The following is a 49,141-nucleotide window of genomic DNA, read 5'->3' on the forward strand; positions in this document are numbered from 1 at the left end:
AGTAATGGCCCGTTCGACTTGCATGTGTTACGCACGCCGCCAGCGTTAACCCTGAGCCAGGATCAAACCCTTCATCCTAAACTCTTGGGCCTCCTCTATCTACTTTTCAAAGACCAACATACATCAAGGGGTTCACCTATCAAACTCCCCAATTTCAAAATTCTTCCTTTTTTTAAAGAACTTCGTTTGCACACAAACGCAAACTTCATTTACTCTTTCATCCATCAGCGTTGTATATATTACCACATCACTCTACCTTTTGTCAATTTCTTTTTTATGAACTTATTTGTAAATTATTGTGAATTGATATTTTTTTTAAGTCTATTATTTTAAAAACTTCGATCCAATATTTAAACAAATGAGACCATAAAACAAAGATCTCGCTTAAGTTATATTAGTCTTGGTATTTATATTATTTCCAATAAATACTAAAACTTAATAATTATTTATTAAAATGGATTAATTTCATCGGATTTGATTTTAAAAAAATAGATGCTTTTTCAGCATCTATTTTTAATGGTAAATTTACAAAATTAGCTTTGCATTTCTTCCATGAATACAATCTCGCCTTTTAATAGAGCTTCTAAATCTTCAACTGTGTATACTTTAATTGGTCCTATACCATTAAAGGATGTTGCATATTCATTGGTGTAAGCACCAGTATTTATAAAATATACTATGTCGTTATAATCAATATTAATTGGCAATTCAATTTCATCATAGATAGTATCTACACTGTCACAGGTAGGACCAGCTAAGGTCATAGTTGTTGTTTCGGAATACTCTTTGCCTTCCACCAGCACTTCGTACCTGAAATTTTCAACGGTTTCCATTAAACCGTGAAAAACACCGGTATCTAAAAACACCCAGTTTTGTGTACCCTTTCTACTCCTTAAAAGAACTCTTGAGGCAATTATCCCTGCATTACCAACCATAGACCTTCCCGGCTCAGATAAAACTCTTAACCCTTTCACCCATCCAAGATACTCTTTGATCGATTCATTTATTATTTCTCCAATTTCTTCTACGTCCGGCACTGGTTTTGTATGTTTTACGGGAATACCACCGCCTAAATTCAGCATTTTTAAATCAATCTTTTGCTTGTGAAGTTTTTCAAAAACCTCACTGGCATTCAAAATTGCTTCCTTCCACTTGTATTTGTTATATGATTGCGAGCCTACGTGGAAAGACACCCCATATGGTATTAAACCTTTTCTTTTTGCATATTTTAGGATTTCTATTAGATGATCTACGTCAGTGCCAAATTTACCCGAAAGTGGCCAATCTGAATCGTTGGAACTCATTGACAATCTTCCGTATACTTTTGCACCCGGGGCGTTTCTTGCAATCTTTTCAACTTCCATCTCTGAATCTACTGCAAAATATTCTACTCCATTATCCCATGCGAATTTTATGTCTTTTTCTTTCTTTATTGTATTTCCAAAACTCATTTTATCTGTAGAAATTCCCAAGTTCATTAATTTTTCTATTTCCCCTTTTGATGCAACATCAAAAGAAGCTCCTAAATCTCTTAGTGTTTCTAGTATGCTAGTATGAGAATTGGCTTTTACCGCATAAAAAATTTCGACATCGTTGATTGAATTTTTGAGCTTGTAATAATTTTCCTTTACATAATTAGTGTCTAATACTAAAAAAGGTGTTTCTAGATTTTTTGCCGCTTCCCTTATTAGTTGCGTTAATTCCAATTTATCCAACCTCCCTAAGTTTTTTGTATTATATTACTTTTAGAAACTCTAGATTTATTTTATTTCTAAAGTATTTGGTTTTTAGAGAATCCTAAATTTAAGAATTATAAATTTACAATTGAATATTTAATACACAAAAAGTAACGTGCAAACATTTATTTAGTTAATATATAATTATGCTAAGTTACATTATTAAATATCCCCAATGGTATTCACAAAATTCCTTTGTAGTGGTATAATTTAAACAAATAGCAGTTAATAAGCCGAGGTGGCGGAATTGGTAGACGCGTAAGATTCAGGATCTTATGGGCTTTTAGTCCGTGCGGGTTCAAGTCCCGCCCTCGGCACCATCCACCTTTCCTTAAGAGGCGGAAGCCCGTTTCTTCAGAAAAGGTGGTTTTTTATTTTATGAGTCAGTTTTGATATAATTTAATAGTTATCCGAAAATCAAAAGGAGGCACTTTGTATTAATGAGAAGCGTTTTTAGAGATTTTACTGATTATTTTTTTGAAATATTGACTTATCCAAAAGAAAAGTGGAATTTATTTTGGCAAGATTACAAGAGAACTTTAAATTTTGTAAATCTTTATCAAGAAAAAAAAGGCATCAGGGATGATGAGATTGTTGAAAAATTTAAAAAAGTTGGAAGAAAGGAACTTGACAAGGCTTTTTGGTACAAGCAAGAAATTATAAAAGATTTAAAAGCCGATATCATCAATGACCTGACAAAATCCTCTAAAGAGTTTCAACTTGACAGAGGAGATTATGCGGTTTATTTAACTGTATTCATGGGTGATAGCCCTTACGAATTTTTAGAATCATTCAAAGGAACAATAATTGGTGTAGATATACTTTATTTTTATTTCAATAGGGATAAGATAGATCCAAAAACTTTAATAGAAGAAGCGATAAGGAAATTCATTAGTACTACAACACCCAATAAGAAAAAAGCTGACTTTTGGATTTTATACGATAAGATAAAAACACTTATTACTGATAAAAATTATAATGATAAGATGAGTATTTTAAAATTAATTTCTCAAATGTTATCTGAAAGAATACCTTATTATAATTGGGTGGGTTTTTATCTAGTCGATGAGGCAGAGAGCAATTCTCTTGTGTTAGGACCTTTTGTTGGAGAACCAACAGAACACAAAAAAATAAAGTTTGGACAAGGCATCTGTGGGCAAGCCGCAAGCACAAAAACAACCTTTGTTGTTGATGATGTTAGCAAAGAAGAGAACTATCTTTCATGCAGCCCAAAAACCCAGGCAGAAATAGTTGTTCCTATATTTGATAAAAATGGAAATATTGTTGGTGAAATAGATATCGATAGTCATGAAAAAGCTCCTTTTGATCAAGACGATCGATCATTTTTGGAGGCTATTGCCAAATTACTTTCTGAAAGATTTTGGTGAATAAGGTGATTGTGTGAATATTGATGAAATTAAAGAGATTTTTAAAGATCATTCTCCAAAACCTATTGGAGTAGAAAATTGTTTTTCTGTATTGATCCCTTTGATACAAAAAGACAACTCTTTACAACTTTTATACGAATTGAGATCAAAAACTTTAGTGAGACAACCTGGTGAAGTTTCTTTCCCTGGAGGAGAAATCGAGGCCAACGAAACACCAAAAAATGCAGCAATTAGAGAAAGTTGTGAGGAATTGAACTTGCAACCAAATAACATAGAAATATTGGGAGCAGCGGATTATCTCCTTACTCCCTTTAATTATTTGATATATTCGTATGTTGGCTTTTTGAATATAAACGTTAACACAATAAAACCTAATGAAGAAGTTGAAGAAGTTTTCACGGTACCTTTAGAATATTTGTTATCGCATGAACCTTTAGTGCATAACACTTATCTTACAAACGAAACAGATGAAGGCTTCCCTTTTGATCTTATCCCTAATGGAAAAGATTATAACTGGAGAGTTGGTAAATACCCTATTTATTTTTATGTATACGAAGATAAAATTATTTGGGGTATTACCGCCAGATTGACGTACGAGTTTATTAAGAAATTGAAGCGTTGACGATTCAATTACAGAGTATAAAAGTTAAATCATTTACATTTGTGCCAGTAGGTCCTGTTATAACTAGGCCGTCAATACTTTGTAAGGCATGATATGAGTCGTTGTCATTCAACACATTTTCAACATCTATTCCTTTGCCTTGTAACCTATTGACCGTTTCCCCATCAACTATTCCACCTGCTGCATCCGTTGGGCCATCAGTTCCATCTGTTCCTACCGAGGCAATCAAAACTCCTTGATATCCTTTAATACCTCGTGCAGCTGATAAAACCAGTTCTTGATTCCTTCCTCCTTTACCATTTCCTCTAACATGAACAACTGTTTCTCCTCCTAAAATTATTGCACAAGGTGTGTTTAATGGTCTTTCTCTTTCTTTTTCCTCTCTAACTATTGCAGCTAAAAACGAGCCCGCTTCTTTTGCTTCACAATCAAGGGTAGTTGTTAAAATCATAGTATTATATCCCAAACTTTGAGCAATCTTGGCAGCACTTTCACAAACCTTAGTTACACTACCTATAATCCTTGTTTCAACGTTGTTTAGATGTTTTGGAGTCTCTTTTTTTAGAGTTTGTAAGATTTCTTCTGAGAGTTGTAAGTCATACTTTTTTATTATTTTTTCCACATCTTTGATGGTGGTAGAGTCAGGGTATGCAGGACCAGATGCTATGCTATCCAATCTGTCCCCTAACACATCAGATAAAACAAGAGAATATATTTTTGCAGGTTCTACTAACTTTGCAAAATTCCCCCCTTTAACTCTAGAGAGATGTTTCCTAACTGTATTTATTTCCACTATATTTGCCCCGGATTTTAACAACATATCTGTTACATTTTTTATGTTTTCTAAAGTAAGATCATCAGCGGGAAGCTCAAAAAGGGCTGACCCTCCTCCGGAAACAAGAAATAATACCACATCGTCTTCGCGTAAATTTTGTACCAATTCTATAGCTTTCTTTGTGGCTTTTATAGTATTTTCATCTGGAATAGGGTGACCTGCTTCATATATTTGGAGCCCTTCTATAGTTCCTTGAGAATGGCCATGTTTTGTTATAACTATTCCATCTTTTACCTTATCCTTTAAGAAATCTTTTGCTGCTTTAGCCATCCTCCAAGCAGCTTTACCTATAGCAACTATATGAATATTATCATCTAAACTCAACTTCTCAAGTTCTTGCTGAACCGCTTTTTCTGGCAAAACAAAGTCTATTGACCCTTTTATTATCCTAAAGGCATCTTCACGTAAATTTTTCAAACAATCAACTCCTTACAATATCATTAAACTTATAATCCATATAACAATTGCTGCGGTGACTCCTTCTAACAATGTCCCCAGGGTTTGAAGCCTATAAGCTTGATTGACACTCATTCTAGAAAATTGTGAAACAACCCAGAAATAACTATCGTTAGCATGAGATACCACCATAGATCCAGCTCCAATGGCAACCACAGACAATGCTATTGCAGCAGGTGTAGTCAAACCAAGAGAGCCCATCAATGGTGCCATTAACGATGCAGTAGTTATTATAGCAACAGTTGAAGATCCTTGAGCTGATTTAATCGCTGCAGCTACGATAAAAGGCAGCCAGATACCTAAATTAGCTGTTGCTAAACCTTCGCCTAATACATTTGCAATTCCTGAATTTTGAAGGACTCTTCCAAATGCACCCCCAGCTCCTGTTATCAAAATAATAGATGCTGCATTCAACAATCCTTCACCTACCCAACCACTTGAAGAAAGCATCTTTTTATCTAATTTTTTGGGTAAAGTGAAAACTATTAAAACTCCTATTAAAAGAGCGATTACCGGATTACCAACGAACCCAAAAAAGCTTCTAACAGCGCTATCCCCAAAAGGTCTGGTTGGGAAATCAGAAATTGATTTTAAAAGAATCAATATGATAGGCACAACTATGGGCATGAAAGAATTAAAAGTCGAAGGAGCTTTCTTAGTTCTTTCCTCTGTCTCGACATCGCTTAATTCTGGTTCTGGTTCAATATATATTCTTTTGCCCATTATATTGGCATATAATACGCCTATAAGCATGGCAGGAATAGAAACTATCAACCCAATCAATATAACCATCCCCAAATCCGCGCCTAAGATCCCAGCGGCTGCTATGGGTCCTGGGGTAGGTGGAACCATCGTATGTGTAGCATATAATCCAAGACTCAGGGCAAGACCAGTAGCTGCAAGGGAGAACTTTGCCCTCTTCGTAACAGCCCTATTTAAAGGAGAAAGGATTACAAATCCAGAGTCACAAAAAACAGGTATGGAAACTATATAACCTATTATAGCCATAGCCAAAGGAACTCTCTTTTCCCCAGTTAATTTTAAGGTAGCCTCAGCCATCTTAAACGCGCCGCCAGACTTTTCAAGGAAAGTCCCGATTATCGTACCAGCGGCGATCACGATGCCTATACTTCCAAGCGTGCCTCCAAAACCACCGGTGATTGAATCAACTATTTCTATCAAACTCATTCCAGAAAAAATACCAAACAAAACAGCAGTGAAAAGCAAAACTAAGAAAGGGTGTAACGTCAACCTAGCGGTTGCAAAAATTATAAAAATAACAGATAAAATCAACAAAATGATCAACCATATACCCATTAGTAATACCTCCTTAATATTAATTAATGTATTTCTTTTTCCAAATACATTCTTTTGTCCGCTATTTCAATGGCTTTCTCAATATCAGGAGCTTCTTCAGGAACAAGACAATACCCTACACTTATAGAAGATATTATCAATATATCGTTGAACGTTATTGGAGTTTTAACTGTTGATTTGATCCTTTGTATAATTATATCAATACTATTGTTCTCAGTTATTTCATTTATTATTATAACAAATTCGTCTCCTCCGTATCTAAAGATTAAATCATTAGATTTAATAGAATTTTGAATTCTCTTTGTAAGAATTTTTAAAGCTTGATCCCCTACGGTGTGACCAAAATTATCGTTAATCTTTTTAAAATTGTCAAAGTCCAGAAAAATATCCGCCTTTTTTGAACTATCGGATTTATGTTGAGAAATATATTCTTCAAGGGCTTTTCTACTGTATACTCGGGTTAATATATCTACCTTTGAATTTAGAAACAGTTCATTCAAAGAAAAAATAGATTTTAAAATCCTATCTACATCTTCTAAAAAGTAATTTATTAATTCTTTTTCAAATTCAGATATCTTTGCTTGCTTAAACCAATCAACATTCAAAACACCTATTATTTCATTTTTTACGATAATCGGTATGCCCAACCAAGACTTGGACAAGCTATGTTTTTGATTCCAAAGAGTATTCGTTTTAGTGTCCTTCATGAAAAGTATTTTTTTTGTATCTAATACTTTTTTAATATGTTCTCCACTAATTTGTATTTCTGAGGCAAGTTCTTCTAAAGGAAGAAAGTCTAAATTCTTTGACCAGAATAAAAATCTCCATTTACCATCAGGTGGAGTTATTAAAAAACTCCAAGAATCGGCTTTTAAAAAGAGAGGTAACTTTTCTATAATAGATTTAAGTGCATAATCCTTTTCGACCTCTTTTTCTAAACAAGTAATAGCCGTTTCAAATAGAGAACTTTTAAATCGATTTCTTATAACCTTTTTCGGACTGGGAGGAGTGAAAGCAGGTGGTTTGTCTTCTTCTTTAGTGATTCTTCGAACATAGATAGCGGTTTTTATCCCCGTGTAAAAAACAAAGGCCAATATAAACAAAAATACAATAGAAATGATTATATATACCATACTATCCTCCTTCCTCAAATATTAATAATTATAGTATAAATTTTTTACATATCACTCGGTTCTATCCAAAGGGATAAAATTGTGATTTTTTATAACTTTTTATAATCCACTACAGCAAAAGTCCATAATTTGTAGTTTGAGCTTTTAACCCATTCGGCGTTTATGGGCATAGCAAATTCCGGAGCCAATCGCCCATTTAATATCCAGTATTTTGACTCTTCATTGTTATATATACCTGGATTTACCAAAATCTTCAGCTTTAAAGCGCTATCTACTATATCCACAAAATCTATGGTATCTTCATTTTGAAGGAGACGTTTTATCTCTTCTAAAATTTTTTTAGATGGTAAGGGTTTAACATTAATCAGAGCGATATTCTTTGAAAGAGGACCAACAATTTTAACGTTTGCAATGTCTCTTTGAACATCGTAAAAATCAAGCACATCGTGAATCACTTCATTGGCAATGATATCAGCTCTTGAATGATAATCTCTATTAACAGACATTTTTAATAAATGTTTGTATTTACAACCTTCTCTTATATTATTCTCCCCAATTTTTGGTATCTTCATATTATAGTATTCCAAAATCTCCCTTATCTCTTCTTTGTTCAAATTTAAAAGTGGAGAGTATATCCCATTAAAAAACTTAATCCCCGTATTGCCCCATGAATCAGATAAGTTGGCACCTGAAGCAACTATCCCCTTATAAGAAAACTGCTTTACCTTTCCGATTTTTACAATCCTTGTACATTGATTACAATTTGGACCATGGTACATTATCTCTTCCTGTTCTTCTTCACCACGTGAAAAAAACAATTTTAAACCCAACTGTTTGGATAAGGTTAAAACAGCTTCTAATCCTTTTGAGTAAGAATAACCACCAAAACAAACGTTCACCAAAGTAATCTTACTTTTAGAAAAAATATCTTTTGCAAGTAATGCCACAACGGTACTGTCCATACCTCCTGAAAAAGCAATATACAAATGTTTATTATCTATTATCTCTTTCATTTCCTTTTTTATAGAATCTATTTTTTCTTCAATCGTTGTTGTCATTCCTCTCTCCCGTTTATCTCTTAATTGTTTCTCTTTACCATAAAAATCAATTAATTTGTACATTTCTTCGATTTCCACTATTAAAAGAGCAAGTTTATTTTCTTTTGTTTTTTTTGTAGAACCTCTTCAATTCTCTCCAATAAACCTTTCACGTTTGACAAACCTGTCAAAGAATCATGTTTGAGTACTCTTGTTATTTCTTCTTCTTTTTTAACCCTATTGGTAATATCCGTATTTATAGCTATATACCCTATTACTTCGTTGTTGTATCCTTTAATTTCAAAGAAATTTGAATAAAGGAATATGACTTCTCCATTCTATTTTCTATCTATTATTCTACCGCTCCAAAATCCTTTTGATTTAAGTTCTTGCCACATTTGCTCCCCAAAAATTTTTATCGTGCATATTTGAAGCCCAAAAGTGAGGATCTTACCGATAACCTCATCAAGAGTATAGCCAGTCAATTTTAAAAATGCTTTGTTTACCCTTAGTACTTTGTTGTTTTTATCAGTTATAACTATGGCCTGAGGAAAATTGCCAATTACCTCTTTTGGAAAAAATATATCTAAGCTCATCAATCCGAAATTTTGATTAGGATTACGAACCAAAACGTATAAAACATCTTTTCCGTCCCTTCTTTTTTTCTCCCCAATTAAATCAAAAAAATTAAAATCTTCTTTATCACTTTTCAAAGATACTTTCATCGCACACTCGGCTTCGTGTTCACTACTATTAACTTTATCGATAATTTTTGGACATCTTCTTCTTTTATTAAAGCTAGTAACTCATCACGATTATTTGGAAGTTCGTTTTTTCCAATTCCGGTGATTTGTTTCAAATTTTCTCAATACAAGATCTTACCATTAGACAGATCTATTCGCATTATAGTTCCTGCATACATCTCTGAAGCGGACTCATACATATCCAGTAGTTCTTTTAGCGTATTTTCATGATTTCCCACCATAATCTCTCCTGTTTAAAAAGTATTCGCTGTAAATCCTTTATAGTTATATATAATTAAAATCTGTATGATAAAATATATATTGATTATATTATACTCTTTTTAATTATAAATAACGTCCAAAAAATGTTTCTTTTTTTACAAAAAATGCCAAAAGAGGTGATTGTGTTGATGAAAATAAAAAAAGAAAACTCTATATTTAGTTTCTCTAAAACAAATGCTCCTGTGGCTAAGGTTAAACCCAAAGAGAAAATCAGTATAGAGACAAAAGATGCTTTAAGTGATGAAATAAGATCTGAGAACCAACCTTTCGATTCAATAAACTGGGAAAAAGTTAATCCGGCTACAGGTCCTATTTTCATTGAAGGGGCAAAAGAGGGAGACGTTTTGGAAGTTAATATAGAAAATATAAAAATAACTCGAGATTATGGTGTAATGTTAACGGGCAAAGATATGGGAGCCTTAGGTGATTCTTTTGAACGAAGTTTTATCAAAATAGTACCAATAAAAGAAAACAAAGCTTTTTTGTATGACTATGAAATCCCTTTAAAACCGATGATAGGGGTTATTGGTACCGCTCCTAAGGAAGGGAATATACCTTGTGGTACACCTGGAGAGCATGGTGGAAACATGGACTGTAATATCATTGGAGAAGGAACTACGGTGTATCTACCTGTGAATGTTGAAGGAGCTTTATTTGCTTTAGGCGATTTACATGCAGCTATGGGAGATGGGGAAGTTTGCGTGACAGGTGTGGAAATCCCCACTGAAGTATCCGTTTCATTCAATATAATAAAAGATAAAAATTGGAAATTGCCTATGGTGAAAACTGAAAAAAATATTTATACATTAGCTTCAAACCCATCTTTAGATGAAGCTTCAATTACAGCAACAAAAAACATGGTACATTTTTTGACCGAAGAATATAAACTCAGTAAAGAACAAGCTATGTTCTTACTAAGCGCTGCTGGAAATCTTCAAATTTGCCAAGTTGTTGATCCTTTAAAAACCGTGAGAATGGAACTACCTTTAGAATTTCTAAAATAGACATTTTTACCAATAAAAGGGGAGTAAGTCATTGACAGCACTTATAAACTTTGTAATAATAGCAACCATAGGAAACATATCCAAAAGGTTTTTGCCGAAAAACACAGGTGATATCCTAACAACTTTGATAATCAATTTTACTCTTCCCATGACTGTATTCATAGGTATAACTTCATCTCAAATAGATTTATCTAAATTATTTTTTGTTCTGATAGGCTTTTTAGGTAGTTTGCTGATCTTTTGGGGTGGGAAATTTTTATTAAGAACTTTAAAAATCGAAGATGTAAAAATAAGTACCGTAATACTATTAGCCTTTTGTGGAGTGAACATTGGCCTTTTCATGTACCCTTTGGCAGAAATGTTATGGGGTATTGAATCAATAACTTACTTTGCACTTTACGACTTAGGAAACAGTTTTATAGTATTTGGGGTTGGCAAATCTGTTGCTGAAGGAAAAGGAGGCAAATTCCATATTGTAGACTTATTAGAATTTCCTCCTTTTATAGCTTTAATTTTAGCTTTTCTCCTAAACGGCGTTAATTTACCTGAATTCGTACTTTCACCTATGATGGTTATAAAAGATGCCAATAATTTTTTGATAATGTTTTTAGTAGGTTTTTATTTCAATATAGTATCTCTAAAAGTTCACAGAAGGATCTTAACGATTTCTGTAACCACAAAGTATTTATTGGGGCTTATAGTTTCGTTATTCACTTTACTAATCCCTGTAAGTACAGAACTGCAAAGAATTTCTCTTTTTCTTTCCCCATTGCTACCAAGTGCAATGATGGCGATCGTTTATTCGGTAAAAAACAACTATGACTCCGAACTCGCTAGCAGTTTCGTGAGTCTTACAACTCTTATTTCTTTCATAATTGTATTTGCTGTAACAGCGATAATGGGGTTTTGATCACGTCTTTTGCTTTTTTAAAATTTACTATTCATAATTCTCTACTTAGGAGTTGAACGGTTTTCCTTTTTAAATATCTCCATAGTATTAAGCTAAAAATCAAGAATATGAAGTTTAGAATGATGAAAATAAGATACTGATTGAATAATGGAACCAATTTATATATCAAGAACCCTACGATTCCTACAACTCCAAAAACCAACAATATAGCAAGCAAACCATTTATATTTTGTTTCATTGCCTTCTGTGGATTATCCCAGTTTAAGTATGGTTTTGAAGCATCAATAATCATTTGAATTATATTTAGAAATAAATTGAAAATAATCGATAAAATCATGGCTCCGCAAAACTCGTAAAGATCTAGTTTAAAAAGAAACGTACCAATAATTAAACCAGAAACAAAACCTAAAGAGCTTATTTGCATAATATGTTTAATTTTGACCCTCAAAATTTGATCTACATTCACTGGTATTATTTTCAGTTCTTTTATCAAATTTCCTTCTCTTGAAAAACATGAATAAGAAAGACCGTTTATAGACGAAGCTAAGGTTGCAACAAAACCAACAATGAATAATTTGTATTGTAATATCGTGCTGATTATTTCCCTACTTAAGCCTAGTTCCACATTATTGAATATAATACCAAAGACTATCAATATTATAGGAAAAGCTAAAACATTAGCAAATCCATTGACTGAAAATGAAGGCGTTTTCAAAAAATACAACCACTCCCTTTTTAATAAAGCTTTTTCTAAAGTTGATTCTTTGTTGAAGAAGTTATAATTTTCTTGAGTTTTAGATTTTCTAATTAAAGGTTTTGATTCTATCAAGGAAGAATAATTAGAAAAGTATAACTTTTCACCAATATACAACGTTAAAATTAATAGGGATAAATGGAAACCAAGGAACAATAAAAGCCATACTAAATTTAAAAAAATGCCACTAGTTAAAGATTTTACAGCTAAAAAAGCGGGGGGATAAATCCTTGCTAACCTAGTAATGACGCTATCAGGATTGATAGAAATATTGGGTATTTCGTTGCTATTTTGCATATTTATTGAAAAATTTGACCCAGATAAAAACAAATATAAACCAAAGATAACCATAAGAAAAATTGTTGATAAATACAATAGAAGTTCTCGTCTATTAGATTTTTTTAATAATCTTGAAGTGAACAAAGTATAGAGTAAAACCACGGTCATGGGAAATACTTGCGAAAAAAGAAAAATAATTATGAATATCACATAATATAAAAAATTTTGTTTAGTATAAACCCCAAAATAAATCAAAGAAGGCAGCAATAATATCAATGAAATAAACATTTGATCTGATAAAATCACAGATAATTTCCCTAAAATAACTTCATAAGGTTTCAAAGGTAAGGTTAATAAAAATTTCATATCTTTATTGATAAATAATTCTCCAATCAGCAGAAAAGCACCTAAGAAGAAGCCAAAAAAACCAGCTAAGACAAAATAATTTGCCAGAAATAATGGCTGTATATTCAAGATTGTGTAAGTCTCCAAAGTATTTTTAAGCATGTTGAGGTAGGGAAATGAATAGGCAACGACCGTTGTTACAAGTGCGCAAAAAATAACTATAAAAGTAATTAAATCGCTTTTATTCCTTTTTATGGAGTATTTAGTTTTGGAAATTCCATAGTGCTGATTTAATTTAATCAAGATAAGAGAAATCAATCTTTTCACTTTCACTATTTGTCACCTCTAAGAATATTTGTTCCAAACTTTTATCCCCTTTGAGCTTTCTTAGATCTTTTATAGAACCTTCAAAGATGATTCTTCCCTTATTAATGATGGCTATTTCATCGCAAACTTTTTCTGCAATTTCCATAATATGTGTGGAAAAAAATACTATATTTCCTGCTTCCACATGTTTTTTCATAAGATTTTTTAGAATAAAAGCTGATTCAGGATCAAGTCCAACAATCGGCTCGTCGAGAATCCAGAACTTTGGGTTGTGGATCAACGCAGCAATCAGAGCTAACTTCTGTTTCATCCCATGGGAGTAAGTAGAAATGGGGTTGCTAATAGCGTTTTCGAGCTTAAAGGTTTTTATCAACCATTCCCCTCTTTTTTTGCGTTCTTCAAGCGGTACTTCAAATACATCACTTATAAAATTTAGGTAAGATATTCCGGTTATCTTTTCAAAAAGAAATGGTTCATCCGGAACAAAACCTATCAACTTTTTTATCTTTATAGGTTCTTTTTGAAAATCCATACCATCATAAATAATTCTTCCAAAAGTTGGTTTGTACAAACCAGTAATCATGCTTATAGTGGTTGTTTTTCCTGCACCGTTAGGCCCTAAAAACCCAAAAATTTTCCCATCTTCTATTAGCAAGTTTACATGATCCACCGCCGTTACATTTTCAGAAAAACGTTTTGTAAGATCTATCAATTCAATCAATTTGATTACTGCCTCCTTTGTTAGGAACTCGGATCAAGTCCCCGACATCTAGGGAATTATCCCACTTCAAAATTATTTTTTGGTTGGGATTTGCACTGTCAATTAAACTACCATCTTCAAGATTTACTATTTGATCCAATAATATTTTAGTATTTTCGCCTTTTTTGGTTACAATTTCTAATTCTTCACCCTTTTCTATCTTATTCCTGACATCAACAATATATTGATCTTTAGACATCTTGTCGATTATTTTTCCCACAAATTTGTAATTTCTAACGTAAGAAGAAGTCTTATAATTTTGGGAGTTTTCATCCGGCCTATTAAAATAAAAACCGGCTGTGTATTCCCTGTGGCTGACACTTTCAAGTTCTTTTTTTAAGCAATCGATAAGTTCCTTTGTGTATTCTTTATTGTAATAACTATCGATTGCCTGTCTGTACACTTTGGTCGTTACTCCCGCATAATAACTACTTTTCATCCTTCCTTCTATCTTTAAACTATCAACCCCGGTTTCGATTATTTTGTCAAGAAAATCGATAGAGCAAAGATCTTTAGAATTCATAATGTACGTTCCTCTTTCATCTTCAACCACAGGAAAATACTCCCCAGGTCTTTTTTCTTCCATTAGATAGTATTTCCATCTACAGGGCTGTGTACATTGCCCTCTGTTGGCATCTCGTCCCGTTAAGTAATTACTTAATAGACATCTACCTGAAATAGATACACACATTGCTCCATGGATGAATACTTCAACTTCTATATCTGGAACTTTTTCTCTGATTTCTGATATTTCACTTAATGAAAGTTCTCTTGCCAATATAACCCTCTTCGCTCCTAGATCCCTCCACATGGCCACACTAGCCCAATTGGTGTTACTTGCCTGGGTGCTAATGATCAAAGGTAAGTTTGAGCTTCTTTTCACAAGATTAAATACACCCAAATCTGCAACTATTAACCCATCAACGTTTAAACTTTCCAAATAGCTTATATAATCAGGTAAGAGATCCAATTCAGAATTGTGAGGTATTGCATTGAGAGTAACAAAAAGCTTCTTTTGTAAATCTTTTGCTAATTTTACAGCTTTTTCCAATTCTTCGTCTTCAAAATTTTTGGAAAACGCCCTTAAATTTAGGATTTTTCCACCAATGTATGCGGCATCGGCACCATAGTGATACACAGTTTCCAATTTTTCGTAGTTTCCCGCGGGAGACAACAACTCAACTTTCTTCATGGCAATAAAAAGTTCACCTCGAATCCATAAGATATCAAAAATGTCTCAAATTCTTCCTCACCATTCTTCAAGGATTTCCATTTCAATTCAAAATCTCCTAACTTTGTGTCAAACAAGAAACGAAAAATATTGCTGTTGATAATACCTTTTGAGTTTGTTCCATGATCCCAAATATAACTGAAAAAACCCTTTTCAAAGGCTAAGGTTATATCGACACTGTTTATCTGGGAATCTTCCCCATACTTGAAACCAAACGGATAGTCAAAAAAGATTCTGGCACCAGGTTCGTTAGATAAAGCGATAGTTCTGTAGTATAAATCATCGTACGGATACCCGTTTGAGAAAAAGTTATCTTGTATTTCATATCTTTCAAAACCAATTTTAAATTTGGCACCTTCAAAATCAAAGGTCTTCGAAAGGCCTAAACCATAACCAGTGCTAAGTGTGGCATAATTAAACGCATATTCAGTATCTATATTTATCTCCCAAACAGGGATGATCTTAATATATCCTCCATATAGCCCCGCAACTGATTTTATAAACATATTTACAGGATTAGGCAGATCTCCCGCCACCTGATTCAAAGAGCTTATTCCAAAAAAAAGTTTCTCATTTGGATTATAATTCAAACCATTATAAAAAGCATTTCGGAAGGCGATAAACTCGTCATCCATGGTGGCATATTCCTCTTTTGAAAGCAAAGGCACCATAGATAAAACAGCGAAATCGTAATCTAATTTATCATTAAAAGAATAAGAAATAGCCAACGTATCATAATAAGGAGAGTTATCAGATACCACTAGGTTGTATTTCATAGGACCGTATGAAAGAGGGACTCTTCCCACCAAAAAACTAAGATCTTCTTTATTGTAAGATAAATAAGAATAAGTGGGAAAATCCAAAGAGATATAAACCAAAGATGGAAGATTGAAAAGACTGTAATTTTCGTAAGTAAAATAAGATGTATCAGCTACCCTAAAATCAGCGATGAACTGTGTGTAAAAATAATCACTGTAATAATTTTTGAATCCAAAAGTGAATAAGTCCCCGTTTTCTAAAGCAAAATCTCTGAACAGGACTTCGCTTATCTCTGTACTTCTATACCAACCTCCGGATAAGTTAAAATCATCCATGATTCTACTTTCGTATTTTAAATCTATTGAAAAGTGTATGTAATTTTCAAAACTTTCTGGAGTGCTGTTTAAATCGCCATAAATGGGGTATTTTAAATAGACTTTCCCTAACTTTTTAAAATAATATTCCGGATCACTTTTTGTTAGCAGATTGGCAGATGAGAAACTAAATATTGTCAACAAAATGGTTAGTAAAAAAAGATAAAGTTTTTTCATTTATCTCACTTGATTTTTATCACGAAGTATTCCCAAAAGTTTCTAAGATAAACAACTATAGGAAGAGCGATAAAAATACCTAAAAAGCTAAATAAATCACCGAATAAGAGTATAGATATTATTATTACGAACCAATGCAAATTGAGAGCATTACTTTGAATCTTTGGCTGTAAGAACCACATTTCCAGTTGATTGGCAGTGGTTAAAATTGCTATTCCTATTATTAAACCGACTAACCCATTTTCAGTGAAAGCTAACATCAATAAAGGGACTGCGGAAATAACTACTCCTAAATACGGTATAAAATCGGTGATCCAAGCTAAGATTCCTAAAAAAAACGCACTTGGTATACGAAAAAGAAACGACATTAACCCAATAAAAGTTCCCACTATTATAGCTGCCAGAAATTGACCATGTACAAATCTTTCAAACTGTGAGTAAGTATCCTTCATAAACTTCAAACCTTTTTCTCTGTCGTTTACAGGGTAAAGTTTCCATAAATTATTCTTCGTGATTTTTTTTAATGAACCGATTGCCGTAGTTGTTACAACTAAAACAATAGCCGAAGTTATCAAATTGGGAATAGATGATAAAAGCTGGTTCATCAAGCCTAAGGCAAAATCAGAAAGATTTTTGTTCAAATCGTTGATAAAAGTAACCAACCATTCAGGTAGTTGAGCCATTGCTTCTTCTTGAGGGATAGTTAAAGAGGAAAGCATAGAAAATAGTTTCCTGCCTTCATTAATAACAAGGGGGAAAAAGGTAATCGCTGCATATAAGACTAACCCTAAGACAAGTACATGTGATAAGAGGGCGGATAATTTAGAATTCATAAACTTTGAAAATAAATTTTGCGGTGCTTCTATTAGCATAGACAAAAAGACGCCCAAAATCAGCGCTGAAATAATAAAAGGAGAAAAATAAGACAACAACAGAAATATACCCAAATAGATTAATGACAACCAACCACCTTGTGACAACAATATTTTCACCATCCATTTTCCAATTAATAAGCACTTTATAATATAAAATTTTTCCTTTTCTTCAGAAAAATATTTCTTATTGCGTCTAACTCATTTAAATATTCTGGATCTTTGAAATTAGGGTAAGTGTATTTGAGAGGTTCCCATTGCCCAAAATTGAACATCAGAGTAATTTCTGCATATATACCTTTGCCAATATAAATCCTGTTACCCCAGTGTTTGGTGCTAGCTAAAACAAATTGGGTGTGGTGAAGATAACCAATGTCGATATTTACTTTTCTTTTATCATCAACCGAAAAGTTTTTTTCAATCTCATTTGTTATCAATTTCGCATCCGGCAAAAAACCAGGAGAACCTAAATATTCAAAACTTACTAACCTTGATTCAATTCGTATGTTTTTACCCATTTCTTCGTTATAATAATCTGTAAAACGCTGAAAATCCAACATGGGAGAAATATAGTCGATAGGTCCAAAATGTTTTTCGAGTAACTCTTTCAAACCCATTTTGTAAAGCCATAAATCAGAATCTCCAGCAGTAAATATATGCGCCAAATAATTTACAAGATCCGGTGCTTTAGTCATTCCCATACAACAAACTCACCTCAAAATCCTCTAGTTTTACAGTGTATTTGACAAGTGGTGTTTCTATAACCGTTTCACCTTGATTACCGAGTATCTCTAAATTTTCTCCAAAGGCCAGTTGAATTTGAATATACTGATTTGGTGGAACCACAGTTTCGTTTATATATATTTCAGAAGGGCCTCTATTGATAACATTTAGAGTGTATATATTTCTTCGTAGGATATTGTTGTAAAACCTTAAATCTTGAATTAGAAAGTAAAGAAAAATTAAGTTAATGACTAAGAATGCTACCATCAAAAATCGAAATATTCTAAGTTTATTATGAGCTGTATCTTTTCTTTTTAGCTGAACTTCTTCTTTTAACTCTTCATCTTCAAAAATTACATTTATCTCTTCACCCAACAAAGAACTCAATCTCTTCGCTATATCTGTCAAAGAAACTTTAGAGAAATAATCAAATTCTCCATTCATAAGATTTTCTAAGGTGGATACAGGTATTTTTAAATTGTTTGCTATTTGTTTTTTTGTATAATCTGATTCCTCAATTAAAGACCTCAGGTCTTTGTCAAAATGTGCTTTTATTGTTTTTTACCTCCTAAAACTAGCTTTTTTAAATTATAACACAATATTGCCTTCGTTTGTCAGCAAAATTATTTTTTGAAATAAATATTTTTGTTGTAAATTTTAAAATAATACGGTAAAATAATAATGACCCAGAGTAATGAAATTTTTTTCATAGTTGTTCTGATTTGTTCTTATGGGCGGGGAGCAGGGCGAAGGGGCGCTGACACAAGATTTAAAGCTTCTAAAGATAATAGTTTAAAAAATTTATTGTGGGAGGAAATTCCTATGTTTGAAAGAGAAAAAATGCATGAAATAGAAAAGTCAAAAAAAGAGTGGGAAGAGAAAAAAGTAGAACGTACATTGAGCCGATTCCCAGAAAGAAAAAAGGAATTTGTTACCTCATATGAAGATGAGATTGAACGACTTTACACACCTTTAGATATTAAAAATTTAGATTACATTAAAGATTTAGGATTCCCTGGTGAATACCCTTTCACCAGAGGTGTGCAGCCAACCATGTACCGCGGCAAGTTGTGGACTATGCGGCAATATGCGGGATTCGGTTCTGCAGAAGAGTCAAACAAAAGATATAAATACTTATTAGAACAAGGCCAAACAGGTTTATCTATAGCCTTTGATTTACCAACACAGATAGGATTTGACTCAGACAATCCTATGTCCGAGGGGGAAGTAGGAAAGGTCGGAGTAGCAATAGATTCACTAAAAGATATGGAAATTCTTTTCGACGGTATCCCTCTTGATAAGGTAAGTGTTTCAATGACTATCAACTCAACTGCGATGATTTTATTAGCAATGTTAATAACCGTTGCAAAAAAACAAGGGGTCCCTTATGAAAAACTTAGAGGAACTATTCAGAACGATATTTTAAAAGAATATATGGCTAGGGGCACTTACATCTTTCCACCTAAAGAATCTATGAAGTTGATAGTAGATATCTTTGATTACGGAAGCAAAAACCTTCCAAAATTTAACTTAATAAGTATCAGCGGTTATCATATTAGAGAAGCGGGGGCCGATGCGGTCCAAGAAATAGCTTTTACATTAGCAGATGGAATAGCCTATGTAGAGGCAGCAGTTAAAGCTGGCTTAGATCCAAATGAATTTGGAACAAACCTTTCCTTCTTTTTTAACGCCCATAACAACTTTTTAGAAGAAGTAGCAAAATTTAGGGCTGCTAGAAAATTATGGGCAAGGATTATGAAAGAGCGGTTCGGTGTAACGAATGAAAATGCAATGAAATTGAAATTTCATACTCAGACAGCAGGCTCCACATTAACCGCTCAACAACCTTTAAACAACATAATAAGGGTAACAATTCAAGCTTTGGCTGCAGTTTTAGGGGGTACTCAATCACTTCATACTAACTCTTACGATGAGGCTTTAGGACTGCCTACAGAACAATCTGTTACCGTGGCTTTAAGAACTCAACAAATCATAGCTCACGAAATGGGAGTAAGCGAAACCGTAGATCCTCTAGCAGGATCGTTCGCTATAGAAAAATTAACCTTAGACATAGAAGAAAAAGCCCAAAAATATTTAGAAAAAATAGATGAAATAGGTGGAATGGTAAAAGCCATAGAGGCAGGATACCCTCAAAAAGAAATATTAAACAGCGCCTATAAAGCACAACAAAGGATAGAAAAAAAAGAGCAGATCATAGTAGGGGTTAACGAATACATTTCTGACAAAAAAGAAAAGATAGATATCTTGAAAGTTGATGAAGAACAAGAAGAAAAACAAATAGAAAAGTTGAAAAATTTAAAAAATCAAAGAAACAACTCAAAAGCAGAAGAATCTTTGAATAGATTGAAAAAGGCTGCAATAAATGAGGAGAATTTATTCCCCTATGTAATAGAATGTGTAGAAAACTATTCCACAGTAGGTGAAATAACAAACGTTTTAAAAGAAATTTATGGGGAGTATCGTGAAAGCACAACAATCTAACTTCTGCTTTTTATACCAACTGAATCTTCGCCATATCGAAAGGAGGCAGCTTTGAAATGAGTACAAGAATCCGTGTCTTAATAGCTAAACCTGGACTCGATGGTCATGACCGTGGAGCCAAAGTTTTAGCAAGAGCGCTAAGAGACGCAGGAATGGAGGTAATCTATACCGGCATAAGAAGAACCCCAGAAGAAATTGTTGAAGCCGCAATACAAGAAGATGTTGATTTAATTGGTTTATCAATACTTTCAGGTGCGCACAAAAAGTTATGTCAAAAAATACTAAATTTACTAAAAGAAAAGGGAGCTGATATTCCTGTTTTCCTCGGTGGAATTATTCCAGAAGAAGATATCCCAGAACTAAAGGAAATGGGCATAATCGAAATTTTCACCCCAGGTGCCTCATTAAAAGAGATCGTAGAGAAGGTGGAAGATATTGCGATGGAAAGAAAGGTATGAACAATTACTTCCAAAATTTAAAGCCCAAAATAAAACCGCTCTAGCGAAAATGATATCTCTATTAGAAGATAATTATTTACAAACCTGGGAAATAATTTCGAGATTACATTCGGATGTTCAACCAAAAAATTCATATGTACTTGGTGTTACAGGTAGCCCTGGCGTGGGAAAAAGCTCTTTTATTTCAAGATTGGTCTCGTTTTATTCCAATAAAGGTCAGAATATCGGAATAATATTGATCGATCCAAGTAGCCCTTTTAGTGGCGGGGCCTTTTTGGGAGATAGGGTAAGAATGTTTGATTTAACCAACTCTTCCAACGTTTACATCAGAAGCATAGCCAGCAGAGGCGCAATGGGGGGAGTCTGCAATTCAATTTATGATATTATTGATGTAATGAAGGCATTTGGCTTCGATACAATAATCATAGAAACGGTGGGAACCGGTCAATCAGAGATCGATATATTCTATGCTTGTGACACAACTCTTTTAATATTATCTCCTGATTCTGGTGACGAAATTCAAATTTATAAGGCAGGAATAATGGAAATAGCCGATTGTTATATTGTCAACAAGATAGATCTACCTAATTCCAAAAGATTTTTAATGTACTTGGAAAATTATTTGGATTCACAAAACGAAGGTGATAAAAAGGTTTTTGGCGTTAGTTCAATTGAAAACAAAGGATTTGAAAAAGTTTACGAATGGTTAGAATCAAGCAGAAAATACTTTCAAAACTCTAATTTAAAAGAGAATCTAAGAAAAAAAAGTCGTGTTAAAAACTATCTTTTCCATTTGATAGAAAATTTCTTGGAAGGTTATTCTTTGGAAGATCAAGATACTGATTCCCTTAAAAAAGATGTTATAGCCTTCATCTGTGAAGAGGAGGGGAAAAATGGAAACCAAAATTGACCACATAGGAATTGCTGTCAATTCCATAGAAAAAGCATTCAAATTGTATAAGGATTTGTTCCATATTGAAAAGAGTGCAGAAGAGATTCTTGAAGATAGAGGTATAAAAGTTACCTTTTTATACATAAAAGATGTTAGAATAGAATTGATGGAACCTATAAGAGAGGATTCTGAAATATCAAATTTTTTAAAAAAACGAGGCGAGGGATTCCACCACATCGCATACCAAGTAGACAACATTCGAATGATATTGGAAAACGCAAAAAAACTTGGTTACAAAACTTTATCTGATGAACCTAATCAAGGAGCAGGTGGAAGTTTAGTGTTCTTTTTACATCCAAAATCTGCTAACGGTATTTTAACCGAGTTCGTTGAGTATCAAAAATAACAATTTACGGGACGAAGGGGCGCTGACACAACGTTTTAGAATTTCCAAAATAGTATAAATATCGCAAATAAGGAGGCTTCATATATGCCAGATGAAGAACTAATTCAAAAAATAGAAGAATTGAAGAAAAAGAAAGAATCCCTTCTTGTTGGAGGAGGGAAGGAAAGAATAGAAAAACAACACAAAACGGGTAAATTAACAGCTCGTGAAAGAATAGAAGATCTTGTAGATGAAGGTACTTTTGAAGAAATCGATATGTTGGTTAAACATAGATGTACATACTTTGGTTTAGATAAAAAAGAGTTTCCATACGATGGAGTTGTCACAGGATTTGGAGAGATCAAAGGCAAAAAAGTTGCTATTTTTTCCCAAGATTTTACCATTCAAGGTGGATCCTTAGGAGAAATGCATGCAAAGAAAATAATGAAATTACAAGATTTGGCAATGAGATACGGCATCCCTTTAATAGGGATAAACGACTCTGGCGGAGCTAGAATACAGGAAGCGGTTGATGCTCTATATGGCTACGGTGGAATTTTCTATAGAAACACCCAGGCTTCTGGTGTAATCCCACAAATAACCGTTATAGCAGGCCCTTGTGCCGGTGGAGCTGTTTATTCGCCAGCTATAACTGATTTCGTAATTATGGTGGATCAAACTTCTCAGATGTTCATCACCGGTCCTCAGGTTATAAAAACTGTGACTGGGGAAAACATTGATAAAGAGAATTTGGGAGGGGCAAAAATTCATAACTCAAAAAGTGGTGTTGCCCACCTTTTGGCAAAAGACGATGGGCAAGCCATGGAACTTGTCAGAAAGCTGCTTTCTTACATACCTTCAAACAATATGGATCCTGTAGAACCCGCTGATTACGATAAAAGTTACAAAGTACCAGAAGAAATAAACGAAATAGTTTCACCAAACCCGAAAAAAAGTTACGATGTAAAAGATTTAATCAATTTAGTATTTGATCCAGGGTCTTTTTTTGAAATTCATGCTCATTTTGCCAAAAATATCGTGGTAGGTTTTGCAAGATTGGAAGGAAAATCTGTTGGAATCATAGCCAATCAACCAAAAATCTTGGCAGGTTCTCTCGATATCGATGCTTCCGATAAAGCGGCCAGATTTATAAGATTCTGTGACTCTTTCAACATACCTGTTATAACCTTTGTTGACACACCTGGATATTTACCAGGAGTATCTCAAGAACACGGGGGAATAATTAGACATGGAGCAAAGCTATTGTATGCTTATTCTGAATCCACAGTTCCAATGATTACTGTAATTCTAAGAAAAGCCTATGGTGGGGCTTATATTGCAATGGCTTCGCAACATTTAGGTGCTGATTTTGTGTTTGCATACCCGACTGCGGAAATAGCTGTTATGGGATCCGAGGGTGCCGCAAACATTATCTTCGCAAAAGAGATAGAAAGTTCCGAAAATCCGGAAGAAACTAGAAAAAAGCGAGTTGAAGAATACAAAGAACGGTTTGCAAATCCTTATGAAGCAGCCTCAAGAGGTTATATAGAAGATGTAATAGAACCCATCGAAACAAGAAAAAAATTATCTGCTTCCCTTTCTATAGCTTATTCAAAAGTAAAACCAACTCCATCTAAAAAACATGGAAATATTCCGTTATAATTGAGGGGTAATTATGAAAAATGTATGGATTCTTTCATTAATGGGAATATCTATAGTTTTTTTACTTCTTATAATTTTAATGACGATCATATGGCTTTTTCGCTTTTTCTTTAAAAGTAGAAATAGTAATAACTTATCAGGCAAATCAAGTTTAGAAAAACCTCAAAAAGAGTACATAAAGCCACCACAAGTAAAAAGGATTGAAAACAATGAGAAAAGAGATGAAGAAGAACTTTTTGCTATCGTTTCAGCCATAAGTTGTTATCTTACTCATAAAGAATTTAAAATCAAAAGTATTAAAGAAGTCTCAAACAAAGAGTTTGAATTAAAAAAGAAGCCTAAAACAAAGTGGATGAAACACGAACCTTCTATTTCTTGGAAACCTTACTACAAAAAAAGGTGGAGGTAAAGTAAATTGAAAAGAAAATTCAAAGTTACTATAAACAATAAAACCTATGAGGTTGAAGTTGAGGAAATAGGCTCTGAATTTGCTAACGAAGAAAATATAAAAGAAAAAGAAGAAAAAACCACCGAAAAAGAGCAATTTAGTGAGTCTCCCAAGCCTGTTTTCGACAAAAAAGCTGAAAAAAAGGGCAAGAAAAAAGTAGAGAAAAAACAAAAAGATGAAGAGGAAAAGACCCCTGAGGAGCCAAATAAAAGGGAAACAGACTCAGGTTATGAGGTCAAAGCTCCTCTCCCAGGAGTAATTAACGAAATAAATGTGAAAGAAGGACAGAGCGTTAAAGCTGGAGATAAGCTTGTCATAATCGAAGCAATGAAGATGGAAAATGAAATACCAGCCGAAAATGACGGTATAGTTGAAAAAATTTTGGTAAAAAGAGGGGATAACGTCGAAGGCGATCAAACATTAATGATTATAAGGTAAAAACTATTAATCTCCAAAGTGAAAAGGGGGCACATGTCTCGATCAAATGAATGAAACTCTTACTTTGAAAATAAGACGATTTGTTATATCTATTATAATTTTTGTTATTATAGTCTTTTCAGGAACTGTAGGGTATATGATGCTCGAAGATTGGGCTTTTTTAGACTCTCTATTTTTTACTATAATCACATTGAGTACCGTTGGATACGATATACCTGCCGATCTATCGAGAGTTTCACATATATTTACAATGGCATTGATTCTCTCTGGAATAACGGTAGTTTTATACTCTCTTTCAACCTTGACCTCCTTCATTGTTGAGGGTCAGATGAGAAACGTTTTGGAGGTAAGAAAAAGGATGAAAAAAATAGATGGTATGAATAATCATTATATTGTTGTAGGAGCCGGTAAAACAGGATTTTTTGTCTGTCAAAATCTGTTAAAAGAGAAAAAAGATTTTATCTTGTTGGACAAATCAGTAGAGAGAGTCCAACAATTCCTGAAAGAAATAAACGCGGACTTCCCATATTTTATTGGTGATGCAAAAAATGAAACCACGCTGGAAGAAGTCGGGATCAAGAGAGCCAACAGCATCATATTAACCTTACCTTCCGATGTGGATAACCTGTTTGTTGCTTTAACAGTGAAAAGTATAGTACCTCAAATCAACATCATTTCAAAAGTTAACGACCCTGAATCAGTGAAAAAACTTTCTTATGCTGGGATCAACAAGATCGTTCTCGAATCTGAAATCTCCGGAAATAGATTAGCCTATATGGCAACTCGTCCAAACATTGTATCATTCCTAGAAACGATAATTCATACACAAGAAAAAGATTTACAATTAGAAGAGGTCCAAATACCCAAAAACTCTTGGGTGATCGGTAAATCCCTTAAAGAAATAGCCTTACCAGACAAGGTAGATATGATAGTGATAGCCGTAAGAAAAAAAGATAATAAAAGTATATTCAACCCTAAGGCAAATACAATAATAGAAGAAGGTGACATAATAATAGTATTAGGTGAAGATTCTAAAATCAAAAAATTGCGGGAGATAGTTGAGCAAGAAAGTTATCAGTTAAGCTGAGGGGGTATAAAATGTACGAGAAAATGTCGTTTTCCATTTTAATAATTCTTTTACTTTTTTCATTTGGATTTTCTATAAACTTAGAACTTAACATACATGGAACTTATGATTCCGGTGAAGAAACTTTCACAGACAGAATAGGTATAAAATTATACAATTACACTCCAAACTTTGATATCACAAGCGAGATATCTTTCTACAACGATGATAAGTATTATTTTCATGAGTCAGATTACTATTGGGATCACTATTTTTTGATAGAAAATAGTTATATCACTCTTAGAAACGACAATCAAACACTTGAATTGAGTGGTGGTATAAAGCAACTAAAAGATGAGGTAAACTCTCCTTATTCATTGTTCTTTTCTTCCAATAATATTCCCCTTGTTAATTTAGATGTGGGTTATGAAGATGAACATTTCTTTTTTGAAACCATGTGGGTTCAACTGGTAAGTGAAAATAACAAAAATTTTGAAACCCCTTCAGCGATGAATTACAAAACCTATGGATTAAAATTTGACAATTTCAGGGTAGGTTATCAAGATGTGCTCGTTTACGATAGGGCTTTTGACTTTTTTTACTTTTTAAATCCAATGCCTTCATACTTCGCTCAAGAGATTAGAGCAATAGGTAATGATATGCCTTGGTCTGAAGATATAAACGATAACTCGATAATGGGCTTCTTCTTTGACTACAACGACCCTAATTACTATATTTACTCTCAATTATTAGTAGATGATTTTAACACCAACAGATTCTTCAATCCCCAGGGTACACAAAACCCCGACAAAGTAGCCTTTTCTTCGGGTTTAAACATAAAAAGCACCTTAGGAACTTTTGGTGTTTACGGTGCTTTTGCAACTCAATACACTTTTCAGCCAGGGGGCGGTCCGGGTTATACTATATATCCGGAAAATACTTATGATGATGATGATGATGAGAAGATTATAAATTACACAGATAACTACATAGGATACAAATACGGTGAAAATACGGTTTCTTTTCTTGTTGACTACGATTATACGTACAATAATTGGTTTAACCTTTATTCTTCTTTTGAAACGGTGTTTTCTGGAAGTAAATCGCCAACCAAAAAAAATGCACCAGCTGAAGGTACCTACCTTTTGGATGAGTCACCTTTGGAGAAAAGGTATTTATATACCATAGCAACAAACTTCTATTTTAAAAATTTAGAGTTTAACCTATCAGCCGGTATGGGAGTAATACAAAACAATTTAGAATTCAATGTAGATGAAGAGACTTTCGAACCTTCTGATAAAGATGAAAATATTTTAAGGTTAAAATTTGGTTTTGGTATAAAATTTTAATATAATTTTTAAATAAAAACAATAACCTTCTTTCGATTTTCTGTTATAATTGCACAAGAAAAAATCCTGCTTCTGATAAGTTCAGAGGCCTAAGACCATAGGAGGAGGTATAAAGTGGGAAAAAGATATTATGAAACAATGTTTGTTGTTAGAACAGACATTGCTGAAGAAGAAAGAAATGCTTTGGCAGAAAAGGTGAGAGGTTGGATAGAAAGTCAACTCGAAGGTGAAGTTGAAGAGTTCACGAGATGGGGTGTAAGAAAATTAGCCTATAGGACTCAAAAAGGTAAATTTACAGAAGGAGATTACACCTACATCATATACAAAGCTGATCCAGAAAAGGTTAACCAACTGGATGATCTTTTTAAAGTGAACCAAGAGATTTTTAGGTTTCAAACGATTAGAAGAGAAGATCTTGAGAAAAAAGTAAGAAAAACCCAAAAAGAAGCAAAAATAAAGGTAGAAGAGCCAGAAACTTCTGAAGAAATTTAACGAAAAATAGGAAGTGTTTTCTATGTCTATTTCTTATAACAAAGTTATTTTGGTGGGAAGATTAACCAAAGATCCTGAGATACGCTCTACTATGAATGGAAATAACGTTGCAAACTTTCGTTTAGCTGTGGACAGGCATTCTTCAAACGATCAAGATGGTACAGATTTCATAAAAATTGTGGCTTTTGGTAAACAGGCAGATTTTGCATCAAATTATTTAAAAAAGGGAAAGTTGATCTTAGTGGAAGGATCGCTTCACATTAATCAATGGACAGATAGAGATAATATCAAAAGAGAAACCGCGGAAATTTGGGCTAATAGAATGAATTTTATGGAAACAAAAAAGGCTCAAGAAGCCAATGAATTCTCAGCTATGGACATTACGGTGGAAGAAGGTTTTTCAGATAGCGATAGGACTTCACGCAACGACCCGTTTGAAGAAATAGATGATGAACTCGAGAACGATGCTCTTTTAGAAGAAAGCTTTAGTGACCTTGAAAACCATCTTTCTTCCGATGATAAACCTATCTGATGTGAAAAAATTTTGCAAATAAGTTTTTGATTTAAAAATAGTAACAGAAGTGAAATAACAAATGGGAAAAATGGAGGTTTTAAATAGGATGGCTTACGTTAAAAGAGAAAGAAAAAAAGTAAAAAAATGCAAATTATGCAGAGATAACGTTGAATATATTGATTACAAAGATGTTAGAAAATTGAAGGAATTTATGAACGACAAGGGGAAAATCCTTCCAAAAAGGATAAATGGAAATTGTGCCAAACATCAAAGAATGGTTCGAACAGCGATTCATCGTGCTAGAAAAATGATGTTGGTTCCATATATGAACGAGTGAGGCGACAATTTACATTGTAAATAAAATAGATAGAGGGATTCCTCTATCTATTTTTTTTGAAGGTACTTTTTTTACCTAATTATGATAAAATTGTACAAAGGGGTGTTATAAAATATGAAAGTATTGTTATTGGAAGATGTGTCAAAATTGGGAAAAAAAGGAGAAATAAAAGAAGTTTCTGATGGATACGCAAGGAATTATCTGATTCCAAAAAATTTAGCTGTTGAAGCAACTGGGGGCTATCTAAAACATGTTGAGGAAAGCAAAAAAATTGAAGACAAAAAGAAGGAAAGTCTAAAAAAAAGAAGCGAAGAAATTTTAGAAAAATTGAAAGGCACAAAGATAGTAATAAAAGCAAAATCCGGAGAAACCGGTAAGCTTTTTGGTGCTGTGACGGCTCAAAATATTTCTGAGAAAATAGAAGAATTACTCGGTGAAAAATTTGACAAAACTTGGTTTGATGAAAAGGTAAACATAAAAGAATTGGGAACTCACACATTAAAAGTTAAACTCGCTCAAGGTGTTAGAGGAGAAATAAAGGTAAAAGTTGAACCAGAAAATGAATAAAATTACAATGGGAGTTGTGGCAGTTGGAGTTTTTGATAAGATCAAAGGCATTATATACGACATGGGTTTTTTATAAGCCAGATAGAATACTTTTCGATGCTGGCGAGGGGGTTAGTGCAGAGTTAGGGAACAAAATATATGGAATCGAGAAGATTCTTTTAACGCACTCCCACGTAGATCATATAGCTGGATTGTGGGGAATCGTTAACACTCGTAATAACGCTATGGGAAACAGAAACAAAAAACTAGAAATTTACTATCCAAAGGGATCAGAGAATATTGATGAATATTTAAAATTTATAGGTAAAATGAATAAAAGATTAAGATACAAAATAGATTTTAGGGAAATAACGTTATCCGACATGATCCCTCTTAACAACAAAAGATTTATAAAACCATTTAAAACAAGACACACCCCTGGGGAAGTCTCTTTTGGTTACCAAATTTTAGAACAAAGAAAAAGATTAAAAGAAGAGTACAGAGAACTAAAAGAGTCAGAAATAAAAGATTTAATAATTAATAAAAAAGAAGATATCTTAGAAAATTACATTGCCAATATATTGACTATAAGCGGAGATTCTCTACCTATTCCACCCAATTTCGCAAAAGATTGTGCGACCTTGGTTCATGAATGTACCTTTTTTGATGAAAAGGATAGAAAAATTAGAAACCATACCTCACTATCAGAATTAAAAAATTTAATAAACATCTCCAAGCCAAAGAGAATAATCATATACCATGTGTCAAGTAGGTACAACAGCAAAATTAAGTTAGCCAAAGAAGAATTAAATAATGAATTCCCAAATATACAAATAAATATCGTCCATCCAGAAAAAGTTTTTAAAATCTAATTTTGCTGTTTTTTGCAAAAGGGTCTTTTTTTGCAATGCTTTAGAAGTAACATCCTAATTCTCATTTGCTTCGCAAATGATGTTTGAAAATGACGTGAGGTGATAATTATGGGTCAATGGGGTGTGTGGGTTATCTTTGCAATAATTTTTGCGATTGCTGAAGCCATACTACCATCTTTTTTCTTTCTATGGTTCGCCATAGGAGCTGGAGTAGCAGCTGTTGCTTCTTTATTTATTTCATCGGTTGTTTTAAATTTGTTAATATTCTTAATCGTTTCTTTTTTGCTGTGGATCTCAACGAAAAAAATCGTAAAAAATTTGTACAAAGGTTCTTCTACTATCAAACCTTATCAAGATCAATTTGTTGGTATGAACGGCAAGGTGAGTAAGATTGATGAGGAAGGTAGAATCATCGTTAAAATAAAGGGAGACGAATGGAGAGCGTATCCGGAAGATGAAGAAACCTATTTTAATGTGGGGGATGATGTTGTAATAACAAAAAAAAGCGCTAATTTTGTGTACATAAAAAAAATTAAAGCCCCTGAAGATAATCAAAAAAAAGATATCGAAGAGTAAGATGTTTTTTGGTGAACAAAATTTGAAAAAGAAAGGTGGGGGAAAACAATGTTGGTAATATTGATAATAGTGGTTCTATTTTTGATCTTTATCGTAGCAATGAGTTTGAAAATTATACGTCCTTACGAAAAAGGTTTGATAGAAAGATTAGGGAAGTTTCATAGAGAGGTTGATTCTGGGTTGAATTTTATCATGCCTTTCATAGAAAGAATAACTAAAGTAGATTTAAGAGAAATGGTAATCGACGTTCCACCTCAAGAGGTTATCACTAGGGATAACGTCATAGTTACCGTTGATGCCATTATATATTACGAGGTAACTGACGCTTATAGAGTAGTCTACAACGTTGGAGATTTTACCTCTGCCGCTGTTAAATTAGCTCAAACAAATTTAAGGAACGTAATCGGTGAATTAGAATTAGACCAAACATTAACCTCTAGAGAGAGAATCAACACAAAACTCAGAGAAGTATTAGATGAAGCCACTGATAAATGGGGAGTAAGAATCACAAGAGTAGAGATTAAGAAGATCGATCCTCCTCAAGACATTATGGATGCAATGAGCAAACAAATGAAAGCCGAAAGAATGAAAAGAGCTGTAATCTTAGAGGCTGAAGGGTACAAACAGTCACAAATTACCAGAGCAGAAGGAGACAGAAATGCCGCAATATTAAAAGCAGAGGGTGAAGCGGAAGCCGTCAAGAAAAAAGCAGACGCCCAAAAGTATAAATTAAGTATCGAAGCCGATGGAGAAGCTGAAGCAATTCTTAAAGTTTTCGACTCAATCCATAAGGGTAATCCTACAAAAGATTTGATAACAATAAGATATTTTGAGGCATTAAAAGCAATCTCAGATGGAAAATCAACAAAGGTCTTTATGCCTTATGAAATTTCAGGAATATTGAGTTCTGTAGCTGCTATGGCGGATATTTCAAGAAACGATATAAACTCTGAAAGTAATCCAGAAAATAAAGAATAAAGCTCTGAGGTAATTTTTATGGTATTATTAAAGTCATTGTTTATCAACGCAGTCAGCTTTTTAATATCCTTTGCTGTTATTAAATTTCTGATCATGAAAAACAGAGAACCCTATCACTTCGTAGATTATTTTAACATGTACGGAGCAATATCTTTTTTGCTGGTATGTTTTTATTTGAAGTATTTAAACGATTTAACCATATTAATGGAGATAATTGCATTCTTTATTTTACTCTTATTTTATCTTAGATCGTTTGACGCTGCTACTAAAAAATATCATGAAAGGTTCAAAATTACGATCCTCTCTTTCGGATATTCAAAAAAAACATACTTTACCAATTTTCTCTCAAAAAAAATACTAATGAGAGGCGTTGAGGCTTTTCTATTCGCCGTATCTTTTTATTATTTCATGGATAAATTATTCCTGTCAGTCCCTGTAATACTAAACCCCTTAGTAATAATAATACCGTCTATTCTGTTATTTTTCACAACACTAGTTAAATCATCAAAAATTAACAAAGCGTTTAGAATTTTAAAGTAGATTAAATCAAAATATGTTAATATACCTATATAGGGTATGTTTAATACATTTCAATAGATGGAGGTTTTTAAAATATGGAAAAAATATTGGACAAAGAAACACAAAATAAGGTAAGAGAAATTTTAGAGAAATTGACGGAACCGGTTCAACTACTGTTATTTAAAAATGATGGAGAATACTCAGAAATAGTTGAACAGTTACTTGAAGAACTCCGTGAATTAGATGATAGGATAAAGGTTGACACCCGCCACTCTGATTCTCAAGAAATCAACAATTACGATATTGAAAAAGATCTATTACCAGCTATGCTAATATTAGATAACGAAGGAAGAGATTACAGAATTAGATACTATGGGATACCGTCGGGTTATGAGTTCGCCACCTTTCTTCAAAATATCATAGCTGTTTCTAATAAAACTGTAGACTCTTTCAATAATGAAAACAAAGAAAAATTATCACAGATAGATAAAAATGTAAGAATCAGAGTTTTCGTGACTCCTACTTGCCCATACTGCCCTAGGGCTGTTTTTGCTGCTCATCAAACAGCTATGTTAAACCCTAACATAATAGGGGAAATGATTGAAGCAAACGAATTCGATAGTATATCCTTCGAATACGCTGTCAGTTCCGTCCCTCATACTGTGATAGAAGTAAAAGAAAACGGTACGTGGGTAAAAAAAGGAGAGTTTGTAGGAGCCTACCCTGAAAATAGTTTTGTGGAAGAAGTTTTAAAAGCTGTTGAATAGGACAGTTTAAGGAGGTTCTTGCATGTTTTTTAATGTTGATGGAGTCAACAAAAAATCCGAAATAAAACAACAATACGACATAGTAATAATTGGTGGTGGACCTGCTGGAATTGCAGCTGCTATATATGCCTTACAAGGCGGGGCTTCTGCACTTGTAATTGAAAAAGCCGTTGAAGGCGGTCAAATGAATTTAACGGATATTATAGAAAATTATCCGGGATTTAAAACGATAAAAGGTGAAGAACTCTCCACTTTGATGAAAGAGCATGCAGTACACTTTGGAGCCGATTTTTATGACGGAAAGGTTGTAGAATTAAAGGATGAAGGTCCCAACAAAATGGTTGTTATGGAAAATGGGAAAACAATTAAATCAAAAGCAATAATAATAGCAAGTGGATCTAACCCTCGAAAATTAGGAGTTAAAGGCGAAAAAGAATTTTCCTCCAAAGGAGTTTCTTACTGTGCGTCGTGCGATGGCCATTTTTTTAAGAATAAAAAGATTGCCGTCGTGGGAGGAGGAAATACAGCTGTAGAGGAAGCTGTTTATTTATCAAACATAGCTAAAGAAGTTTATATAATTCACAGAAGAGAAAAACTAAGAGCAGATAAACTTTATCAAGATAGAGCCTTTTCTCGTAATAACATAAAATTTAAATGGAATTCGGTCATTGAAGAAATCAAAGGCAAAGATAAGGTAGAAAGTTTGGTCATTAAAAATCTAAAAAACGGTGAAGTCTATGAAGAACTTTTCGATGGAGTTTTTGTTTTCGTTGGATTAGTACCAGAAACAAGCTTTTTAAATAAAGATCTTTTCGAGTTTGACGAATATGGTTTCTTAATTACAGACGAAAATATGGAAACAAAAGTTAAAGGTATTTATGCAGTAGGAGATGTAAGAAAAAAGGAGCTAAGACAAATTGTAACTGCGGTATCCGATGGAGCTATAGCTGCTTCACATGCAATCCGAGAATACATCAATGAAGATCAAATACCATCAACTGCATCAATAAATTTGACAAAATGAAGATATAATTGTATAATATATTTTAGTACCTTCAACTCAGTTTAGGGTGTAACCCCTTTACTTGGTTAAAGGAATAGTTTGCAGGAGGTTATAGAAAAGATGTCTAGAGGATTGGACCCCGAAAAAAAAGAAGAGCTTATTGAAAAATTTAAAGTCAACGACAAAGATACTGGTTCTGTAGAGGTGCAAATAGCTCTACTTTCTGCTAGAATCAAACATTTAACGAAACATTTGAAACAACACCCAAAAGATTATCATAGTAGACGTGGATTGATGATGATGGTAGGGAAAAGAAGAAAGATGCTCAAATATTTGAGAAAAAACAAACCCTTAGTTTATCAAGAAATCATCAATAAATTAGGTATAAGAGGTTGATAACAAATTTTTTAAAAAGCGGGGCATAAGCTCCGTTTTGTTTTTATAGGAGGTGTGAGAATGAAAGTATTGGAAAAAGAACTTTTTGGCAGAAAATTACGTATTGAACATGGTAAAGTTGCCAAACAGTCTCTTGGTTCTGTGATGCTGACTTTTAACGAGTCAACGATATTAGTTACAACAGATGCTTCGGGAGATGCAGTAAAAGGCCAGGATTTTTTCCCGTTAACCGTAGAATTTCAGGAAAAATTCTATGCGGTTGGGAAAATCCCAGGAGGATTTATAAAAAGGGAAGGAAAGCCAAGTGACGAAGCTATATTAGCCGCAAGACTCATCGATAGACCGATTAGACCTTTGTTTCCAGAGAATTTCTTCAACGAGGTTCAAGTCATAACTACCGTATTTTCAATGTTGAATGACGACAGCATAGAAACATGGGGTATAACAGGCGCTTCGTTAGCCTTGAATCTTTCACCTATCCCATTTGATGGTATTGTTGCAGGAGTAAGAATAGGATACGTTGATGGACAGTTCGTTGCCTTTCCAACCCAAGAACAACTAAAAAATTCTAAAATCGACATGGTAGTTGCAGGAACTAAAGATGCAATTACAATGGTGGAAGGTGAGTCACTGGAAGTTTCGGAAGAAGAGATGGTCGATGCTCTGATGTTTGCACAGGAAAAAATAAAAGAAATTATATCAATTGAAGAAGAGTTTCTTTCGGAATTAAACATTGAAAAATGGGAAGTTCAAAAAGAAATAGTTCCAGAGGAATTTATTGAAGATTACTTATCACTCATAGACGAAGAAGAGTTAAAAAAGGTGCTTCTCACAAAAGGTAAAAAAAACAGAGATAAAGTTATATCAGAGTATAAAAAGAACGTAATGAATAAATTTGAAGAAAAATTCTTGGAAAAATGGAGTGTTGCTTTTTTTGAAGATAAAAAACGTTTCTTAGAAAATGCTTTTGAAGAAAAACTTCAAGATTCGATGAGAAAGATGATTATCAATGAGAACAAAAGAGTTGATGGAAGAACTTGTGATGAAATTAGAGATATCACCTGTGAAGTAGGACTGATACCGAGAGTGCATGGTTCTGCACTTTTTACCAGAGGGGAAACTCAATCTCTAGGAACTGTTACGTTAGGTGCTCCTTTGGATGTTCAAGTTCTTGACACTATATTCAGCGACGAAGAAAAGAGGTTTATGCTCCATTATAATTTTCCTCCTTTCTCAACGGGTGAAGTGAAAAGGCTCAGAGGAGTCAGCAGAAGAGAAATTGGCCACGGACATTTAGCAGAAAGGGCACATAAAAACCTTATTCCGAGCGATGAGGAGTTCCCTTACACTATTAGAGTTGTTTCAGATATTTTAGAATCGAATGGTTCTTCATCAATGGCTAGTGTATGTTCAGCTTCTTTGGCCTTAATGGATGCAGGTGTACCTATCCAGAAACATGTGGCAGGTATCGCCATGGGTTTGATCTTTGAAAACGATAGTTTCGTAGTTTTAACAGATATTTTAGGAATGGAGGACCACCTAGGAGACATGGATTTTAAAGTAGCGGGAACTAGAGATGGAATAACTGCTTTTCAAATGGATGTTAAAACCAGTCAAGTTAATAAAGAAGTTCTTCAAAAGGCTCTAGAAAAAGCAAAAATAGCAAGGTTAAAGATTTTAGATAAGATGTACGAGACTATCCCTCAACCACGCAAAGAACTGTCTCCATACGTTCCAATAATGAAAGTATTTAAAATACCCGTTTCAAAAATAGGAGAAGTAATAGGCCCCGGCGGGAAAAATATTAAAGAGATCAGCGAATTATACAATGTCGAAGTTTACATTGAAGATGATGGAAAAGTCAAGGTAACCGGCCATGATGCAAACAAGGTTGATGAAGCTATTAAGCACATTCAAAATTTAATCGCACAAGTAGAAAAAGGTGGAATTTTTGAAGGTACCGTGAAAAGGGTTGAAAAGTATGGAATATTTGTAGAAGTGTTACCGGGTAAGGTTGGAATGTTACATGTCTCCAATTTAAAAGACAAACTTGAAACCTTTAAAATTGGTGATAAGGTTAAAGTCGAAGTAATGAAGATCGAAGATCAAGGAAAATTCCAATTAAAACAATTAAAAGAAGAAAATTAAAAAATCAAACGTGCGGCTTTTTAACCGCATGTTTTTATTAATATTAGTAATAGATATTGTCTTTAGAAGTTCTAAAATTTATATAAAACAACCCTTTTCCTGCCTCATATCCATAAGGATAAAAAAATTCTTGCTTTTTGCCTCGTCCCCTCCCCCATTTTATTCCTAAAATATCTGACATTTTTAACACTTATTTTATAAACCAAAATCAGAGCAAATTTTATAGATACTTTCTAAATTCTTGCTAGAACAATTATCAAACCAATTTTTTGTATTGTATGTTATATAAGTTAGATATAATTGATATTGTTATGGTATAATTAAATATCGTAAATTTGCTGTTTTTCCAAACAAAATATTTAAGAAAAATGATTTTAAACTCTTTAGTACATGGAGGAAAACTAATTTTGTATACTCATAAAATATTAGACAATGGTTTAGATGTAATTCTTATTAACAGGGATTCTATGATGAGTGCGTCCGTACTTTTTTGTGTGAAAGTAGGTTCCTCAAAGGAAACAAAAGAAAATGCAGGATTGTCTCATCTCATTGAACACGTTTCTTTTCGAGCAACTAAAAGAAAAAATACCTTCGAAATTAAACAACCAATTGAAGAAGTAGGGGGTGTATTAAATGCCTTCACTTCAAAGAATTTCACAGTATTTTTTGCGAAGATACCTTCTCAAAAAGTGAATGAAACACTAGAAATCATGTCTGAGATCCTTTATGAACCTTTATTCAAGGAAGAGGATATAGAAAAAGAAAAAGGTATAATATTAGAAGAAATCTCTTCATATGAAGACGAACCAATAAACATAGTATTTGAAAACTTATACAAAAATATATACGATGACAACTTTTCAAGACCTATAATGGGATACAAAGATACCGTCATGAATATAAAAAAATCAACACTAGAAGAATTCCACTACAAATACTATCAACCGGAAAACACTGTAGTCATAATATCAGGAAAGTTCGATGAGGTTTCGGTATTGAAACAACTCAACCAAATAAAAAGTATTCCAAATTTGAACTCTTTTAAAAATAACATCATCAGTCCTTCGATAGTAGACAAAGAAATCTTCATCAAAAAATACAAAAATGATTTAGCTAGCAATTATTTAGTTGAAGGATTTAAAGCACCTTCTAAATTAGATAAATCTTATTACTCTACACTAGTACTCAATACCTTTCTGGGAAGTGGAATGAGTTCCCTCCTATTTTCAAAAATTAGAGAAGAAGAAGGTTTAGCTTACGAAGTCACATCTGATTATGAAACTTATCCGAAAGCTGGTTTGTTATTATTTTATGCGGCAACAACCGATAAAAACCTAGAAAATCTACTTGGAAAAATACAGGAAGTTGTAGATGATCTTAAGAATAATAAAGAAATAGAAAAATGGTTCAATTACGGGAAAAATAGATTAATCGGTAAATTAACGTTAGAGGTAGAAAACAATTTATCTATGGCTTTAAATGTTTTAGATTTGTATATAAATTATGGTAAAATCATGACGATAGAAGAATTTATAAAAAATATAGAAAAGGTTGAAATTCATAACGTTTTTGAAACGGCAAACAACATTTTTTCTAATAATAAATACGTTTCAATACTTTCACCGAAAAAACCAATAAAATCCTGAAGGTGGGTGCTCTTTATGAAAAGAATCCCTTTTTATGAATTAAAACCCGGTCAAATAGTTGCAGAAGATGTTTTTAAAGAATCTCTTTTGTTAATTCCAAAAGGAACTGTCTTAAAATCAACTGACATTAACAGGTTAAGAAGCCATGGTATAAAGACGGTAAATGTTTACGATGAAAATGATTTTATTGAAAAAAAGATCGAAGAAAAGATTTCCATAGAGTTTGAATCTATTCCACCTATTGTAGAAGAAGAAACATATAATGAATGGCATCAACATTTTGAATTTGTAAAAGATATAACGTATTTAAAGGATGATCCTTCAGAATTAGATTCTCTTGCAGAAGATATTTATAAGAAATTTTTAAAAACCGAAGACGTTGTACTAAATTTATTCCATGCCATAGGAAGCGAAGCTTTAAATTCTCATTCTATAAATACATCGATCATTGCCTCAATAATCGCTTCAAAATTGAATATGCCAGATGTATTCTTCGACTCGCTCGTTAAAACGTGTCTACTTCATGACATTGGATACAGTTTGATAGGAAAAAGAGTGATATTTGATTATATAGACTTAGAAGATGTATCTGTCAGATCTCATATTGTATCCGCTTATGAAACATTAAAAAATATTCAAAAAAACATAGGGAAAGAAATTGTAGATGCTATTTCTACCCACCACGAACGCTACGATGGAACTGGTATTTTTATGAGATTAAAAGAGAACGCTATAAGTCCTTTGGTAAGAATATTACAAATAGGAGACGCTTATGATTCCTACATAGAAATAGGGAACTCTCCATACGATGCAATGAGTTTTCTCTTAAGATATTCAGGATTAATTTTTGATCCGTATTATGTAAGTGTTTTCTTTTCAATAGTTGGGTTGTACCCAACAGGAACCCAGGTAATTTTAAACAACGGCAAGAAGGCAACCGTCGTTAAAAAGGGAAAAACTTCATCTTTTCCAATAGTGGAATGTGATGGAAAAACGATAGAAACAGGAATGGAAACCGGCTTGTTTATCAGAGAAGTACTGAAAAAAGGAGGGTAAATATTGGCAGAAAATATCTCAGAAAGTCTGGAAAATTATTTGAGAGCTATTTATATTTTACATATCGACGGAAAAATACCAAGGGTAAGAGATATTTCAAGAATATTATCTGTAAAAGATGCTTCCTCGGTTGAAGCCATTAGAAAATTAGAAAAATATGGTTATGTTAAACATGAGCGGTACGGTTATGTAAAACTAACGGAAAAAGGCTTACTTAACGCAGAAAAGGTTTATAGAAAATACATAATTCTTATAGATTTTTTTGTCAACGTATTAGGGCTTTCAAAAGAAGAGGCTTATAACTTGTCTTGTGGCATTGAGCACCATATGAATGATAATTTTTATATTTCTTTAGATGGATTGATGTTATTCCTTAAAAGAAATCCCATAGAATTAACTGAAGCGAAAAAGTTTATTTCAAATTATAGTAAGAAAATGCCTCATGACTTCAAAACTTCTCTCTGGGATTTATCTGTTTCCGAAACTGCAAAAATATACGATATTTCAGGAGATTCTACATTAAGAAAAAACATAATGGACAAAGGAATATATCCTGGTTTAACACTAAAAGTAATTAAGAAAACCGATGACATAACCGAAATTTTGATTAATGAAAAAGTAATCAACATTACGTCAAATGAATCAAGGCATATAATAATAGGAAATCTAAATTAAGGTTTAAACCTTTAAATTTATTTTTTGCCCTAAGGAGGTACATATTTACATATGACCACTAAAATAGAAAAAGCTTCTCAATACATTAAAGAAAACATAGAAATAAAACCAATTCTAGGATTAATATTAGGCTCAGGCCTTGGATACATAGCCGACCAAGTAGAAAATCCAAAGGTGATTGAATACAAGGACATTCCTTTTTTCCCACAATCAACTGTAGTAGGACATGAAGGGTCTTTAATAATAGGTACAATAGAAGGTATCCCTGTCATGATATTAAAAGGCCGATTTCATGCTTATGAAGGAATTGAACTAAAAGATATAGTTTTCCCTATTTATGTGATGAAGGATTTAGGCCTTAAAGGTCTGATAATAACAAACGCAGCTGGTGGAATTAACAGAACATTTTCTCCGGGGGATATAGTGGTAGATGTTGATTTCGTAAATTTCACATTTAAAAATCCTTTAAGAGGCCCTAATTTAGATGAGTTTGGCCCAAGATTCCCTTCTTTAGTTGAACCTGTCGATAAAAATTGGGTAAAAAACGTTATAGAGAAATGTAAAAAAGATAATATAGAGCTCAAAGAGGGAACTTATTTATGGACTTTGGGGCCATCCTACGAAACCCCTTCTGAGATTAGAATGTTCGACAAATATGGAGCAGACCTAGTGGGTATGTCAACCTTACCAGAAGTAATGGCGGCCAATCATGTTGGTTTAAAAGTGATTTCATTTTCTGCTGTTACGAATATGGCTGCTGGTATTCTGCCACAACCTCTAAGACATGAAGAAGTACTTAGAATAACGGAAAAAATAAAGGGAAAGTTTGAAAAAGTTGTATACAATGCTATTAAATTATTTTAATGAAAAACATCAAAAAGAGCGGAGGAAAAAAGTTGTCTGAAAATCTAAAAGAGATTGTAGAAGAAATAAATAAGAATGATAATATTTTGGTTGTAGGTCATATACTTCCAGATGGAGATGATGTGAGTAGTTTAGTATCGATGACTTTGGGATTAGAAAAATTAGGGAAAAATGTAACAGCAGTAATCGATGATGAAATTCCAGAATATCTTTTACAATTTCCTTTAGTTAAATCGAAGATCAAAAAGTTTGAAGATGTTGAAGAAATAATTTATAAAAAATACGATATAATGGTAATTTTAGACTGTTCATCACCAGATAGAATAGGAAGATTTGAAAAATATTTAAATGCTTTTCATGTCCTGTTGATCGATCATCACATAACAAATAAATATTTTGGAAATCTAAATTGGGTAGACACCACAATGGCGTCAACCGCTCAAATGGTTTATAGAATATTGACTTCTTTAAATGTTGAATACGACAAAGAACTGTCGACAATGAATTTGTTGGGAATAGCAACCGATACCGGCTTCTTTAAATATCAAAACGCAGGCGTTTTAGTTTTCAAAGATGTTACTGAGTTGATTGAAAAAGGTGCAAACATTAGCGATATTTCAAATACCATATTGGATAACATTCCATTAGAACAAATTTACTTGTATAAAGACGTCATTTCCAATCTTAAACTAGCTTTAAATGGCCAAATTGCTTACTCTTTATTATCCTTGAATATGCTTTCCAAATATAACGTTTTACCAAAAGATTCCCCTTCATTTGTGGAAAATCTTAGATCCATTAGAGGCGTTGAGATCGCCATCGTATTTCAAGAATATGCAAAAGGTTCCTATCATGTTTCATTGAGATCCAAAAAATGGGCAGATGTATCAAAGATTGCTCTCAATTTTGGTGGCGGCGGTCATCCGCGGGCAGCTGGATTTTCAGTCGAAACAAACGACATAAGACAAACAATGGAAGAAATTGTAGATACAATATCAAAAACAATTGCAAATCACAATCCTGACTCAGCCTTTAAATAAGGCAAGTGATTTTATATGGCATACATCTTTTTATTTGCAATTTGGAGTGTTCTAATTAACGATTTTTCCGATCTTTCACTAATATTAGGAGTTTTCGGTGTTATCATAACAATCAGAGTAACCAACTTATTTTTTAAAAACACCACTTATGGAACGATTCAAATGTTGGTGTACAGTTTAGGTAGCCTTTTAAAAATGTATAAAAATGCATTTTCTTTTTTACCTTTGATACTCTTAAAAAGGTACTCGGGTTTATCTCACATAGATGTTAAGGGAAAATCTGATTTTGAAAAAACTGCAATAGCAAATTCCATCTCATTAACTCCTAAAACACTTGTTTTATATGAAGAAGAGGATAAATTAATAGTCCACAAAGTTTCTTTAACTCCAGAGGAAGCCCATAGAGCAGATAATATTTGGAGGGATGATATAATCTGATCCATATACTTGAAATTTGCATCCTAATATCCCTTTTTATGATTTTGATTAAGTTAATAACTACAAAATCAACATGGGAAAAGTTACTTTCCTATTCTTCGTTTTCTTCAAAAGCGGTCATTCTGATGTTGGTTTTTTCCCTTCTTTCAGATCAATCTTTTCTTTTGGACGTTATAATTATTTTCTTAATTCTTAACATATGGGGTGTTTTGATAGTCTCGTCGTACCTGGAAAGAGGGGGTAATAAAAGATGATCGCCAACATTTTAATGGGAATAGGGATAATATTTTTGCTTTCTGGAACCTTAGGATTGTTTACGATGGAGGATTTCTATTCTAAAATTCAAGCAATCGGGATAGCAGATACAGTAGGAATAATCTCCGTTATAATCTCACTGATGCTAAAATACCCTGAAAACATGGGTAGATTACTCATATTGTTTATCATTATTCTAGTTTTGAATCCAGCAATCTCTTCGATAATAGCTTATCACGCTGCAAAGTCCGGGGAAAAGGTTGGCAGAGAAAACAAATGAGCTATTCTATAATTTTTCTCTTCTTAAGTTTGATCGTTCTTTCATTATACATATTATCACAAAAAAGTTATATTAACGTGATCATTGGCTATGGGGTTTTTTCTGTTGCAATTTCTGTATTGTTTTTTCTTTTGAATGCACCGGATGTAGCTTTTGTTGAAATAACCATTGGTGCAGCTTTTGTTGTTTTTATATATTTAATTGCTATAAAAAAGACAGCCGAGGTTAAGGTCTACTACATTGAAACCCCTTATATGATAGAGGAAAAAGAAGGAAATTTATACGGATTTGAATACGAACTAATCAAAGAATTTTTGGAAAGAAAAGGATTGGATGCCGATTTCATAAAAGTGAACACAGAAGATCTTGAAGATCCCATGGATAACATAAACGACCATGGAGAAATTCTGGCTGGAGGAATAATTTTAGATGATAATAATTACGAAAACATAATACCATCCAGCGGTATATTATTATCAAAATTATACGCTGTTGGTCAACCTAATAAAACTTGTTTAGGAATTTTTATGCCAAACTTAAAATCAAAAAGCTTTGAAGATTTGGATGATGATTTTATAATTGATGCCGTAAGATTCAGAAAAATCGTTATGGGAGAAGAAAGGCTGTTGTCTAAAAAGATAGAGATTATTAAAGATACTAGTTACAGAATAATCTTTTATAAAAGAGATAAATCTTTAGCAAGGGACTTCAATAAATTTTTGGAAGAAATAAAAAGTGACACAGAATATTATGAGAACCTCGTCAGGAGGTATATTGGATGAAAAATTACCTTGTTTTATCGTTGATAATAACAATTTTTTTCGTCCTTGCATTAAACTTAAAAGTTGGAGATATGAAAAGTTTCTATGAACCTTCTGGAATTTTTGCTGAAAACGGATCAATTAATATGGTGTCCGCTATTGTTCTTGATTATAGGATCTACGATACCTTTTTTGAAATATTGGTTTTTACAGTGGCAATCATTGGTATTTCCGAATTTATAGGGAAAATTCCTACGGTTGCTCCCGACGACCAGCAGATAAAATACGACACCCCAATCATAAAGGTTATAACACCAATAATTTTTCAAATAATAGTTTTAATCTCTCTTTATATTGCGATAACCGGCCATATAGCCCCTGGTGGTGGTTTTGCTGCAGGTACTATTCTAGGAACAGGTTTTCTAGCGGTTTCCTTGGTACGACCAACGGATGAAATAGAAAACTTGTTTGTAAAATCAAAAATTGAGAAGTTGAAAATGCTGGTACCTTTATTCATAATAATATATGGTTTGTTAGGATACGTTTGGGGAGATTCTATTTTCTCTAATTTCCATCTAAAAGGATCTCCTGGAGAATTGGCAAGTGGAGGATCCGCCATTTTGCTAAACTTTTTAATTTATTTCGAGGTTTTTGGTGGATCATGGACTATCCTGTATAGATTTTTAAAACATAGGGGATTATTGTGAATATTTACTATATCATCACTTTATCAATAATACTTATCGGTTTATTTGGAATTATTGTAAAAAAAGATCTTATCTTAATATTTATCAACCTCGGGGTTTTCCAAGGAGGAATAGTTCTTTTTTTTGTTCTTTTAGCCTACGATACAAATTCACCTATTATCACCGCAAATTTACAAACCTACGCAGACCCGCTCATACATTCTTTTCTGCTTACCGTTATAGTAATTGGATTTGCAAATTTGGCATTAATGTTAGTTTTTGCAATGATATTATCTTCCAAATTCAAGACCCTTGAAGTTGATGAAATTGAAAAGAAAGCTAAGAAAAAATAAGAAATCTCATATAAGCAGGAGCAAAGCATGATTCTACTTGTATCCTTAATACCCATATCTTTCGGCATACTGACTTATATTTTTAAAAGAAAAACCACCTTACTGGTGTCAATTTCGTATATACTAACTTTCTTATTTCTTGCTATTTTTCAAGAAGGTTCATTTGTAATAGGAAACTATTCCGGTCTTAAAGGTATAGAATTTACCTTTGACTTTAATATTAAATTCTTACTTATTTTATTCAATCTTTTCTCTTTAATAACCTTTTTTAGAATCTACAAAAATTATGATCACGTGTTTTTTTCACTTTGGCTTCTATTAACTGGAAGTATAAATGGTTTCTTTATGAGTAGAGATTTTTTCAACATATACGTTCATTTAGAGCTAGCTTCTATATTAACTTTTCTTTTGTTATCATACGATAAGAATGAAATAAGAATATGGGCAGCTTTGAAGTACTTGATGATGAGCTTAGTAGCTTTGAATTTCTATTTGATTGGTGTGGGAATTCTTTATTCAAATTCAGGCACTTTGAATCTCAATTACAACCTTTCCAATGCAATTAATATTTTTGCATTCAGTTTTATCCTAACAGGACTGTTAACTAAAGGCGGACTATTTTTTCTATCTGGATGGTTACCCGATGCTCACACTGAGGCTGTAAAAGGAATCTCTCCTATATTATCAGGTATAATTGTTAAACTTCCTTTATTTATAGTTTATTTACTCACACCCTCTTTACCCAATGAACTTAGAGTTTTTCTATACTATTTCGCAATTATAACTGCTATTTTTGCATCTATCTTTACACTGCTACAAAACGATATCAAAAAATTTATGGCTTATTCCACTATGACTCAGATGAGTTATGGGCTAATGGTCATTCTAATTAACCCGCCTTTTTTTCCATATTTTATAGTTTTTCATATGTTCACTAAAGGATTTTTATTCATGATAGCCGAAGATATATACGAGAAAAATGGCACAAAAAATTTAAAAGATTTGGAAAGTGCACAAATATCCTTAGATACTTTTCTTTTGCTCATTTTCTTGCTGATGAACCTGGGAGGGTTGTTCCCCTTTAGCCTTTATATTCTTAAAGATAATTTATCTTTATCTTACTTTCTGGAGATAAACATCTATATCTTCGGAATGTACTTTTATAAATTATTAAACATCTTTAAAGTGAAGAAGAAAAATTTTGAATACAAATACTGGTATATGTTCACCTTCGCAATTTTAAACGTTGTATCTATAACTTATTATTTCACAACTATCGCTTCCAACTTATCCATCTTAAAAATTTTGACTGAATATTTACTGTTTGCTGCAGGGATTCTATCGTTCATATTGTTAAGAAAAAAGGTAGCTTTGCCTTCAATAGATATATACAGTTTTGAAAATAGTTTTATCTATCAAATGTCATTTTTATTGGTTGCTTTGCTAATGGAAATGTAGGCAAATGTTTTCAAATATTCTGAAAATTTATGATAAAATAATATGAACAATATCAAAAAAAATCAAAGGAGGTAATGTGCGTAGTATCGCACGATGCAAATTATGAAAAAATTCTTATTTTCTTTTTCATTAGTAATTTTCATTTTTAGTATTACTATTTTCCCTCAAGACATTTTAAAATTAGTACCTTCAGATTCAAAATTGGTAGTTTTAATAAATGATTTAGAGGGTACATACGCGGATTTAAAAACCGTACCAACTATGAAAACTTTATTGTTAGAACCATTTAACGCCGAACTAATGATTTCCAACTTTGCTAAAATGTATTTTAACGCTTTAAAGATAGATTACGAAAGTTTTTTGAATAATCTAAATGTTAACCTTTCGATTTTCGTTCAAGAGCCTAAAGAAAATAACTATATTTTTGGTTTTTCTATTGGTCCTTTAGAAAATCCCCAAACTTTTGCATCGGATTTGGATAAGCTATTAGAACTTTTGAAAGATTACGGAATTTCTTTTACCCCTGTATTTCAAACTATTGAAAATGAAAACTACCTTGTAATGGTTCAAAATAAAGAGGTATATTCTTCTTCTGAAAAAGGGGTTACTGATTTTGAAGAAATTCTTCCCGCGAAAAAAGGATTATATTACAGAATAAACACGTCCGACTATCGAGGAGATGGCTATTTTTACACTAAAGATGGCTTTTTAATAGGTGGAGGAAATGGAACTGCAGAAACAGAATTCATCGATAAAAATTTTGTAAAAGGGGCTCAAGAATATCCATTCCTGGGTAGTATATTTTTTACCTCTGGTTTAATCCCAAAAGATTTAACAAATTACGCAGATTTCATAAACATAATAGTAGATTACAAAATCGTCGAAAATTTAATATCTGTTTCTCAAGGAATAGAGGCTAACGTTGATTTAGCTACCAGCAACGGTGCAATGCCGACAATTTCTAACGCAAGCTATTTAAAATTGAAAACTGACGCTAAAATCGACGAAATCATACCTATTTTGAATGAAAATAATATAAAATACAAAAAGACCGACGAAAACATGATGGAATTTTATATAGAATCTGAAATTACAAATCAAAACAATGAAACAGAAATGTTAACCAATACTTTTTATGTTTGGAAAGACGAATATATGATGGTATCACAAATTAAACCAGATGAGCTTCAAAAACTTCTAAATGATAAACCAAAGCTTTCAGAGAATGAATTGTTCCAAAAATTAAGTGAAAGAATTGGAACAGGAGATGTTACTTATGCCCTTGTAGATTTAACCCCTATTTTTCAGAATTATGTGCCAAATTTGAAAGGCCGGTATGGTTTATTACTAAATGTGAGTCCAATAGAAGAAAATAAATTAAAAATTGATTTTATTGTGCAATAAGAAATATCGATTAAAGTTGGGTAAGATTCCAATAAAAGATTAAAGGGCATGCCTCCGCATGCCCTTTAATGGTGCCGAGGGCGGGAGTTGAACCCGCACGGGGTTCTCCACCCCAACGGATTTTGAGTCCGCCGCGTCTGCCAATTCCGCCACCTCGGCAATTCTAAGTTATTATACTATATTTATAAACTCTTGTCAATAGAAATTGAACCTTTGTAGAAAAGCAAATGTTTCAATGGGAGGGAGTTCTATGAAAAAAATAGCTATTATTGGTTTTGGCGCAGCTTCTATAGGTTTCTTAAAAGGACTGCAAGAAGAGGAAAAGATTGATAACTACAAGATAGATATTTATGAAAAAGGAGAGAATTTAGAAGGTGCGGGATTCGGCGGTTTAAAATACGATGGAAAATTATTCATTTCAAAAGAAATGGGGGGAGACTTAGTTATTCCATTGAATATTCAAAAGAAAGTCGTAGAATATTATCTCACAAAATCAGGTTTAGCAAAGTTCGACAAGAATAAAAAATTAGAGCTTTCGAATAAATTAGAAAAAGGGGATTCTTTTGAAAACGGAGAGCTATATAAAAAGTTCTACGATGCAGATTTTGAACCCGTAAGATCTCACTTTTTTCATCTGGGTACAGACCTACTAATAGAAACGGTAAAAAACATTTTCGATGAATTTTCAAAATTTAATAACATTAATTTTTTATTTGGTGAGGAAGTTATCAAAGTTATTCCTGGCCCGGAGGTTGTTGTAGCAACAAATAGTGGAAGTGAAAAAAACTATGACAAGGTCGTTGTTGCCGTTGGAAGAAGAGGCCATAAATTAGTATCGGATATGGTCAAAGATCATCCAGATTTAGTCTTATCAAATGACAAGGTTGATCTAGGTGTCAGATTTGAACTTCCTAATCATATAGTGGACTACTTAAACAAAGAAATGTACGAATTCAAAATTAGATTAAAAACTAAAACCGGCTATATTGTGAGAACTTTTTGCAACAATCCTGGTGGAGAGGTTACTTTGGAAAGTTACGACGACTTTTTAACGGTTAATGGTCATGCAAATACTACCAAAAAGACTGCCAACACTAATTTTGCAATCTTGGTTACTCATTCGTTCACTCAGCCTTTCAACGACCCTGTTGGTTACGGTTCTTATATCGCAAAGCTTTCAAATATCCTTACTGGTGGAGACAAAGTTATACTTCAATGCTATGAAGATTTTAAAAGTTCAAAAAGGACAAAAAAATTAGGGCGAGTCGAGCCAACGTTAGATCCTAAGCACTTCATTTTGGGAGATTTGAATCTGGCTCTTCCCAGACGTACTATCGAATCAATAATAGATTTTTTGGAACGATTAGAAACAGTCGTAAAAGGTGTTACTTACCCGGATAATCTCTTATATGGAGCAGAGGTTAAATTTTACGCAAATAAGATAAACAACGATTTCTTTGAAAATGTAAAAATAATTGGAGACTGTAGCGGATGGACTCGTTCAATAACCTATGCTACAAGTCATGGATACCTAATCGCAAAGGAGTTTTAAACGGTTGTATTGACAAAATAATATTGATATGTTATAATGATTTTTGTAGACTTAATGAATGGGACGTAGCCAAGCGGCAAGGCGACGGACTTTGACTCCGTTATTCGTAGGTTCGAATCCTACCGTCCCAGCCAAAAAAAGCTAATCGGTGATATGTCAAGGAGTAAAAACCAAAAAGATTGTTAAAAATTAGTGTAACTGACAATGCCCATACTTTCAGAAAAACTCAAAATAGGCTTGAAAACACAAAAAGATTCACTT

General features: G+C 33.1%; 52 protein-coding genes, 3 tRNA genes and 1 rRNA gene. 41 read left to right on the forward strand and 15 right to left on the reverse strand.

Features of this window, described 5'->3' with window-relative positions; translation table 11 throughout:
• A 16S ribosomal RNA gene (locus AD60_RS02800) occupies positions 1-78 on the reverse strand; the annotation flags it as partial.
• Between the two features lie 455 nt (positions 79-533).
• A complete protein-coding gene (locus AD60_RS02805; RefSeq protein ID WP_103876880.1) occupies positions 534-1,706 on the reverse strand; it encodes a type III PLP-dependent enzyme in 1,173 nt (390 codons plus the stop codon).
• Positions 1,707-1,968: 262 nt separating this feature from the next.
• Here AD60_RS02805 and AD60_RS02810 point away from each other — a divergent pair.
• The 3 genes from AD60_RS02810 (at position 1,969) to AD60_RS02820 (ending at position 3,746) form a co-directional block, all read left to right on the forward strand.
• Positions 1,969-2,056, forward strand: a tRNA-Leu gene (locus AD60_RS02810).
• Between the two features lie 120 nt (positions 2,057-2,176).
• Positions 2,177-3,124 carry a GAF domain-containing protein gene (locus AD60_RS02815; RefSeq protein WP_199177832.1) on the forward strand — a complete coding sequence of 316 codons (948 nt, stop codon included), beginning with the start codon at positions 2,177-2,179 and terminating at the stop codon, positions 3,122-3,124.
• 13 nt (positions 3,125-3,137) lie between these two features.
• Positions 3,138-3,746 (forward strand): CoA pyrophosphatase, encoded by a 609-nt coding sequence (locus AD60_RS02820; RefSeq protein ID WP_103876879.1) that lies wholly within the window; start codon positions 3,138-3,140, stop codon positions 3,744-3,746.
• Positions 3,747-3,750: 4 nt separating this feature from the next.
• Here AD60_RS02820 and AD60_RS02825 read toward each other — a convergent pair whose 3' ends face one another.
• From AD60_RS02825 to AD60_RS02845, 5 genes are all read right to left on the reverse strand, one after another.
• Entirely contained in the window at positions 3,751-4,998 is a 1,248-nt protein-coding gene (locus AD60_RS02825) for a glycerate kinase (RefSeq protein ID WP_103876878.1), read from the reverse strand.
• Between the two features lie 12 nt (positions 4,999-5,010).
• Entirely contained in the window at positions 5,011-6,354 is a 1,344-nt protein-coding gene (locus tag AD60_RS02830; RefSeq protein ID WP_103876877.1) for a GntP family permease, read from the reverse strand.
• 23 nt (positions 6,355-6,377) lie between these two features.
• Positions 6,378-7,487: a diguanylate cyclase domain-containing protein gene (locus AD60_RS02835; protein WP_103927297.1), complete on the reverse strand. Its 1,110-nt coding sequence runs from the start codon at positions 7,485-7,487 to the stop codon at positions 6,378-6,380.
• 89 nt (positions 7,488-7,576) lie between these two features.
• Positions 7,577-8,608, reverse strand: coding sequence for an ExsB family protein (locus tag AD60_RS02840; RefSeq protein ID WP_233186802.1), 1,032 nt, complete (start codon positions 8,606-8,608; stop codon positions 7,577-7,579).
• Between the two features lie 254 nt (positions 8,609-8,862).
• Positions 8,863-9,249, reverse strand: coding sequence for a PAS domain S-box protein (locus AD60_RS02845; RefSeq protein WP_103876875.1), 387 nt, complete (start codon positions 9,247-9,249; stop codon positions 8,863-8,865).
• Positions 9,250-9,674: 425 nt separating this feature from the next.
• On the opposite strand from AD60_RS02845, the gene AD60_RS02850 reads away from it, so the two are divergent.
• Together AD60_RS02850 and AD60_RS02855 are read left to right on the forward strand one after the other, a co-directional pair.
• The gene (locus tag AD60_RS02850; RefSeq protein ID WP_370445628.1) at positions 9,675-10,553 is read left to right on the forward strand and encodes an acetamidase/formamidase family protein; all 879 of its coding nucleotides are present in this window, start codon (positions 9,675-9,677) and stop codon (positions 10,551-10,553) included.
• Between the two features lie 31 nt (positions 10,554-10,584).
• On the forward strand, positions 10,585-11,463 hold the full coding sequence (locus tag AD60_RS02855; protein ID WP_103876874.1) for an AEC family transporter: 879 nt from the start codon (positions 10,585-10,587) through the stop codon (positions 11,461-11,463).
• Positions 11,464-11,494: 31 nt separating this feature from the next.
• Here AD60_RS02855 and AD60_RS02860 read toward each other — a convergent pair whose 3' ends face one another.
• The 7 genes from AD60_RS02860 to AD60_RS02890 are packed head-to-tail and all read right to left on the reverse strand — an operon-like array spanning position 11,495 to position 18,619.
• The gene (locus tag AD60_RS02860) at positions 11,495-13,174 is read right to left on the reverse strand and encodes a hypothetical protein (RefSeq protein ID WP_103876873.1); all 1,680 of its coding nucleotides are present in this window, start codon (positions 13,172-13,174) and stop codon (positions 11,495-11,497) included.
• Positions 13,137-13,889: an ABC transporter ATP-binding protein gene (locus AD60_RS02865; protein ID WP_103876872.1), complete on the reverse strand. Its 753-nt coding sequence runs from the start codon at positions 13,887-13,889 to the stop codon at positions 13,137-13,139. The genes AD60_RS02860 and AD60_RS02865 overlap by 38 nt, the downstream gene beginning before the upstream one ends.
• Entirely contained in the window at positions 13,882-15,120 is a 1,239-nt protein-coding gene (locus AD60_RS02870; protein ID WP_103876871.1) for a U32 family peptidase, read from the reverse strand. Before AD60_RS02870 ends, AD60_RS02865 begins: the two co-directional genes overlap by 8 nt.
• A complete protein-coding gene (locus AD60_RS02875; protein WP_103876870.1) occupies positions 15,117-16,469 on the reverse strand; it encodes a hypothetical protein in 1,353 nt (450 codons plus the stop codon). The genes AD60_RS02870 and AD60_RS02875 overlap by 4 nt, the downstream gene beginning before the upstream one ends.
• Positions 16,470-16,474: 5 nt before the next feature.
• Positions 16,475-17,452: an AI-2E family transporter gene (locus AD60_RS02880; protein WP_233186803.1), complete on the reverse strand. Its 978-nt coding sequence runs from the start codon at positions 17,450-17,452 to the stop codon at positions 16,475-16,477.
• Positions 17,453-17,487: 35 nt separating this feature from the next.
• A complete protein-coding gene (locus AD60_RS02885) occupies positions 17,488-18,042 on the reverse strand; it encodes a DUF4416 family protein (protein ID WP_103876868.1) in 555 nt (184 codons plus the stop codon).
• Entirely contained in the window at positions 18,029-18,619 is a 591-nt protein-coding gene (locus AD60_RS02890) for a hypothetical protein (RefSeq protein WP_304465921.1), read from the reverse strand. Before AD60_RS02890 ends, AD60_RS02885 begins: the two co-directional genes overlap by 14 nt.
• 267 nt (positions 18,620-18,886) lie before the next feature.
• Between AD60_RS02890 and AD60_RS02895 the strand changes: the two genes are divergently transcribed.
• The 34 genes from AD60_RS02895 to AD60_RS03060 all read left to right on the forward strand — a co-directional run bounded on the left by AD60_RS02895 (position 18,887) and on the right by AD60_RS03060 (position 47,328).
• The gene (locus AD60_RS02895; RefSeq protein ID WP_103876866.1) at positions 18,887-20,566 is read left to right on the forward strand and encodes a methylmalonyl-CoA mutase; all 1,680 of its coding nucleotides are present in this window, start codon (positions 18,887-18,889) and stop codon (positions 20,564-20,566) included.
• A gap of 56 nt (positions 20,567-20,622) precedes the next feature.
• Positions 20,623-21,024, forward strand: a complete 402-nt coding sequence (locus tag AD60_RS02900; protein WP_103876865.1) for a cobalamin B12-binding domain-containing protein — start codon at positions 20,623-20,625, stop codon at positions 21,022-21,024.
• Positions 21,002-21,934 (forward strand): methylmalonyl Co-A mutase-associated GTPase MeaB, encoded by a 933-nt coding sequence (gene meaB / locus AD60_RS02905; protein WP_103876864.1) that lies wholly within the window; start codon positions 21,002-21,004, stop codon positions 21,932-21,934. The genes AD60_RS02900 and meaB overlap by 23 nt, the downstream gene beginning before the upstream one ends.
• On the forward strand, positions 21,918-22,322 hold the full coding sequence (mce, locus tag AD60_RS02910) for a methylmalonyl-CoA epimerase (protein WP_103876863.1): 405 nt from the start codon (positions 21,918-21,920) through the stop codon (positions 22,320-22,322). Before meaB ends, mce begins: the two co-directional genes overlap by 17 nt.
• Before the next feature lie 84 nt (positions 22,323-22,406).
• Entirely contained in the window at positions 22,407-23,963 is a 1,557-nt protein-coding gene (locus AD60_RS02915) for an acyl-CoA carboxylase subunit beta (RefSeq protein ID WP_103876862.1), read from the forward strand.
• Positions 23,964-23,976: 13 nt separating this feature from the next.
• On the forward strand, positions 23,977-24,372 hold the full coding sequence (locus AD60_RS02920) for an OadG family transporter subunit (RefSeq protein ID WP_103876861.1): 396 nt from the start codon (positions 23,977-23,979) through the stop codon (positions 24,370-24,372).
• Between the two features lie 6 nt (positions 24,373-24,378).
• Positions 24,379-24,849, forward strand: coding sequence for an acetyl-CoA carboxylase biotin carboxyl carrier protein subunit (locus AD60_RS02925; protein WP_103876860.1), 471 nt, complete (start codon positions 24,379-24,381; stop codon positions 24,847-24,849).
• Positions 24,850-24,895: 46 nt separating this feature from the next.
• Positions 24,896-25,936, forward strand: a complete 1,041-nt coding sequence (locus tag AD60_RS02930; protein ID WP_103876859.1) for a TrkA family potassium uptake protein — start codon at positions 24,896-24,898, stop codon at positions 25,934-25,936.
• 11 nt (positions 25,937-25,947) lie between these two features.
• A complete protein-coding gene (locus AD60_RS02935; RefSeq protein WP_103876858.1) occupies positions 25,948-27,264 on the forward strand; it encodes a hypothetical protein in 1,317 nt (438 codons plus the stop codon).
• Positions 27,265-27,378: 114 nt separating this feature from the next.
• Positions 27,379-27,756 (forward strand): 30S ribosomal protein S6, encoded by a 378-nt coding sequence (rpsF, locus tag AD60_RS02940; protein WP_103876857.1) that lies wholly within the window; start codon positions 27,379-27,381, stop codon positions 27,754-27,756.
• A gap of 22 nt (positions 27,757-27,778) precedes the next feature.
• Positions 27,779-28,288, forward strand: a complete 510-nt coding sequence (locus tag AD60_RS02945) for a single-stranded DNA-binding protein (RefSeq protein WP_103876856.1) — start codon at positions 27,779-27,781, stop codon at positions 28,286-28,288.
• Positions 28,289-28,376: 88 nt separating this feature from the next.
• Positions 28,377-28,607 (forward strand): 30S ribosomal protein S18, encoded by a 231-nt coding sequence (rpsR, locus tag AD60_RS02950; RefSeq protein ID WP_103876855.1) that lies wholly within the window; start codon positions 28,377-28,379, stop codon positions 28,605-28,607.
• A gap of 114 nt (positions 28,608-28,721) precedes the next feature.
• Entirely contained in the window at positions 28,722-29,174 is a 453-nt protein-coding gene (gene rplI / locus AD60_RS02955; protein WP_103876854.1) for a 50S ribosomal protein L9, read from the forward strand.
• Positions 29,175-29,197: 23 nt separating this feature from the next.
• Positions 29,198-30,025: an MBL fold metallo-hydrolase gene (locus AD60_RS02960; RefSeq protein ID WP_103876853.1), complete on the forward strand. Its 828-nt coding sequence runs from the start codon at positions 29,198-29,200 to the stop codon at positions 30,023-30,025.
• A 108-nt stretch (positions 30,026-30,133) separates the two neighbouring features.
• Positions 30,134-30,601 (forward strand): NfeD family protein, encoded by a 468-nt coding sequence (locus AD60_RS02965; RefSeq protein WP_103876852.1) that lies wholly within the window; start codon positions 30,134-30,136, stop codon positions 30,599-30,601.
• A gap of 48 nt (positions 30,602-30,649) precedes the next feature.
• Positions 30,650-31,579: an SPFH domain-containing protein gene (locus AD60_RS02970; RefSeq protein ID WP_103876851.1), complete on the forward strand. Its 930-nt coding sequence runs from the start codon at positions 30,650-30,652 to the stop codon at positions 31,577-31,579.
• A gap of 18 nt (positions 31,580-31,597) precedes the next feature.
• The gene (locus AD60_RS02975; protein ID WP_103876850.1) at positions 31,598-32,119 is read left to right on the forward strand and encodes a hypothetical protein; all 522 of its coding nucleotides are present in this window, start codon (positions 31,598-31,600) and stop codon (positions 32,117-32,119) included.
• Positions 32,120-32,193: 74 nt separating this feature from the next.
• Positions 32,194-32,865 (forward strand): thioredoxin family protein, encoded by a 672-nt coding sequence (locus AD60_RS02980; protein WP_103876849.1) that lies wholly within the window; start codon positions 32,194-32,196, stop codon positions 32,863-32,865.
• Between the two features lie 22 nt (positions 32,866-32,887).
• On the forward strand, positions 32,888-33,889 hold the full coding sequence (gene trxB, locus AD60_RS02985; RefSeq protein ID WP_103876848.1) for a thioredoxin-disulfide reductase: 1,002 nt from the start codon (positions 32,888-32,890) through the stop codon (positions 33,887-33,889).
• A 99-nt stretch (positions 33,890-33,988) separates the two neighbouring features.
• Entirely contained in the window at positions 33,989-34,264 is a 276-nt protein-coding gene (rpsO, locus tag AD60_RS02990; protein WP_103876847.1) for a 30S ribosomal protein S15, read from the forward strand.
• A 60-nt stretch (positions 34,265-34,324) separates the two neighbouring features.
• Complete coding sequence (locus tag AD60_RS02995) at positions 34,325-36,412, forward strand: polyribonucleotide nucleotidyltransferase (protein WP_103876846.1); 2,088 nt, start codon at positions 34,325-34,327, stop codon at positions 36,410-36,412.
• A gap of 407 nt (positions 36,413-36,819) precedes the next feature.
• On the forward strand, positions 36,820-38,058 hold the full coding sequence (locus AD60_RS03000) for a pitrilysin family protein (RefSeq protein ID WP_158248357.1): 1,239 nt from the start codon (positions 36,820-36,822) through the stop codon (positions 38,056-38,058).
• A gap of 15 nt (positions 38,059-38,073) precedes the next feature.
• Positions 38,074-39,114, forward strand: coding sequence for an HD-GYP domain-containing protein (locus AD60_RS03005; RefSeq protein ID WP_103876844.1), 1,041 nt, complete (start codon positions 38,074-38,076; stop codon positions 39,112-39,114).
• Between the two features lie 3 nt (positions 39,115-39,117).
• A complete protein-coding gene (locus AD60_RS03010; RefSeq protein WP_103876843.1) occupies positions 39,118-39,789 on the forward strand; it encodes a metal-dependent transcriptional regulator in 672 nt (223 codons plus the stop codon).
• Between the two features lie 51 nt (positions 39,790-39,840).
• Positions 39,841-40,653 carry a purine-nucleoside phosphorylase gene (locus AD60_RS03015; RefSeq protein WP_103876842.1) on the forward strand — a complete coding sequence of 271 codons (813 nt, stop codon included), beginning with the start codon at positions 39,841-39,843 and terminating at the stop codon, positions 40,651-40,653.
• 32 nt (positions 40,654-40,685) lie between these two features.
• The gene (locus AD60_RS03020) at positions 40,686-41,693 is read left to right on the forward strand and encodes a bifunctional oligoribonuclease/PAP phosphatase NrnA (protein WP_199177833.1); all 1,008 of its coding nucleotides are present in this window, start codon (positions 40,686-40,688) and stop codon (positions 41,691-41,693) included.
• 15 nt (positions 41,694-41,708) lie between these two features.
• Positions 41,709-42,131, forward strand: a complete 423-nt coding sequence (locus AD60_RS03025; RefSeq protein ID WP_103876840.1) for a Na+/H+ antiporter subunit E — start codon at positions 41,709-41,711, stop codon at positions 42,129-42,131.
• Between the two features lie 38 nt (positions 42,132-42,169).
• Positions 42,170-42,385, forward strand: coding sequence for a monovalent cation/H+ antiporter complex subunit F (locus tag AD60_RS10680; RefSeq protein ID WP_103876839.1), 216 nt, complete (start codon positions 42,170-42,172; stop codon positions 42,383-42,385).
• Positions 42,382-42,666: a monovalent cation/H(+) antiporter subunit G gene (locus tag AD60_RS03035; RefSeq protein ID WP_103876838.1), complete on the forward strand. Its 285-nt coding sequence runs from the start codon at positions 42,382-42,384 to the stop codon at positions 42,664-42,666. Before AD60_RS10680 ends, AD60_RS03035 begins: the two co-directional genes overlap by 4 nt.
• A complete protein-coding gene (locus AD60_RS03040; RefSeq protein WP_103876837.1) occupies positions 42,663-43,448 on the forward strand; it encodes a DUF4040 domain-containing protein in 786 nt (261 codons plus the stop codon). The genes AD60_RS03035 and AD60_RS03040 overlap by 4 nt, the downstream gene beginning before the upstream one ends.
• On the forward strand, positions 43,445-44,134 hold the full coding sequence (locus tag AD60_RS03045) for an MnhB domain-containing protein (RefSeq protein WP_103876836.1): 690 nt from the start codon (positions 43,445-43,447) through the stop codon (positions 44,132-44,134). Before AD60_RS03040 ends, AD60_RS03045 begins: the two co-directional genes overlap by 4 nt.
• Positions 44,131-44,466 carry a cation:proton antiporter subunit C gene (locus AD60_RS03050; protein WP_103876835.1) on the forward strand — a complete coding sequence of 112 codons (336 nt, stop codon included), beginning with the start codon at positions 44,131-44,133 and terminating at the stop codon, positions 44,464-44,466. Before AD60_RS03045 ends, AD60_RS03050 begins: the two co-directional genes overlap by 4 nt.
• Before the next feature lie 27 nt (positions 44,467-44,493).
• Complete coding sequence (locus AD60_RS03055; protein ID WP_103876834.1) at positions 44,494-45,924, forward strand: complex I subunit 5 family protein; 1,431 nt, start codon at positions 44,494-44,496, stop codon at positions 45,922-45,924.
• Positions 45,925-46,026: 102 nt separating this feature from the next.
• Complete coding sequence (locus tag AD60_RS03060) at positions 46,027-47,328, forward strand: hypothetical protein (RefSeq protein WP_103876833.1); 1,302 nt, start codon at positions 46,027-46,029, stop codon at positions 47,326-47,328.
• Between the two features lie 69 nt (positions 47,329-47,397).
• On the opposite strand, the gene AD60_RS03065 is transcribed toward AD60_RS03060, so the two are convergent.
• Positions 47,398-47,487 (reverse strand) — tRNA-Leu (locus AD60_RS03065).
• A gap of 91 nt (positions 47,488-47,578) precedes the next feature.
• On the opposite strand from AD60_RS03065, the gene AD60_RS03070 reads away from it, so the two are divergent.
• Complete coding sequence (locus tag AD60_RS03070) at positions 47,579-48,880, forward strand: NAD(P)/FAD-dependent oxidoreductase (RefSeq protein WP_103876832.1); 1,302 nt, start codon at positions 47,579-47,581, stop codon at positions 48,878-48,880.
• A 59-nt stretch (positions 48,881-48,939) separates the two neighbouring features.
• Positions 48,940-49,014 (forward strand) — tRNA-Gln (locus AD60_RS03075).
• The last annotated feature ends 127 nt before the right edge of the window (positions 49,015-49,141 follow it).

The sequence above is a fragment of the Petrotoga sp. SL27 genome, from assembly GCF_002924605.1.
Classification (GTDB): Bacteria; Thermotogota; Thermotogae; order Petrotogales; family Petrotogaceae; genus Petrotoga; species Petrotoga sibirica.

Coding starts and splice junctions, on each gene's coding strand:
- AD60_RS03040 (WP_103876837.1), top strand. CDS start 42,663: ATGAGCTATTCTATAATTTTTCTCTTCTTAAGTTTGATCGTTCTTTCA.
- AD60_RS02830 (WP_103876877.1), bottom strand. CDS start 6,354: ATGGGTATATGGTTGATCATTTTGTTGATTTTATCTGTTATTTTTATA.
- AD60_RS03005 (WP_103876844.1), top strand. CDS start 38,074: ATGAAAAGAATCCCTTTTTATGAATTAAAACCCGGTCAAATAGTTGCA.
- AD60_RS02945 (WP_103876856.1), top strand. CDS start 27,779: ATGTCTATTTCTTATAACAAAGTTATTTTGGTGGGAAGATTAACCAAA.
- AD60_RS02875 (WP_103876870.1), bottom strand. CDS start 16,469: ATGAAAAAACTTTATCTTTTTTTACTAACCATTTTGTTGACAATATTT.
- AD60_RS02970 (WP_103876851.1), top strand. CDS start 30,650: ATGTTGGTAATATTGATAATAGTGGTTCTATTTTTGATCTTTATCGTA.
- AD60_RS02980 (WP_103876849.1), top strand. CDS start 32,194: ATGGAAAAAATATTGGACAAAGAAACACAAAATAAGGTAAGAGAAATT.
- AD60_RS03025 (WP_103876840.1), top strand. CDS start 41,709: ATGGCATACATCTTTTTATTTGCAATTTGGAGTGTTCTAATTAACGAT.
- AD60_RS02920 (WP_103876861.1), top strand. CDS start 23,977: ATGAAAAATGTATGGATTCTTTCATTAATGGGAATATCTATAGTTTTT.
- AD60_RS02895 (WP_103876866.1), top strand. CDS start 18,887: ATGTTTGAAAGAGAAAAAATGCATGAAATAGAAAAGTCAAAAAAAGAG.
- AD60_RS02900 (WP_103876865.1), top strand. CDS start 20,623: ATGAGTACAAGAATCCGTGTCTTAATAGCTAAACCTGGACTCGATGGT.
- AD60_RS03055 (WP_103876834.1), top strand. CDS start 44,494: ATGATTCTACTTGTATCCTTAATACCCATATCTTTCGGCATACTGACT.
- AD60_RS03060 (WP_103876833.1), top strand. CDS start 46,027: ATGAAAAAATTCTTATTTTCTTTTTCATTAGTAATTTTCATTTTTAGT.
- AD60_RS02840 (WP_233186802.1), bottom strand. CDS start 8,608: ATGTACAAATTAATTGATTTTTATGGTAAAGAGAAACAATTAAGAGAT.
- AD60_RS10680 (WP_103876839.1), top strand. CDS start 42,170: ATGATTTTGATTAAGTTAATAACTACAAAATCAACATGGGAAAAGTTA.
- rpsO (WP_103876847.1), top strand. CDS start 33,989: ATGTCTAGAGGATTGGACCCCGAAAAAAAAGAAGAGCTTATTGAAAAA.
- AD60_RS02845 (WP_103876875.1), bottom strand. CDS start 9,249: ATGAAAGTATCTTTGAAAAGTGATAAAGAAGATTTTAATTTTTTTGAT.
- AD60_RS03070 (WP_103876832.1), top strand. CDS start 47,579: ATGAAAAAAATAGCTATTATTGGTTTTGGCGCAGCTTCTATAGGTTTC.
- rplI (WP_103876854.1), top strand. CDS start 28,722: ATGAAAGTATTGTTATTGGAAGATGTGTCAAAATTGGGAAAAAAAGGA.
- AD60_RS02835 (WP_103927297.1), bottom strand. CDS start 7,487: ATGGTATATATAATCATTTCTATTGTATTTTTGTTTATATTGGCCTTT.
- AD60_RS02885 (WP_103876868.1), bottom strand. CDS start 18,042: ATGGGAATGACTAAAGCACCGGATCTTGTAAATTATTTGGCGCATATA.
- AD60_RS02995 (WP_103876846.1), top strand. CDS start 34,325: ATGAAAGTATTGGAAAAAGAACTTTTTGGCAGAAAATTACGTATTGAA.
- mce (WP_103876863.1), top strand. CDS start 21,918: ATGGAAACCAAAATTGACCACATAGGAATTGCTGTCAATTCCATAGAA.
- AD60_RS03015 (WP_103876842.1), top strand. CDS start 39,841: ATGACCACTAAAATAGAAAAAGCTTCTCAATACATTAAAGAAAACATA.
- AD60_RS02935 (WP_103876858.1), top strand. CDS start 25,948: ATGTACGAGAAAATGTCGTTTTCCATTTTAATAATTCTTTTACTTTTT.
- AD60_RS02975 (WP_103876850.1), top strand. CDS start 31,598: ATGGTATTATTAAAGTCATTGTTTATCAACGCAGTCAGCTTTTTAATA.
- trxB (WP_103876848.1), top strand. CDS start 32,888: ATGTTTTTTAATGTTGATGGAGTCAACAAAAAATCCGAAATAAAACAA.
- AD60_RS03035 (WP_103876838.1), top strand. CDS start 42,382: ATGATCGCCAACATTTTAATGGGAATAGGGATAATATTTTTGCTTTCT.
- AD60_RS02930 (WP_103876859.1), top strand. CDS start 24,896: ATGAATGAAACTCTTACTTTGAAAATAAGACGATTTGTTATATCTATT.
- AD60_RS02965 (WP_103876852.1), top strand. CDS start 30,134: ATGGGTCAATGGGGTGTGTGGGTTATCTTTGCAATAATTTTTGCGATT.
- rpsR (WP_103876855.1), top strand. CDS start 28,377: ATGGCTTACGTTAAAAGAGAAAGAAAAAAAGTAAAAAAATGCAAATTA.
- AD60_RS02870 (WP_103876871.1), bottom strand. CDS start 15,120: ATGAAGAAAGTTGAGTTGTTGTCTCCCGCGGGAAACTACGAAAAATTG.
- AD60_RS02815 (WP_199177832.1), top strand. CDS start 2,177: ATGAGAAGCGTTTTTAGAGATTTTACTGATTATTTTTTTGAAATATTG.
- AD60_RS03045 (WP_103876836.1), top strand. CDS start 43,445: ATGAAAAATTACCTTGTTTTATCGTTGATAATAACAATTTTTTTCGTC.
- AD60_RS02915 (WP_103876862.1), top strand. CDS start 22,407: ATGCCAGATGAAGAACTAATTCAAAAAATAGAAGAATTGAAGAAAAAG.